At 58.1% G+C, this 56324-nt stretch carries 57 protein-coding genes and 1 pseudogene (2 of these 58 only partly in view); 49 read left to right on the forward strand and 9 right to left on the reverse strand.

The window, feature by feature from the left end:
- The 5 genes and pseudogenes from AB5Y47_RS04835 to AB5Y47_RS04855 form a co-directional block, all read left to right on the forward strand.
- Positions 1-1154 carry the 3' portion of a DNA cytosine methyltransferase gene (locus AB5Y47_RS04835; protein WP_368219921.1) on the forward strand. It extends 760 nt beyond the left edge of the window, so 1154 of the gene's 1914 nt are visible here — the last part of the coding sequence; its start codon lies beyond the left edge, outside the window; its stop codon occupies positions 1152-1154.
- A 23-nt stretch (positions 1155-1177) separates the two neighbouring features.
- Positions 1178-1339: pseudogene (locus tag AB5Y47_RS04840) on the forward strand (helix-turn-helix domain-containing protein); the annotation flags it as partial.
- A gap of 267 nt (positions 1340-1606) precedes the next feature.
- The gene (locus tag AB5Y47_RS04845; RefSeq protein ID WP_368219991.1) at positions 1607-1912 is read left to right on the forward strand and encodes a hypothetical protein; all 306 of its coding nucleotides are present in this window, start codon (positions 1607-1609) and stop codon (positions 1910-1912) included.
- Positions 1890-2366 carry a hypothetical protein gene (locus tag AB5Y47_RS04850; RefSeq protein WP_368219922.1) on the forward strand — a complete coding sequence of 159 codons (477 nt, stop codon included), beginning with the start codon at positions 1890-1892 and terminating at the stop codon, positions 2364-2366. Before AB5Y47_RS04845 ends, AB5Y47_RS04850 begins: the two co-directional genes overlap by 23 nt.
- Before the next feature lie 88 nt (positions 2367-2454).
- On the forward strand, positions 2455-3501 hold the full coding sequence (locus AB5Y47_RS04855; RefSeq protein WP_368219923.1) for a DNA cytosine methyltransferase: 1047 nt from the start codon (positions 2455-2457) through the stop codon (positions 3499-3501).
- Positions 3502-3542: 41 nt separating this feature from the next.
- Here the strand turns inward: AB5Y47_RS04855 and AB5Y47_RS04860 are convergent, their stop codons facing one another.
- From AB5Y47_RS04860 to AB5Y47_RS04870, 3 genes are all read right to left on the reverse strand, one after another.
- Positions 3543-5429, reverse strand: a complete 1887-nt coding sequence (locus AB5Y47_RS04860; protein ID WP_368219925.1) for an ATP-binding protein — start codon at positions 5427-5429, stop codon at positions 3543-3545.
- Positions 5430-5868: 439 nt separating this feature from the next.
- Positions 5869-6204 (reverse strand): HNH endonuclease, encoded by a 336-nt coding sequence (locus tag AB5Y47_RS04865; RefSeq protein WP_368219989.1) that lies wholly within the window; start codon positions 6202-6204, stop codon positions 5869-5871.
- Positions 6205-6263: 59 nt separating this feature from the next.
- On the reverse strand, positions 6264-6623 hold the full coding sequence (locus AB5Y47_RS04870) for a hypothetical protein (protein ID WP_368219926.1): 360 nt from the start codon (positions 6621-6623) through the stop codon (positions 6264-6266).
- A gap of 705 nt (positions 6624-7328) precedes the next feature.
- Between AB5Y47_RS04870 and AB5Y47_RS04875 the strand changes: the two genes are divergently transcribed.
- Genes AB5Y47_RS04875 through AB5Y47_RS04895 form a run of 5 tightly spaced genes read left to right on the forward strand, consistent with a single transcriptional unit; the run spans position 7329 to position 9808 of the window.
- A complete protein-coding gene (locus AB5Y47_RS04875; protein ID WP_368219927.1) occupies positions 7329-7937 on the forward strand; it encodes a Rha family transcriptional regulator in 609 nt (202 codons plus the stop codon).
- Entirely contained in the window at positions 7934-8377 is a 444-nt protein-coding gene (locus AB5Y47_RS04880) for a recombination protein NinB (protein ID WP_201891230.1), read from the forward strand. Before AB5Y47_RS04875 ends, AB5Y47_RS04880 begins: the two co-directional genes overlap by 4 nt.
- Positions 8374-8691 carry a Ref family recombination enhancement nuclease gene (locus tag AB5Y47_RS04885; protein WP_368219928.1) on the forward strand — a complete coding sequence of 106 codons (318 nt, stop codon included), beginning with the start codon at positions 8374-8376 and terminating at the stop codon, positions 8689-8691. The genes AB5Y47_RS04880 and AB5Y47_RS04885 overlap by 4 nt, the downstream gene beginning before the upstream one ends.
- Complete coding sequence (locus AB5Y47_RS04890) at positions 8688-9110, forward strand: hypothetical protein (protein ID WP_368219929.1); 423 nt, start codon at positions 8688-8690, stop codon at positions 9108-9110. Before AB5Y47_RS04885 ends, AB5Y47_RS04890 begins: the two co-directional genes overlap by 4 nt.
- Complete coding sequence (locus tag AB5Y47_RS04895; protein WP_368219930.1) at positions 9107-9808, forward strand: TIGR02642 family protein; 702 nt, start codon at positions 9107-9109, stop codon at positions 9806-9808. The genes AB5Y47_RS04890 and AB5Y47_RS04895 overlap by 4 nt, the downstream gene beginning before the upstream one ends.
- Before the next feature lie 70 nt (positions 9809-9878).
- On the opposite strand, the gene AB5Y47_RS04900 is transcribed toward AB5Y47_RS04895, so the two are convergent.
- From AB5Y47_RS04900 to umuD, 3 genes are all read right to left on the reverse strand, one after another.
- Positions 9879-10514 carry a hypothetical protein gene (locus AB5Y47_RS04900; protein ID WP_368219932.1) on the reverse strand — a complete coding sequence of 212 codons (636 nt, stop codon included), beginning with the start codon at positions 10512-10514 and terminating at the stop codon, positions 9879-9881.
- Between the two features lie 128 nt (positions 10515-10642).
- A complete protein-coding gene (gene umuC / locus AB5Y47_RS04905; RefSeq protein WP_368219933.1) occupies positions 10643-11923 on the reverse strand; it encodes a translesion error-prone DNA polymerase V subunit UmuC in 1281 nt (426 codons plus the stop codon).
- Positions 11920-12342: a translesion error-prone DNA polymerase V autoproteolytic subunit gene (gene umuD / locus AB5Y47_RS04910; RefSeq protein ID WP_042880557.1), complete on the reverse strand. Its 423-nt coding sequence runs from the start codon at positions 12340-12342 to the stop codon at positions 11920-11922. Before umuD ends, umuC begins: the two co-directional genes overlap by 4 nt.
- Before the next feature lie 123 nt (positions 12343-12465).
- On the opposite strand from umuD, the gene AB5Y47_RS04915 reads away from it, so the two are divergent.
- The 27 genes from AB5Y47_RS04915 (at position 12466) to AB5Y47_RS05045 (ending at position 44110) form a co-directional block, all read left to right on the forward strand.
- Positions 12466-12660 carry a DUF3283 family protein gene (locus tag AB5Y47_RS04915; RefSeq protein WP_323948817.1) on the forward strand — a complete coding sequence of 65 codons (195 nt, stop codon included), beginning with the start codon at positions 12466-12468 and terminating at the stop codon, positions 12658-12660.
- On the forward strand, positions 12660-12962 hold the full coding sequence (locus AB5Y47_RS04920; RefSeq protein ID WP_171269014.1) for a hypothetical protein: 303 nt from the start codon (positions 12660-12662) through the stop codon (positions 12960-12962). The genes AB5Y47_RS04915 and AB5Y47_RS04920 overlap by 1 nt, the downstream gene beginning before the upstream one ends.
- Before the next feature lie 125 nt (positions 12963-13087).
- Positions 13088-13402: a phage holin family protein gene (locus AB5Y47_RS04925; protein WP_042880552.1), complete on the forward strand. Its 315-nt coding sequence runs from the start codon at positions 13088-13090 to the stop codon at positions 13400-13402.
- A gap of 8 nt (positions 13403-13410) precedes the next feature.
- Positions 13411-13884, forward strand: a complete 474-nt coding sequence (locus AB5Y47_RS04930; RefSeq protein ID WP_368219936.1) for a TIGR02594 family protein — start codon at positions 13411-13413, stop codon at positions 13882-13884.
- 53 nt (positions 13885-13937) lie between these two features.
- A complete protein-coding gene (locus AB5Y47_RS04935) occupies positions 13938-14162 on the forward strand; it encodes a hypothetical protein (RefSeq protein WP_042880547.1) in 225 nt (74 codons plus the stop codon).
- 1 nt (position 14163) lies between these two features.
- Positions 14164-14394: a hypothetical protein gene (locus AB5Y47_RS04940; RefSeq protein WP_368219938.1), complete on the forward strand. Its 231-nt coding sequence runs from the start codon at positions 14164-14166 to the stop codon at positions 14392-14394.
- A 233-nt stretch (positions 14395-14627) separates the two neighbouring features.
- Positions 14628-15518, forward strand: a complete 891-nt coding sequence (locus AB5Y47_RS04945; protein ID WP_368219940.1) for a terminase — start codon at positions 14628-14630, stop codon at positions 15516-15518.
- Between the two features lie 57 nt (positions 15519-15575).
- The gene (locus AB5Y47_RS04950) at positions 15576-16436 is read left to right on the forward strand and encodes a hypothetical protein (RefSeq protein ID WP_141227078.1); all 861 of its coding nucleotides are present in this window, start codon (positions 15576-15578) and stop codon (positions 16434-16436) included.
- A 110-nt stretch (positions 16437-16546) separates the two neighbouring features.
- Positions 16547-18244, forward strand: a complete 1698-nt coding sequence (locus AB5Y47_RS04955) for a terminase (protein ID WP_368219942.1) — start codon at positions 16547-16549, stop codon at positions 18242-18244.
- Entirely contained in the window at positions 18244-20370 is a 2127-nt protein-coding gene (locus AB5Y47_RS04960; protein ID WP_368219944.1) for a portal protein, read from the forward strand. Before AB5Y47_RS04955 ends, AB5Y47_RS04960 begins: the two co-directional genes overlap by 1 nt.
- 300 nt (positions 20371-20670) lie before the next feature.
- Positions 20671-21597, forward strand: coding sequence for a hypothetical protein (locus AB5Y47_RS04965; protein ID WP_368219946.1), 927 nt, complete (start codon positions 20671-20673; stop codon positions 21595-21597).
- A gap of 71 nt (positions 21598-21668) precedes the next feature.
- Positions 21669-22886, forward strand: a complete 1218-nt coding sequence (locus AB5Y47_RS04970; RefSeq protein WP_368219948.1) for a DUF4043 family protein — start codon at positions 21669-21671, stop codon at positions 22884-22886.
- Between the two features lie 65 nt (positions 22887-22951).
- Positions 22952-23341 carry a hypothetical protein gene (locus tag AB5Y47_RS04975; RefSeq protein WP_368219949.1) on the forward strand — a complete coding sequence of 130 codons (390 nt, stop codon included), beginning with the start codon at positions 22952-22954 and terminating at the stop codon, positions 23339-23341.
- 66 nt (positions 23342-23407) lie between these two features.
- Complete coding sequence (locus AB5Y47_RS04980; RefSeq protein WP_368219950.1) at positions 23408-23845, forward strand: hypothetical protein; 438 nt, start codon at positions 23408-23410, stop codon at positions 23843-23845.
- Between the two features lies 1 nt (position 23846).
- Positions 23847-24428 (forward strand): hypothetical protein, encoded by a 582-nt coding sequence (locus AB5Y47_RS04985; RefSeq protein ID WP_368219951.1) that lies wholly within the window; start codon positions 23847-23849, stop codon positions 24426-24428.
- A gap of 12 nt (positions 24429-24440) precedes the next feature.
- The gene (locus AB5Y47_RS04990) at positions 24441-25118 is read left to right on the forward strand and encodes a DUF6682 family protein (RefSeq protein WP_216987058.1); all 678 of its coding nucleotides are present in this window, start codon (positions 24441-24443) and stop codon (positions 25116-25118) included.
- Positions 25119-25127: 9 nt separating this feature from the next.
- Positions 25128-26816 (forward strand): hypothetical protein, encoded by a 1689-nt coding sequence (locus AB5Y47_RS04995; protein ID WP_368219952.1) that lies wholly within the window; start codon positions 25128-25130, stop codon positions 26814-26816.
- Positions 26813-27145, forward strand: a complete 333-nt coding sequence (locus AB5Y47_RS05000; protein WP_368219954.1) for a hypothetical protein — start codon at positions 26813-26815, stop codon at positions 27143-27145. Before AB5Y47_RS04995 ends, AB5Y47_RS05000 begins: the two co-directional genes overlap by 4 nt.
- A 41-nt stretch (positions 27146-27186) precedes the next feature.
- Positions 27187-28848 carry a hypothetical protein gene (locus AB5Y47_RS05005; protein WP_368219955.1) on the forward strand — a complete coding sequence of 554 codons (1662 nt, stop codon included), beginning with the start codon at positions 27187-27189 and terminating at the stop codon, positions 28846-28848.
- The gene (locus tag AB5Y47_RS05010; protein WP_368219957.1) at positions 28848-33230 is read left to right on the forward strand and encodes a DUF1983 domain-containing protein; all 4383 of its coding nucleotides are present in this window, start codon (positions 28848-28850) and stop codon (positions 33228-33230) included. Before AB5Y47_RS05005 ends, AB5Y47_RS05010 begins: the two co-directional genes overlap by 1 nt.
- An 80-nt stretch (positions 33231-33310) precedes the next feature.
- Entirely contained in the window at positions 33311-33586 is a 276-nt protein-coding gene (locus AB5Y47_RS05015; RefSeq protein ID WP_246875556.1) for a hypothetical protein, read from the forward strand.
- Positions 33587-33596: 10 nt separating this feature from the next.
- Complete coding sequence (locus AB5Y47_RS05020) at positions 33597-34229, forward strand: hypothetical protein (RefSeq protein ID WP_368219959.1); 633 nt, start codon at positions 33597-33599, stop codon at positions 34227-34229.
- A gap of 9 nt (positions 34230-34238) precedes the next feature.
- Complete coding sequence (locus tag AB5Y47_RS05025) at positions 34239-34619, forward strand: hypothetical protein (RefSeq protein WP_368219960.1); 381 nt, start codon at positions 34239-34241, stop codon at positions 34617-34619.
- Positions 34619-34876 carry a bacteriocin gene (locus tag AB5Y47_RS05030; RefSeq protein ID WP_203762482.1) on the forward strand — a complete coding sequence of 86 codons (258 nt, stop codon included), beginning with the start codon at positions 34619-34621 and terminating at the stop codon, positions 34874-34876. The genes AB5Y47_RS05025 and AB5Y47_RS05030 overlap by 1 nt, the downstream gene beginning before the upstream one ends.
- A gap of 9 nt (positions 34877-34885) precedes the next feature.
- On the forward strand, positions 34886-36388 hold the full coding sequence (locus AB5Y47_RS05035) for a hypothetical protein (protein WP_368219961.1): 1503 nt from the start codon (positions 34886-34888) through the stop codon (positions 36386-36388).
- Positions 36389-36520: 132 nt separating this feature from the next.
- Complete coding sequence (locus AB5Y47_RS05040) at positions 36521-43834, forward strand: LPD38 domain-containing protein (protein WP_368219963.1); 7314 nt, start codon at positions 36521-36523, stop codon at positions 43832-43834.
- A 72-nt stretch (positions 43835-43906) separates the two neighbouring features.
- Positions 43907-44110 carry a hypothetical protein gene (locus AB5Y47_RS05045; RefSeq protein WP_171268995.1) on the forward strand — a complete coding sequence of 68 codons (204 nt, stop codon included), beginning with the start codon at positions 43907-43909 and terminating at the stop codon, positions 44108-44110.
- A gap of 37 nt (positions 44111-44147) precedes the next feature.
- On the opposite strand, the gene AB5Y47_RS05050 is transcribed toward AB5Y47_RS05045, so the two are convergent.
- On the reverse strand, positions 44148-44627 hold the full coding sequence (locus AB5Y47_RS05050) for a hypothetical protein (RefSeq protein ID WP_368219965.1): 480 nt from the start codon (positions 44625-44627) through the stop codon (positions 44148-44150).
- 33 nt (positions 44628-44660) lie between these two features.
- Positions 44661-45008, reverse strand: a complete 348-nt coding sequence (locus tag AB5Y47_RS05055; RefSeq protein WP_368219966.1) for an Arc family DNA-binding protein — start codon at positions 45006-45008, stop codon at positions 44661-44663.
- 152 nt (positions 45009-45160) lie between these two features.
- Here AB5Y47_RS05055 and AB5Y47_RS05060 point away from each other — a divergent pair, with 152 nt between their 5' ends.
- The 4 genes from AB5Y47_RS05060 (at position 45161) to AB5Y47_RS05075 (ending at position 47760) form a co-directional block, all read left to right on the forward strand.
- Positions 45161-45331 (forward strand): Arc family DNA-binding protein, encoded by a 171-nt coding sequence (locus AB5Y47_RS05060; RefSeq protein ID WP_368219967.1) that lies wholly within the window; start codon positions 45161-45163, stop codon positions 45329-45331.
- Between the two features lie 84 nt (positions 45332-45415).
- Positions 45416-46216, forward strand: coding sequence for a phage antirepressor KilAC domain-containing protein (locus tag AB5Y47_RS05065; RefSeq protein ID WP_368219968.1), 801 nt, complete (start codon positions 45416-45418; stop codon positions 46214-46216).
- 255 nt (positions 46217-46471) lie between these two features.
- Entirely contained in the window at positions 46472-46594 is a 123-nt protein-coding gene (locus AB5Y47_RS05070) for a hypothetical protein (RefSeq protein WP_256821984.1), read from the forward strand.
- 281 nt (positions 46595-46875) lie between these two features.
- Complete coding sequence (locus AB5Y47_RS05075; protein WP_346198578.1) at positions 46876-47760, forward strand: 6-carboxytetrahydropterin synthase; 885 nt, start codon at positions 46876-46878, stop codon at positions 47758-47760.
- Between the two features lie 67 nt (positions 47761-47827).
- Here the strand turns inward: AB5Y47_RS05075 and AB5Y47_RS05080 are convergent, their stop codons facing one another.
- Positions 47828-49840, reverse strand: coding sequence for a methyl-accepting chemotaxis protein (locus AB5Y47_RS05080; protein ID WP_041215416.1), 2013 nt, complete (start codon positions 49838-49840; stop codon positions 47828-47830).
- Positions 49841-50096: 256 nt separating this feature from the next.
- Between AB5Y47_RS05080 and hinT the strand changes: the two genes are divergently transcribed.
- The 8 genes from hinT to secD form a co-directional block, all read left to right on the forward strand.
- A complete protein-coding gene (gene hinT, locus AB5Y47_RS05085; RefSeq protein WP_010674343.1) occupies positions 50097-50447 on the forward strand; it encodes a purine nucleoside phosphoramidase in 351 nt (116 codons plus the stop codon).
- Complete coding sequence (locus AB5Y47_RS05090; RefSeq protein ID WP_368219970.1) at positions 50447-51868, forward strand: COG3014 family protein; 1422 nt, start codon at positions 50447-50449, stop codon at positions 51866-51868. Before hinT ends, AB5Y47_RS05090 begins: the two co-directional genes overlap by 1 nt.
- Positions 51869-51936: 68 nt before the next feature.
- Positions 51937-52335 (forward strand): YcfL family protein, encoded by a 399-nt coding sequence (locus tag AB5Y47_RS05095; RefSeq protein ID WP_010674345.1) that lies wholly within the window; start codon positions 51937-51939, stop codon positions 52333-52335.
- Complete coding sequence (gene lpoB / locus AB5Y47_RS05100; protein WP_010674346.1) at positions 52335-52931, forward strand: penicillin-binding protein activator LpoB; 597 nt, start codon at positions 52335-52337, stop codon at positions 52929-52931. Before AB5Y47_RS05095 ends, lpoB begins: the two co-directional genes overlap by 1 nt.
- Entirely contained in the window at positions 52921-53784 is an 864-nt protein-coding gene (locus AB5Y47_RS05105) for a phosphotransferase (protein WP_045525162.1), read from the forward strand. Before lpoB ends, AB5Y47_RS05105 begins: the two co-directional genes overlap by 11 nt.
- Positions 53785-53835: 51 nt before the next feature.
- Complete coding sequence (locus tag AB5Y47_RS05110) at positions 53836-54696, forward strand: DUF6279 family lipoprotein (RefSeq protein ID WP_042017226.1); 861 nt, start codon at positions 53836-53838, stop codon at positions 54694-54696.
- A 106-nt stretch (positions 54697-54802) separates the two neighbouring features.
- Positions 54803-55270: a hypothetical protein gene (locus AB5Y47_RS05115; protein ID WP_045525161.1), complete on the forward strand. Its 468-nt coding sequence runs from the start codon at positions 54803-54805 to the stop codon at positions 55268-55270.
- 148 nt (positions 55271-55418) lie between these two features.
- Positions 55419-56324 carry the 5' portion of a protein translocase subunit SecD gene (secD, locus tag AB5Y47_RS05120; protein WP_029314367.1) on the forward strand. It continues 897 nt past the right edge of the window, so the window shows 906 of its 1803 coding nt (coding positions 1-906); the start codon lies at positions 55419-55421; its stop codon lies beyond the right edge, outside the window.

The following is a 56324-nucleotide window of genomic DNA, read 5'->3' on the forward strand; positions in this document are numbered from 1 at the left end:
CCCAGGGGCTCAACGTTAAGCGGCCACTGGCCGAGGCTACGATGCGCCGGATTGCCAAGGGGGTGGAGCGGTTCGTCATCGACGCCGCCGAGCCGTTCATCGTGAAGTGCAATCACACCAGCAACCGCACTGTCTACGATGCTTTCCGTGGTCAAGGGCTCCATGAGCCTCTACAGACAGTCACCGCTGCCCCAGGGTTTGCTCTGGTGCAACCACAACTTGCCCCCTTCATCACTGAGCATGCCAACGCCAGTCATCAGCGCAACATGCCTGCGGATGAGCCGCTGCGTACCATCTGCGCCGAGGTTAAAGGAGGGCACTTCGCCCTGGTATCGCTGGAGTTGCAACAATTTGCAGATACGTGGTTTGAGTGTGGCGTTTGCCACAACATATATCAGGACAAACATGAACTTGGCTGTGACTGTGGGGAGGGCATCAACAGGAAGCCGGCAACTTTAACCCAGGTAGAGTCTGCTTGCCCGGACGATAGCTGGAGCTATAACGGCAATTTATCTGCTCAATTTATCGCTCGCCAGTTCGGCAACTCTGTCGGCCAGTCAGTGGAAGACCCCTTGGGGACTGTCATGGCCAAGGCCGACAAGAGCCAGTTGGTCACCGCCTTCCTAGCCAAGCATTACACAGGCGTCGTGGGTGCCGAGCTGACCCAGCCGCTACCGACCGCTACCACCGTTGACCACAATGCTCTGGTGACCAGCCACCTGGTAAAACTGCGCGGCACCTGCCAGCACGGCCAGCCAGTAACCGAACCCATGCCCACCGTTACCGCCGGCGGGCTGCATATCGGTGAGGTTCGGGCCTTCCTGCTCAAGTATTACGGGACAGATTCGGCCATCCCCTGCTCCGAGCCACTGCATACCGTCACCACCAGGGACCGCTTCGGTCTGGTCACCGTGCGTGGCGAGGATTACCAGATCGTCGATATCGGCATGCGGATGCTCGAACCCCATGAGCTGTTCGCCGCCCAGGGGTTCCCGGCCGACTACGTGATCGACCACGACGCCACCGGCAAGAAGTTCACCAAAACAGCACAGGTGGCCCGCTGCGGCAATGCCGTGTGCCCGCCACTGGCTGCCTCCCTGGTTCGCGCCAACCTGCCAGAGATGTGCGCAGATGCACAGGAGGTGGCGGCATGAGTATGTTACTGATGGCCAAGGCCATGAGCATCAAGGTGGGTAATCCACTTCGGAAGTTGGTGCTGATCAAGCTGGCGGACAACGCCAGCGATACTGGCGAATGCTGGCCGTCGTACCAACACATTGCAGATCAGTGTGAGATCTCCCGGCGCTCAGTGATTAATCATATCGATGCGCTATGTGACGCGGGGCTCCTGACTAAGGAATCTCGGGTAGGGCCTCAAGGGAAGAGATCGAACGTCTATGTGCTGACATTGGATAGTGCAGGAGCTGCACATCCAGAGGTGCAGGAGATTCACCAGGGTAGTGCAGGAGCTGCACTAGGGGGTGGTGCAGGAGCTGCACATAGAATCAGTCACTCTTTAGATCCAGTCATTGAACCAAAGATCCCCCCTGTATCCCCCCAGGGGGACAAACGCCCAGACAGTGGGCCGCCACGACGAGGTACCCGTTTGCCGAGTGACTGGGTGCTGCCTGGCGAGTGGGGGAGGTGGGCTCTCCAGGAGACAGGGCTCCCCAGGGAGCGGATCCTGCTGGAGGCAGCCACGTTCGCGGATTACTGGCAGGCGCTGCCCGGCGCCAAGGCGGTCAAGTTGGACTGGGAGAAGACCTGGCGCAACTGGATACGCCGGGCTGCCAGCTCGTTCCGTACCACTGCGCAGCGCAAGCCACTGGAAAACCTACAGGCGGCCCAGCAGGCCGCTAAGGCACTCAGGGAGTCGGGGAGGGGGGGCTATGACGACAGCACTCCGCTCTGACGAGGCGACGGCCCTGAGCGCAACAGGGGAGGTGCTGCAGGTAAGCGCCCGCATGTCGGTATTCCTCGCCGAGGAGTTGCTGCCGCTAATGGCTGGACTTTGGCCAGCCAGTGCCAACCAGTTGGACAGCAATGCCCGCGGCGTGGCGCTGGCCTGGGGGAGCATGCTCAGGGGATTCAATGCGCAGCAGATCCGCGAGGCAGTGCTGCAGCTTGGGGAAGATGCTGATCGGCAGTTCGCGCCGCGGCCGGCAGAGGTGAGGGGCACCATTTTGCGGAATAATCCCGCCCCCTGCGCCGCACCAGTTGGCCGCCAGGTGTCTCTGCGAGTATGTGAGATGGAGGCGGAAGTGAGGGTGTACCTGCGGGATCGCAGTGTGCCGGCAGAGGAAGTCAAGGCTGAGCTGCGGAAGGTGTTGGCTGAGAAAGCCCGACAAGGTGTGACAGTGTTGTGATCTATAGATGGAACTCCACTCTAAAAAGACATCAATATCATGAAAGATGCTGGTATAATGGCTCCGTATAAAATTGGAGAACTTTGAGTTGATTAAAGCTGTTGACCTATTCTGTGGCGCTGGAGGTCTCACGCATGGCTTGCAGCGTGCAGGTATTGATGTTGTTGCTGGGTATGACATTGTTGAATTTTGCCGACATGCCTATGAATATAACAATCATGCTAACTTCATTAATAAGAGTGTGACCGAATTGACGGCCAGTGAACTTGCAGCTCACTTTGCTGGAGCTGATATATCTCTGCTCGCAGGCTGTGCTCCGTGCCAACCATTTTCTACATATTCTAGAAAGAAAAACCCTCAAGACGATGAGCGTTCAGAACTTCTTGGTCATTTTGGGGAACTGGTAAGACAGGTTTTACCTGATTACGTGACAATGGAAAATGTTCCCGGCATGAAAGCTAAGAGTATTTTCCATGATTTCATTAAGATATTAAGTGATGCTGGTTATTATATTGACTATAAAGTGGTTTTCTGCCCAGATTATGGCATGGCCCAGTCAAGAAAGCGACTAGTGCTTGTCGCCTCACGATTGGGGCCAATAAGACTAATCGCCCCAACGCACACTAAAGGAAATTATATTACAGTGAGGGATGCAATTGCGTTTCTCCCACCAATAATTGCTGGTGAGCAGCATGATAATGACCCGCTACACAAAGCTTCAGGCTTATCTGATATAAATCATCTTCGGATAAAAAGTTCAAAGCCCGGTGGCACATGGTTAGATTGGCCAGAGAACCTAAGAGCTGATTGCCATAAAAAGGTATCCGGGAAAACGTATATTTCTGTGTATGGTAGAATGGAGTGGGATAAAGTTAGCCCTACAATGACCACTCAATGTACTGGCTTCGGCAATGGCCGCTTTGGACATCCAGAACAAAATCGAGGTATAAGCCTAAGGGAGGCTGCGCTGCTTCAGTCTTTTCCTGAAAGTTATGAGTTTCTGCCTAAAGATGCAAAGCACGACTTGGCACCACTTGCAAAGATGATAGGAAATGCAGTGCCAGTAAGATTGGGTGAAATCATAGGGAAGTCAATAATCCTGCATGCTCAATCATTGGGGATTATTTCAAAATAGGTTTTTTAGGGCCAAATAAATTTGGCCCAATAGATACCAAATTATTCAATAGTTAATCTTCTATCCATCTCCCTTAATATATCTGCTTTATTTTTGGGCTTATATGATAATCTGCGGCAAGCATAAATTAGCTTTCCTGCAATTATATCGGCCTCCATCTTGCTAAGAACTACATCACCATCATCTAGGTTTATGTTTGCCCAGGCTGATTCGACATCTAAAGGCCTAGACGGGGTGAAACCACTGATGTTAAATATATCGTGTTGGTTTTGGGTTATCCAGCCAGCCCCTACTTCCGAGACTGCGGCCCAACTTTGTGACATTTCTTGGCTCGTAACATAAATGACATACATTTTCTCATCAGAATAACTGTTCACGAAGAAGTCTCTTAAATAGTCATAAATTGGTTGTTTCTGAGGTATTCTTGAGTCTTCATTATCTGATGATGTATATATTATGACTTCTGCGGGTATCCCAGTGTAAATAAGCAAATCATAAATAAGGTCGCATATTGGTTTGTTTTTAGAACTGTGACTTAAGAGTAATTTCTTTTTGTGTTCATCTATGGTCCTTTTAATTCCAAGATCAGGAAGAGTCTTGTTAATTGCTGTTTTCACAAGGTGCTGTATTTGCTGACTGTCCCCGCCAATTGTATCGGATATTTCTTGGGCAGCTTCTTCTGAGGCCTTTGATTTGAATCCCTCTATTTTCTCTTTAAATATAGCTTCTCGTTCTTTATTTTTTCTGTTCTTTTCTTCCTCTGCTATGCTCTTTTTATATGACGCATATCTTGCCCGTAACGAAATAATGGCAGGTAGTAACTCATCCCTTATATATTTAGTCGCTTTGTCATATCTCAAATCGTCACTTTTGTAACCCTGCCTGTTACTAAGTGCCATATCTGGAAGAGATGTTTCCTCAAAAAGATCTATGTGAAGTTGTCCAACCACATAAACTTCATTAAGCGCATTTTTACCGACTAGAGGAAGAATGTTAAATTCACCCAGTTTACCATTGGATATTATAGATATGAAATTGTCAGGAAAATCAGTTTTATCTTTTTTCTTCCCTCTTGATGATCTATAGGCGCCGATCCAGCCCTTTATCTCAAGGTTATAATCTCGTATCTTTCCTAGTTTATCTTCTAGTTTTATGCGTTCAATGTATGAAGGTTTTTTTATCTTAAGTTTATTTTCATACTCTTCTTTATTGTCAATGTTCAATTGAATATCTAAAAAATCATGAAGGTATGAAAAATTATCACCGAGAGTAATTAAAGCACCCAACTCTTGGATAATTTCTTTTTCAAATGAATCAATGACCGTTTTGTTTTTACCAATCTGAATATGTATTTTGAAGTTTTCATTTATGAGTGGAAATATTTTCAGTAGATTATTCTTTGCCGCCTTCAAGGTTTTATGGAACTTATACTGCGGTGCATCCATTACGATAGATGTTCCATGATCTTTTATATTGTAAAAATTTATATCACTTTCTTGAATCGGTTCGAGTTTGTGATCTGCACCTACATATCTGGATAGAATAAATCCTGACTTATCGCCATCTTTAATTGTTTTAATCTTTACATTTTCTGAAACAGATAAGGCGGCTAGTTTACCCACGCCTTTTCTTCCCATTTTTTTTCTTGTTTTATTACTGCCAGTGACATAAGAGTTTTCTTCATTGGTTCTGCTTTCTTGGGCTACACTAAGAAAGTTTTTTACACCAACATCATAAGACATACCATTGCCATCATCTTCGACAATGATTGAGGAACTATCGGAAATTATATATACGTTTTTTGCATTTGCATCATAAGCATTAGCTATTAACTCAGCTAAAACATAATAAATGTTTGTGTATAAGTTGGGGCCGAGTAGCTCAAGTATCCTTGGGTCTATATTGATAGTGTATTCTTTGGTGCTCATTTTATTTTCCAGCTACTATCTATAAGGTTAAATAAATATGTACTAAACAATGAAGGTAATTTAACTCGATTATTAAGGATGTGAAATATCCTCACAAGGTAAATAATGAGATTTAATATGGTCTAAACAAATCTCATGTGACTGTTAGGGTGTTTGCCCTTTCGAATGCTCTAAAAATTCGAACATCATATAAAGAACTATGCTACCGCCCCTAAGTTCCAGCTCCCAGATTGCTGTTTTTGACCTGTGATCTGATGACCGTTCCTTGTAATGGGTAGGCCTTGCATGGAGCTTGGGCACCGTGCGGAAATCGTATCTCAAACGATGCCGATTGTTGAGCGAAAAGAAGGGGGATTTGAGAGGGGACCACAGATTCGTGGAGGGGGGCTGCTGAGGAAGTTAGCAGAGCAGGGATGGAGCCCTGCTCCTGAGGGTCGTGTTAAGCGGAAAGAACCGGCTCAGCCCTGAAAATCTCGTCACGGTGATAGGCGAGGTATCGGGCTTGCTTGGGTTCAAAGGGGGCGACGTTCAGGGGTAGCTCAACGCCCCACTGCTGCAGCGCCTGCTCGATGCTGGGCTCAGCACACAGCAGGTCGCCGGCGTCAGTGAAGGTTATCCAGCCACGGTCGAACAGCTTGTCGATGTGAGGGGAGAGCAGTAAGCCGTTGTGGCCATCCAGGCGTTCAGCGTTATTGCTCTCACTCCAGGGCCTGATGTGGCTGGCAATCAGCAGGGACTTGTTGGTGACGCCAGTGATTCGGCAGGTTGGTTCAATCTACTTGATTCATTGATGGAAAAGGCCTTGAGGGCCCTTCCATCGCTCATATAAAAAATCTACTCATCTATCCGGCACGAAATCCATTTACTTGGCTCAACATCGATTCTCGTATAACTCTTTAACCCAATACCTAGCTTGCCACTCTTTTTACCGGTTAATTGCGTTATACCCAGGACATAATAACATTCGTCAATAAGCATGTGGTCGGGTCTGACTTTATCACCGACAATTATGTCAGAGGCTTTTTTTCTTATAAAAACCCCTTCATTGCCATCAATTGTTTCTCTGGCATGAATATGAATGCTTTGGTTGCAGGCTGGACAGCTCCACGTTATTTTAATTTCTTCGCGTTCATATTTATTGTCACAATCAGTGCACCAATATTCCTCTTCAGGGAAATAATTCACATGTGTCACTTCATTTTTCCTTGATTAGTAATCACTATTATCATAAAAGTCATTAATGAAATTGCTTACGCGACTCTGGAATTGGGCGTTCAGATACACCCAGCAATTGTCATTTGAAGTATAAGTATACTCGCATCCATTAATGTTAACTCCAAATATTGCTAAGTCATTGCATGGACTATCGGGATTGCTCGAGTATTCTCCTGGAGCTATCCATATGTCATACCAGCCCAAATGTTTAACGTTGATAACATTTACTGTTTCTGACCTAACAAAACTATTGGCTGCTTCACTATTTGGTGCAGGTATCAACAGAACGAAATTCTCATAAGCGGTTTTACACGACAGCTCATAAAATCTAGCTTTCTTGGCCACATAGCCCCCTTTAAATAAACATCTTTCATCACTATTCAATACGAGTGGTTTTCTTATTTCATCAAGTCGTCGCTATTAACAATGAATGAATATCTTTTGATGATGCTCCCTCGCGTGTTAAATGTTAAAAACATAACTCATATGGTACCCATTGTGGAGATGAATTTGTGATTATTCAGGAGATTGTCACAATTTCTTTTGGGGGGTACATATTTTGTACTGTTAAGTCTGTTGAGCCACCGATCGTTTCTGGTACGTGACAGAAATTCTCAACAGTGGGTACCATTGCCAATGCTGGACCTAGACCACCCGGCTCAGAGTAACCAAAGGACCCAGACCATGACCAGAGCACATACCCGAGATCTATCTGCGGCATGCCCTCGCGGCTGCGGCAGTATCCGCAGCATCAAGCCTATCGCCCCTCAGTACACTCCCGAGCAGATCGAACTGTTCCAGAAATTGGTGAGCGCCCAGGAAGGGGAGGTGTTCACTACCTCTCGTCAAATTGCTGAACTGTTTGAGAAGGAGCATCGCAACGTACTGCGAGCTATCCGTTTGCTCGAATGTGACGAGGAATTTACTGCGCTCAATTATGAGCTGACTGATTTCATTGATAAAAATGGCGATTCCAGACCCGAGTACCTGATCTCGAAAGACGGCATGGTGTTCTTGGTCATGGGATTTACTGGCAAAAAGGCTGCCCAGTTCAAACTGCTCTACATCCGTGCGTTCAACTGGATGATGGAACAACTCCACGAGAATCGAGATCTGCAGCATCTCCTGCACGACTTTGCTCGGCGGGAGGCTCTATCTGTCTCCAAAGGTTCTTTCCATGGACAAGGGCTTGCCCAGCGACGTATCGAGAAACGAGCACTGGGTATAGAACAAGCCCAGCTCAAGGCGCGAGCACAGCTGTCCCTTGTACTGACAGGGACAGATGCGGCATGAGCTCCTATCCCAAATATTTCCTCCGTAGCCCTGAAATCCGGTCCCGTGCTTGCCAGTTGGTCGCTGACCTGCCGGTTGACCAGGACAAGCCGCTGGTCATCGAAATCAAAGAGATGACCCGCTCCCTGGCCCAGAACTCAATGCTCTGGGCATGCCTCACCGACATCGCCGAGCAGGTTGTCTGGCACGGCCGCAAGCTCGCCAAGGAGGACTGGAAGCATGTGCTCAGCGCTGCACTGTACCAGCAGGACGTTGTGCCGAATATCGACGGCAACGGCTTCGTAGTGCTGGGCAAGTCTACCTCCAAGATGACCGTGCGCGAGATGCGCGACCTCATCGAGCTGGCCCAGGCTTTTGGCGCTGAACAGGGCGTGAAGTTCGGGGATGAATCCCGCCGCGGCTTCGACTGGGTGGCGGCCTACGGGAGGGCAGCAGCATGAGCAAGACCAAGGCTGATAAGCAGTGGTTGGACGATGTGAGCTCGCTTGGCTGCATTGCCTGCCGGAATGCAGGCCTGGGGCCAAGTCTCGCGGAAATTCACCATGTACGCTCTGGGTCTGGCATGGCCCAGCGCGCCGAGCACACCCGGGTGCTACCGCTTTGCCCCCGGCACCACCGCGCCTGCTATCCCACAGGGTTCCACGCCGCCCCGCGTTCCTGGCAACAAGAGCACGGTAGCGAGGAGACCCTGCTGGAGCAGGTGGCCAGTGAAGTCACCGAACTGCGCAAGAACACCATCGGGAGGGCTGCATGATCCACCTCACCGCCCTCGATGCGGCCCGGTTACTGGGTAGCAGCCCGAAGGTCAGGACCGCAGCCAACCAGGTGCGCAAGGCCCAGCAGATCATGTCCCTGCACGACAAGGTGCTGACCCAGCTGGTCGGCCTTCCTGACCCCGCCACCGAGCTGTTGTTTCACCCCAAGCGCAAATGGCGCTTCGACTACGCCTGGCCCACCCGCATGGTCGCCCTTGAGGTCCACGGCGGGATCCACTCCGGTGGCCGGCACACCCGGGGGAGGGGGTTCGTAGAGGACCGGGCCAAGATGAACGAGGCCACCTTGCTCGGGTGGACCGTGCTGGAAGTTACCCCGGAACACATCAAATCCGGCCAGTTGCGCGCTTGGCTGCTCGCCGCCTTCAATCAGGACCCAGACCAGAGGACCAAACCATGACCCATGCTATCGAAATGGCTCTGCGCCTATTCTCGCCGAAGGGGGCGCTCCATGAGCCCGCCGCCGGCAGGCAGTTCAATGCTCTGGGCCGGGACGAGTTTATCGGCGCCCTGCAGGTTGCTGCAAAGAACAACCCCCAGGGGCTCCAGTTCCTGATGGCCGATCACCTAAGTGATAAGGGGGCGATTCAGGGGCTGCTGGCCCACTTCTGCACCACTCTTGGCAGCAGCGATGCCGGCGGTATGGCCATGGCTATCCTGCTGCGCCGCCCTTTGCCTGAGCAGTTGGAGCGCCTGGTGCTGTCCCACCCGCATTATGACAAGGAGCGCCGCCGGGCGGCCGTGGTGATGGAAAAGGCCAAGCGGGCGCACCGCGCGGGGAATGATCACGAATACCAGCGCCTTCTGGATGAGCGAAACGGGATCCTGTCTCTGGCCAATGACCACTGTGTGGCCGAGATGATGCAGTCAGGGCGCTGCCCTCACTGCAGGGGAACCGGATTGCGGCCACGCCGGGGGGACGAGTGCCCGAAGTGCCATGGCACCGGGCGAGTAGTGCCCGATGCTGAGTTGGTGTCGCGCCGGTTCGGCCAGGAGATGCGCCAGAGTGTCGAACGGTTGGTTGATGAGGTGATCCACCAGGCGTCAGATCTGGCCAAGGTCATGGACCGGCAGGTGCGGGAGATGCGGGCAGCGTGACTAAAGGGGGCTTTATTGCCCCCTTCTCTATAATCCTAAACTAACGTTATCAACCCTTGGGATTTAAGGCTCAGGTTGGCAGACCCTCGGTATTGCTGAATTCTTTGACGCCTCGCTCGATATCTTCTCGTGCCTCTCTGACGAATGAATTTGAGAGGGCAGCCGATCTGAACGATTCATCTATTAGCGCCTTCAGCTGACTCATATCATCGCTTTGATCAATGGCTCGTAGAACCGAGCCGAATGCTACTGATAGAGACGAAAAGTCTTTTTCCAGTTTGTTGAATCGCTCATATAGCATGATCCCGTGTGATTTGCCAAATGAATCAATCCATTTCTGCTGTTCATGTGCAGTTAACTCAATTTCACGAGTTGCACAATCAACGGCTTTGTTCATTCTCATTTCGGTAACTGGGTCATATTTCTGTAATCTTCGAGCGTGCAACCGTTCTTTGTACTCCTTCAGCTCTTCGGCTTTTCCTGGTTGCTGAACGTACTCTTCAAGTCCATTTAAAGCCCAATCCGGTACTCGGCGATAGCTCACCTTGCTTGGTGAAATTAGCCATGCTTGTATGCTTCGAACAGTTACTTTTTGGCCAGTCATTTCAGTAATTGCATCAACAACGAAATCATTGTCATTGCCGAAGTAGCAGTGGATCAGTGAAGAAAGTCGTTGCTGCCTCATTAATTCTTCATTTTGGTTCATTTTCCCATGCCTCTGTAAAATTGCCCCTGCCGCGCACATTGTGCGGCACATTGTGCGTGATGGAATCTTATGCCCAGAAGATGGATTTATGCAAGTAGCATTAAGCGCTTTCACTATCCGGCCATGAGTTATGTTTTAACTGCGAGAAGTTCGCAGAAACTTGTTGTATAGCGGGGGCTGAGCTGCTCCCGTTTCATCATCCACTCCCGGGTATCCCGGCCTCGGGCCGCGAAGAAGACCTTCCCCATTCGCCCCTGATTAATCCTGTCAATCACCTGCATCAGCGCCTCGCTGCGGGGTGATTGCTGCTCCGCTGCGAACAGGTCGCCCTGCTGCATGCCGACCGGGGTGAAGCCGGCCAGCATGACGCCGCCCTTCTGGTACCGCTGTTCGTCGCGCCAGATGCGGGAGAGTAGTTGGGGGATCAGGGCCAGCAGTGCCCGGGTGTCATTGGTGGGCATCGCCAGCTTGGTGCTCACCTGGTTGCCGTAATAGGGCTCCCGGTCGCTGAACGGGCTGGTACGAATGAACAGCGTCACATGGCGGCAGCACATCCCTTCTGCCCGGAGCTTCTCGGCGGCCCGCTCCATGTAGCCGGCCAGCGCCTGGTGCATGGGGCCGATCTGGGTGATGCGCTCTCCGAAGCTCCGGCTGCAGATGATCTGCTGCTTGGCCTGCGCCTCCTGTTCCAGCTCGGCGCAGGGGATCCCCCGCAACTCCTGCACAGTGCGCTCTACGACTACGCCATACCGGCGGCGGAGGCTCTTCGGGTCAGCGGCAACCAGGTCGGCCACCGTCTTGATGCCCTGGGCCTCCAGCTTGGCGGTGAGCCGCCTGCCAATGCCCCATATCTCGTCCACCGGGGTGATCGCCATAAGCCGGGCGCGCCGCGCTTCATCCCGCAGATCCACCACCCCGCCGGTGGCCGGCCATTTCTTGGCGGCGTAGTTCGCCAATTTCGCGAGCGTCTTGGTGGGGCCAATGCCGACCCCTACGGTCAGCCCGGTCCACTGCTGCACCCGCTCGCGAATCTGGCGGCCATAGGTCACCAGGTCGCCCGCCCAGGACTCGCTCAGTTCGATGAAAGCCTCGTCGATGCTGTAGACCTCCACCGCCGGGGCCATCCCCTCCAGAATGGTCATCACCCGGTTCGACATGTCGCCATAGAGGGCGTAGTTGGAGCTGAACCATACCCCGCCCATGGCCTCGAAGAACTGGCGGATCTGGAAGTAGGGCACGCCCATCTTGATGCCGAGCGCCTTGGCCTCCGCCGAACGGGCCACCACGCAGCCGTCGTTGTTGGAGAGCACGACGATGGGCCGCCCCTTCAAATCAGGCCGGAACAGCCGCTCGCAGGAGGCGTAGAAGTTGTTCACATCGACCAGAGCCACGGCGCAGCTCTTGTTCATGGCGCGGGCATCTTGTGGATGACGAAGGTAACCACACCGAAGATCTCCAAGTGCTGCCCGTCACTGAAGTGGATGGGGCGATAGGCCGGGTTCCCTGGTAAGAGGCAGACTGAGGGGCTGAGCTGGAGCTGCTTCACAGTGAACTCGCCATCTACGGCCGCAACAACCACACTGCCATGCACTGGCTTGCTGCTGCGGTCTACGACCAGCATGTCACCATCGTGGATCCCGTGCTCTACCATGCTGTCCCCGGCTGCCCGAACGTAATAAGTCGCGGCCGGGTGCGCTATGCATAGCTGGTTCAGGTCGATGGTCTGTTCCACATAGTCCTGGGCGGGCGACGGGAAGCCACAGGCGGCAGGAGAGAGGAACAACGGGATTTCCAACGCCGGGGCGTCGAGGTCGGGAACTGCAAACATGGTTTTTGGCTCTCAATGCTGTATATAAATACAGTATAGCGATACCCGTGGTGAAGATCACTGTGGAGCGATTGACTCCGGATTCAGGTAATATCGGCAGGTGCCCTATGCGTGGAGTCGCCAATGTCATTCAATCTGTGCTCCCTGCCGAAAGAAGAGCAGGAGAAGGTCGAGGTAGAGAAGGCCGCTGCCTATGCGGTGTGGAAGGAAAGGAACCCCGAGATCAAGATCCCAGCCGAGAGCGAGGCCGGGAACTACAAGGGGGAGATGCAGACCTACTTCCTGCAGCAGGTCGAGCGGTACCGGAAGGTGAAGTAATGCCCCTCGATGCGATTCAACTGGCGATCCTTCGGCGTGTGTTTCAAGTTGAGCCAAAATTCAGCCGAGGTGGTGTGATGGTCACGCCATCAGCAAGCACGCTGGCACCTGCCGTCCACTACATCAGAATCACTCCTGATCAGGATGACATGTTTGTGATTGACTTCATTACGCGCAAGGGCAATGACGCAATGGCGTCAGGATATTTCCATGAGGGACATTTCTACATATCCGAGGAGGTTATTTCTGGCTGGCATTCAATAGACCACCTCGTAGATGTATTGCCGAGAATTACTTGGTAACCCTGCTGGTTGAATCCCCGCCGCCCCAGCGTTAGTATTGCTCAAAGATGGCCAGAGTCCCCGTGACCCTGGCCTTTTTCATTTCTGGCCCGCCTCGTGCGGGCTTTGTCGTTTCTGGAGGGGCGATGACGCCTGACAAGGATCCACAGAACTACAGCGTGCTCGCCTATCTGGCATTCGGCGGGCTGAGCGTATGGGGAGGGCTTGTGACCTACATACAGACGGTGAAACGCGAGGGAAGGCAGTTCCGATGGGCCGAGGCGCTGCTGCAGGTGGTGGTGTCAGGGTTCGCCGGGATGTTGACCATGCTGCTGAGCTGGTACATCGCAGCCCCGCTCCCGTTGTGCGGCTTCATGGCTGGCCTGGCTGGCTTGATGGGGTCGAAAGCACTGGAGCTGTACGAACGCCGGGCAACCGGCTGGATGGGAGGGAAGGAGTGATGGTGAAAATGCGCTGGGTAGATGAAGCCCGTAGGCATATCGGGTTGACGGAGATTAAGGGGCCCCAACACAACCCCGAGATCGTGGCGATGTGGAAGGCCATCAAGCGGGGTGGCATCCGTGATGATGAAACCCCGTGGTGTGCAGCCTTTGTTGGAGCGTGCCTGGAGCGGGTCGGTATTCAGTCCACCCGGTTCGAGGGGGCGCGTTCCTATGCCTCCTGGGGGGAGAAGCTGGAAAAGCCGGTGGCAGGCTGCGTAGTGGTGTTCTCCAGGGATGGTGGCGGACACGTTGGGTTCGTAGTGGGGCAGGACAAGGCTGGCAATCTGCTGGTATTGGGCGGCAACCAAGCTGATGCGGTGAACGTGAAGGCGTTCCCTCGCTCCCGGGTAACCGCATACCGCTGGCCCGCCGGTGAGCCGAAGCCTGTGGGGGAATTGCCTGTGATGGCTGCGGCAGGGTTCTCGAAGTCCGAGGCATAGGCGCAAGCCTTGCCAATATCGCCGGATAACCGGTAACAGCAGAGGAGAGTGCGATGGAACACATCGTTGAGGTGGTCATCAACTGGATTGTCATCCTGATGGCTGTAGTGGGCGGCGCGTCCATGGTGGTGCAGGGGCTGGCCAAGATCGCGGCCGTCACCCCGTCCACCCGGGACGATGAGGTGATCGGGAAGGTGCAGGCCTTCTTGGTTGGCCTGACCAAGGTGCTGGACAAGCTGGCTATGAACCTGCCGGCTGAGAAAGCCAGGAAGCAATAACATGAACAGCTTGCTCCAACTGTTCGACATTCTAACGGCCCTTCTGGGCCGTTGGCTTAAGCGGGAGAGGGCAAGGGAGGTGCAGGAAAGCCATGACAAGAATCATGCGGACCCACAGGGGCGTTTTGCTGAGCGTTTCGGTGCTGCTTCTGGCCAGTTGTCAGACAGCTCCAAGCCACACAGCGAACTGCCCGCCACCCACACCCAGGCTGACATGGAACCCCGCCGCTAATGGCGGGGTTTGTCTTTCTGGGGAATCCACAGCCGACCTACTGGACTATCTCGATGCACTGGAGCGATGCGGTGGTTAATGGCATTACCGTGACCGGGGTTGTTACTCAGGTGAGGGAGTATGACGGGAGTCAGGCCCTGGTCACCCTGAATACTGGCGTCTCCGTCGTAGTACCGGCTACCCATGAGCCTGTACCTGGTGATGCAATCGTCGAAGGCGAGTTATCTCTCTAAATGGCAAAGACCGACTGGGCACAGCTCAATGCAGAGTTCCTGCAGGAGCATGAAGCGACAGGCATCAGTGCGAAAGACTGGTGTGACAGCCGCGGCCTGAACTACAACTCGGCGCGTCGCTATTTGAAATCTCGGGGGCAATCCCCTGCGCAACCTGACAAATCTCGCGTAGCTGCGCAATCTGCGCATTCCGAAGTGCGCAAAACTGCGCAATCTGCGCAATCTGCGCAAAGTGCGCAAACCAAGTGGAATGAGGCCAAGGCCAAAGGGGGAGAGCGAAGAGGGGAGAAGTCCTCCGCATCCACTCGCACTCCGGCAGACTCAGCCCAGAACCCGAAAACAAACGGCCGGGACAGCAGCGGCCGCTTCACCGAGGGCAACCCTGGCAACCCCAACCCGGTCACGAAGTGGAAGCCCGGCGACCGCCCGGCGCTGACCCACGGCGGCTATGCCAAGTTCCTCGATGCCGAGGAGCTGTTCGACCAGGCCCGCGAGCTGCAACTGCGCGACGAGCTGGACTTCACCCGGGCTCGCGTCATCTCCGTCACCAAGCTGCTCAAGGGGCTGCAGCAGGACCTGGTCACGGCCAGCGAGATGACTGACCGCATTGCGCTCTACGACAAGATCCTGAAAGCAGAGCAGGCCCTCGACCGCAACATCCAGCGCATCGAATCCATCGAGCGGACCCTGAGCGCCCTTCGCATCGACGAGGTGAGTGTGCCCAAGATTGAGGAGGACACTCGCCGGATCCGGGCTGCGGCCCGCAAGCTGACCGCCGAAGCCGATCGGATCGAGAAGGATGGCGGCAGCGAGTCCACCCCAGTCAGCGAGATGGTTTCCGAGCTGCAGGGGATGGGGACTGGCGGGCTGATGAGTGGCGTTAAATTCTAGCCCGGCTAACCTTGGATGGGCGCGTCTCAAATGAGGTGCATGGAGTGGAGCGTGTTTATGAAAGGAAGCATATTGGTATTGCCTGTTGCGATAGTTCTCACCGGATGCGGGGCAACTGCTGATTACTTTGCAGACAATGCGTTTCGCATGTACATGTCAAAACCGCTGTACGATGTAAAAGATAATAAAGAGGTACTGAAACCAAGTCTGTTGAACGTGGTGATGAAATCAGATGATGGTAGTGAGGGAATAGTAAGTAAAAAATGTTTTTCTGTAACCAGTAATGATGGTGAGTGTAAACAGGAACGTAATATAGCTATATCAACCATTATGTTGACGTCTGAAGAAATCTGCTTGATTCATAGGCGGAATATGTATGGGAATGAGGCAGGTTCAAATTTAATTCTAGGCTCGTTTACAAATTTATTTACTGGTGTCTCGACAGTTATATCACCCGCAACATCTAAAAGTATATTTTCTGCATTGGCACTGTTTTCAAATGCGGAAAGGTCACTCATAAACGAGTCAATATACAAGGAGATGTTGGTTTCAGCGATAGACAATAAAATTGTAACAAAAAGAACCGAGGCCGCTATCGATATATTCAAGAGGATGGATAAGACAGTTGAGGAGTACAGTGTTGCTCAAGCTATGTTTGATGTTACAACATTTCATAGTAAATGCTCTTTCATGGAAGGCTTGCGATATGCCCTCATTGAGGGCGATGGAAATCCAAAAGCAAGAAAGGCCGATGCTCTGAAACGAGAGATCAATGAGGTTGAGCTGAAATTGCAGTTGCAGAGCAATAAAGATGACGCTCAATTGAAGGAGCGTCGTGTGAAACTATATCAGATGCTAAATGAATTAGGTGCCGCCGTGGCTGAGTCTGAATCGGCGCCTGAAGCTGAAGCAGGCTGATTGAGTTATCTGAGCCAATAGCCTTATTTTGTGCAGATAATCCTCAACTCCAAAATCCACATTTTTTAATTACCCGCTTCGGCGGGTTTTTTATTGCCTGAGATCCACCAATGACCGAACTCGATACCTACGCCATGACTGAGCAGGAGCAGATGACCTACATCCGTTCGAAGCTCAGCGATAAGTGGTGGCGGATGAACAACCTCTACATGATCGAGAACGAGCAGGGCCAGCTGGTGCGCTTCCGTCTGCGCCCAGCGCAGGAGCTGCTGTTCCGGACCATGTGGTACCTGAACATCATCCTCAAGGCGCGCCAGCTCGGGTTCTCCACGGCCATCGACATCTATCTGCTGGACGAGGCGCTGTTCAACAAGAATCTCAAGTGCGGGATCATCGCCCAGGACCTGACGGCCGCAGGTGAGATTTACCGCACCAAGATTGAAGTCCCGTTCGATAACCTGCCCGGCTGGCTCAAGGCCCAGTTCAAGGTGGTGACCCGGCGCGGTGGGGCGAATGGCGGCCACATCCTGTTCCGGCACGGCTCCAGCATCCAGGTGGCCACCTCGTTCCGCTCCGGTACCGTCCAGCGCCTGCATGTCTCCGAGCACGGGAAGATCTGCGCCAAGTACCCGGAGAAGGCCAAGGAGGTGCGAACCGGGACGCTGCAGGCGATCCACCCGGGCGCCGTGGCCTTCATCGAGAGCACAGCCGAAGGGGTAGGGGGCGACTTCCACGCTATGAGCATGAAGTCCCTCGAGCTGGCCAGGGCATCCGGTGAGCTCAGCCAGCTTGATTGGAAGTTCCACTTCTTCGCCTGGTGGCAGGATCCCAAGTATCGCGCCGACGTGCCGGCATCCGGCGTAGTGATGAGCAAGACCCAGGCGGAGTATTTCGCCGCGGTCGAGAAGTCGATGGGTTGCACCATTACCGACGAACAGCGGCAATGGTACGTGCTGAAAGAGTCCACCTTGGGCGCCGAGATGAAGCAGGAGTTCCCCAGCACGCCGCTGGAAGCCTTCCTCACCTCCGGGCGCCGGGTGTTCGACCCCATCCATACCATGGATGCCGAGGGCGATTGCATGGCCCCGCTCATCGTCTACGACATCGACCCTGTGACCGGCAGGCGCGAGAAGGCTCGCAAGCCTGAGAAGCTGGACGAGCGTGGCCAGCGCTCCCTCGAGAACATGCTGCTGGTCTGGGAGCTGCCAGACCCTGACGAGGATTACGCCATCGGCGCCGACGTGGCGGAAGGGCTAGAGCACGGCGATCGTTCAAGCCTGGATGTCACGGCCAAGAGCGACGGCCGTCAGGTGGCCCACTGGTTCGGGCATCTCGACCCAGGGCTATTTGCCCAACTGCTGGCTCACGTTGGCAGGTTCTACGGCACCGCAGAGCATGGCCCGGCCTACATCGGCCCAGAGCGCAACAACCACGGCCACGCCGTGCTGCTCAAGCTCCGTGAAATTTACCCGACCCGACGCATCTACACCCAGGAGCACATCGACCGGGACCGCGACGACGAGACCCCGCGCCTCGGCTGGCTCACCACTCGGCAGTCCAAGCCGATCCTGGTTGATGGCCTCAAGGCCCTGCTGCGTGCCGGGCAGTCCGGGATCCGCTGGATCGGTACCATTTCCGAAGCCACCACCTACGTCTACGACAAGAGCGGCAGCATGAACGCCCAGGACGGCTGCTACGACGACCAGCTCATGAGCTACATGATTGCCCAAGAGATGCGTGCCCGGATGCCGGCCCGCATCGTCAAACCTGAATCCTTCCGCAAACCCAAGCACTGGATGGCCAACTGATGATCAACGCCCAACCCAAGGCCCCTGAAAAAGGCGGCCTCGATACCCCGCGCCTGCTCAAACTGATGAGCGATATCAATGGCCAGCCGGACTGGCGCTCTATCGCCAATCGGGCGTGCGCCTACTACGACGGCGATCAACTGCCGCCCGAGGTGGTGAGTGTGCTCAAGGCGCGGGGCCAGCCCATCACCATTCACAACCTGATCGCGCCGACCATTGACGGCGTGCTGGGGATGGAAGCCAAGAGCCGCACCGATCTGATGGTGATCGCCGATGACCACGACGATGAGCTGGAGCAACTGGCCGAGGCCGTCAACGCCGAATACGCCGATATGTGCCGCCTTGGCGGACTGGACCGAGCCCGGGGCGAGGCCTACAGCGGCCAAATCAAGACCGGCCTGGGCTGGGTTGAGGTGTGTCGCCGCGATGACCCGTTCGGCCCACGTTACAAGTTCAGCAACGTCCACCGTGACGAGGTTTATTGGGACTGGCACAGCAGGGAGCCGGACCTGAGCGACTGCCGCTGGCTGATGCGACGCCGCTGGGTTGATCTGGATGAGGCCAAGACCATGTTCCCGAGCAAGGCACAGGCGCTGCAGTGGGGCGTCAACGACTGGGAGGGGGTCGTGAGCCTGACCTCCATCGAGGGGCTGGACCCCAATCTGGTCAGCGCCTATGACGAGTGGAGCCAATTCAGCGGCAAGGAGATCGAGTGGTGCAGCCGGGAGCGGGATCGGGTGCTTCTGCAGGTGGTCTACTACCGCACCTACACCATGCGTCAGGTGCTGATGCTGGACTCCGGTCGGGCACTGGAGTACGACAAGACCAATCAACTGCACCTAGCTGCTGTGGCCATGGGGCGCGCCAAGCTGGAGCGCTGCCCAGTGGCCGTGATCCGGGAATCCTGGTTTGTCGGCCCCCATCACCTGGTTGATCGACCCTGCTCTGCGCCCCACAACATGTATCCGCTGGTGCCGTTCTGGGGGTACCGCAAAGACCGCAGCGGAGAGCCCTACGGCCTCATCGCCCGCGCCATGCCTGCACAGGACGAGGTGAACCTGCGGCGCATCAAGCTGACGTTCCTGCTGCAGGCCAAGCGCGTCATCATGGATAAAGACGCCACCAACATGAGCCGGGATCAGGTGCTGGAGCAGGTAGAGCGCCCGGATGGCTATATCGAGCTCAACCCGGACCGCGCCAACAAGACCAGCGTGAGCGATGCCTTCAAGGTGGAGCAGGACTTCAACGTGGCGGCCCAGCAGTTCCAGGTAATGCAGGATTCGGTGAAGCTGATCCAGGACACCATGGGGGTGTATGCCGCCTTCCTGGGCCAGGGCTCCACCGGACAATCTGGCGTGGCCATCAGTAACCTAGTGGAGCAGGGGGCAACCACGCTTTCCGAGATCAACGACAACTACCGGATGGGCTGCCAGCAAGTGGGGCAGTTGGCTCTGGCGTACCTGCTGGAAGACATGGCCAACAAGCGCAACTACAAGGTGACTGTGAACCGGGATGACCCCCGCCGCCGTAAAGCCGTGGTGGTCAACGTGGAGCAGGAGGATGGCAAACTCACCAATGATGTGACCCGGCTGCGGGCCCATATCGCACTGGCGCCGATCCAGCAGACTGCCGCCTACAAGCAGCAACTGGCCGAGCGGATGACCCAGGCCATGTCGCAACTTCCGCCCGCGGCGGCAGGTGCTTGCTTTGACCTGCTGGTCGAGCTGATGGATGTACCGCGCAAGGCCGAGTTTGTGGAGCGGATCCGCAATGCCCTGAACATCCCGAAAGACCCGGACGAGATGAGCGACGAGGAGCGCGCTGCTGCCGAGCAGCAGGCTCAGCAGGCCCAGATGCAGCAGGAGCTTGCCATGCGCGAGATGCAGGCCAAGCTGGCCGAGCTGGAGGGCAAGGCCGCCAAGTGGCAGGCAGAGGCCCAGCGCATCGCCAAGCTGACCGATTCCATCCGGTTCGAGGATGCCCTCAAGCAGGCCCAGACAGGCAAGACATTGCAGGAGATGGAGCGGCTTGCCGCTGAGCAGCAGAGCATCCAGGGGGAGCAGGCCGTGCTGCAGGCTCAGCTGTTGGACACCATCCAGCAGCAGATCGACGCCATCGCGCTCTGATAGTTGCTTTCCTGACCTGCCAGCGTTACGATTTCCCCAACATGGCCCAGTCTATCGAGATTGGGCCTTTTCTTTGGTTGAGTTGTCAATCAGTAGCGTAACTGACTCCCTTTGAGTATGATTTGTGGTGAGTCTAATGACTCCCGTACTTGTTTTAAGCCCGCCCTCCCGCGGGCTTTTTTTATGGACCAGCCTCGAGCTGGTTTTTTTGTGCCCAGCTCCAGCCGGAGATGGCTTTCACCGAGAGCCTTCCCCCGCTTGGGCAGCGATACCACCCACTGAAAACCCACGAGGACAACCATGGATATGAACATCGACGACCTGAACGGCACTGAGAGCCTGGACGAACTGGAAGCCATGCTGGAAGCGATCGAGCGTGAGCCCGATAGCGAGCTGGATGATGGCACTGGCACCGAGCAAACGGACGTACAACCCGCGCCGTCGGCGGGCGAGGTGGCAGCCGGTAACGAACAGGGCAGCACCGAGCAGGGCGGTGAAGGGGCCGCGGAGCCTGAGAAGGTGATCCTGGCCAAGAGCGGTCAACACACCATCCCGTATGAAGTGCTGGAGCAGTCGCGCAATGAGGTCAAGGTGCTGCGTGAGCAGTTGGCCGCATCGCAGCAAGCCCAGGCCGAGCGGGACAAGCTGCAGGCGCTGATGGAGAAGCACGAGATCAACCCCGATGTTGACCCTGACGACATCAGCCAGGAGGAGCTGGCACAACTGGCACAGGACTACCCGGATCTTGGCAAGTCCATCGCAGCCATAGCCAGCAAGCTCCAAAGGCTGGAGCAGCAGGCAGCACCGCAGCCGGTTACCCCCGCCACCAATCCGGTTCAGGCCGCACTGCAGGCGGTACCTGACCTGATGAACTGGCGGGAGAAGGACCAGGACCGCTTCGACTTCGCCATCATCGTCGATGAGAAGCTCCAGGTTGATCCCGCATGGCAAGGCAAGTCGCTGGATGAGCGATTCGCAGAGGCGGCACGCCGCACCAAGCTGGCCTTTGGTGACGAGGTTACCCCTCCCACCAAGGCACCCGGCAAGGAGGCGGATAAGCCTGCCGATTTCATCCCGTCCAGCCCCTCGGCACTCGGCCAGACCCATCATGCTGCCCCCACTGGAGTGGAGCGCTTTGGCGCCATGTCTCAGACCGAGCTTATCGGCGAGATGGGCGCCATGACAGACGCCCAAATGGAGGCGCTGCTGGAGCAGGCCGGGTTCTAACCCACCACCCATTTCAATAAGCCAACCCCGACCACTGTGTCGGGGTTTTTGTTTTCATGTAGGAGAGGACCATGACCCAAGTCACCTCGGCGCAAGCCAACAAGATTTTGCAGGCCGCACTGTTTACGTCTGCCAACCGTTCCCAATCGCTGGTGAACATGCTGACCGAAGAGGCGCCGAAGGGCGTGAAAATTAATGACGGTAAGCAGACCCATCATGGCGCCCCCGTTGTCCGCATTACTGATCTCGCCAAGGGGGCGGGCGATGAAGTGGATATGCAGCTGTTCCACCAACTGTCTGGCCGTCCGACTATGGGCGACAAGAAGCTGGCAGGGCGCCTCGAGAACATGTCCTTCGCGGACTTCTCTCTCAAGATCAACCAGACTCGCCACGGCGTGGATGCTGGCGGCAAGATGAGCCAGAAGCGCACCAAGCATGACCTGATCAAGACCGCTCGGGCCCTGCTGGCAGACGGCTACTATGGTCGTCTGGTAGATCAGCGAGGCTTTGCTCAGCTGGCCGGTGCTCGCGGGGATTACTCTGCCACCGATATCATCCTGCCGCTGGCGGATGACCCCGAGTTTGCCGACATCATGATCAACGAGCTGACCGCACCGACCTACGAGCGCCACTTCTTCGGTGGTGATGCGACCAGTTTCGAAGCCCTCGATGCAGCGGATCGCTTCAACCTCGGCTGCGTGGACAACATGGCGCTCTATCTGTCCGAGATGGCCAACCCTATCCAGCCGATCCGCATGGTGGCTGACCCGTCCGGTGGTGAGCCGCTCTACGTGCTCTACGTGACCCCGCGCCAGTGGCACGACTTCTACACCTCCAGCTCCGGCAAGGACTGGAACGCCATGCTGGCGGCGGTGGCGGAGCGAGCCAAAGGTTGGAACCACCCCATCTTCCGTGGGGAAGGGGCGATGTGGCGCGGCATTCTGGTCAAGCCCTACAAGGGCATGCCGATCCGCTTCAACCAGGGCAGCATCGTCAAGGTGTGTGCGGCCAACTCTACGACCGGTGCGGAAGTGGACAAGGTTGCGGGCACCCTGATCGACCGCGCCGTGCTGCTGGGCGGCCAGGCGCTGGCCAATGCCTTTGGCTCTGGCGAGCAGGGGGGCTCCTTTGGCATGCACCAAGAGCCAACTGACCACGGCAACAGCACCGAGATCTCGATCCGTTGGGTCTCCGGCCTGCAAAAGATCCGCTTCAAGCAGCGCAACGGCAACATTCAGGACCATGGTTGCATGGTGCTGGATACCGCGGTGAGTGCCATCGCTCGCTAAGCCGCTGACCCATGGGGCTTCACGGCCCCATCCCACCACTATCTGACCAGACAAGGAGCCATATCATGGCCAAGATTACCCTGCTCGCCCGAGCGTACCGCTGGTTTGTCGGCGCATTCGGCAACCTCTCTATCTCCCCGACCCTGGTGGCCAAGCTGGCTGCGGTACCCGCTGGCGATGTTGTCGCATACGGCGACAATGTGGAGCCCAACCTGAAAGTGGTGGGGGTGACGATGTTCAGCACTGCGCTGGGCGCGAGTACCACCATCACAGCCAAGATCGGCACGACCACCATCATCAACGCCGAGAGTACGGTGGGGGCGGTGGCAAAGTATTACCCGGTCGATGACCTGATGACCGAACCCGATCAGGAACTCACCCTCACGGTTGGCGGCGGCGCTGCGACGGGCACCGTCAAGCTCAAGCTGCATTACGAGGTAGTCGGCAACCTGTAAGGCTGCCGATCACTGTCCGCCCGGCCCTGTGCCGGGCTTTTTCGTTTCTGAATAGGAGTCATCGCCATGAGCGACAAGATTGCCGTGGTTTACATCGGCGACAAGCCGAGCAAGAAGGATACCGTCACCGGCAGCCGCCTGGTGTTCCCGCGCCATACCGCGGTGGATGTGGAAAGTCACATCGCCATGCAACTGCTGGAGTTCCCGACCGTCTGGATCCGCCATGAGGCACTGGCTGGCGAGCTGGCGCGTCAGGAGACTGCCGCCGAGATGGAAGCCCTGGAGCAGGCGCGCCTCGCCGCTGAAGCTGCCCGCCTGGCGGAAGAGCAGAGCATGGTGGTCGGTGAGCGCGATCTGGCCAAGATGACCTCTGCCCAACTGGCCACCCTGGTGGAAGGGGAAGATCTGGATATCGAGCCACAGGGCCCGCAAGAGAAGGTGCCCGAATACCGGGTGCGCGTGCGTGATGCCCTGAAGGCCAAGCTGGCAGAGCAGGGGGAATAGCATGCAGATGGTGTCGCGTGAACAGTTCCTGCCCACTGTCAGGCTGCACATCACCGGCCCGCTCGAAGTCATGCTGAGTGAGGCCGTCACAGAGGCGGCCATCACGTTCTGCCGGGAGTCGGCCTTGCTGACCCTTGACCGACTGCTGCCCAGCGCGTCAGCCGGCAGCCTGGTGGAGGTCTGCAACATCAGCGGGATGACATCGTGCAATGTGCTGCACCTGACCGGAGAAGGGGGCGCGCCATTTGTCAGCGGGCAAGACTTCTTCGCCATGTCGGCCAATGAGCTGAGCATCCTGACAGATCTCTGCAATGTGCGGATCTGGTATGTGGCTGCCCCGGTCAAGAACGCCACCGAGCTCCCAGCCCAGCTCTACCACGATCACGCCGATGCCATTGCCCATGGCGTCGCAGCCTTGCTCTATGCCCAGCCAGACCGCCCTTGGTCTGACCCTAAGCGGGCAGGATACCACCGGACTGAGTTTGTCGAAGGTTGGCGTCGCGCTGGCCGGTTCCGCAAAGAGCACAGCGCCCCGACCCAGGTCGAATTCCACAACCCGCCCCGCAAACACACTTTTTTCTAAAGGACTCCACACATGGCAACCGTTACCGTTGACTCTATCTTGAAGCGGGTAAATACCCTGCTCAATGATCGCACCTGGGTTCGCTGGCCCAAGCAGGAGCTGTTGGACTACTACAACGATGCCGCAAAGGCGATCGTGTTGATGCGTCCTGACGCCCACACCAAGAACGTTCAGTTCAACTGCGCCGCTGGTACCAAGCAGACTTTGCCTGCAGATGCCCTGCGGCTGATCGAGGTGCTGCGCAATGCTGACGGCAAAGTGATCCGCTTCGTGCCGCGGCGCGCCCTCGATGACAGTTACCCGGACTGGCATGCTGGCAAGGATGGCACCAGCGTGGCCGCCTACACCTATGACGATCGGGACCCCAAGAACTTCTATCTCTACCCGGGCCCCGCCGCCGCAGTGAAGGTGGATGTGATCTACTCCGTAGCGCCGCAATCTAAGGTGCTGGCGGACGTGGAAAACATGGGCACGCCGGCGCTGGCCGATCTGGATGACATCTACATCAACCCGCTTATCGACTTCATCATGTACCGGGCCTTCTCGAAGGACTCCGAATACAGCGCCAACTCCAATCGGGCTGTCGGCCACTACAACGCCTACCTGCAGCAGTTGGGTGAAAAGACCCAGGTTGATGCCAGCCTGGAGCAGCGCAAGACCGAAGGATTCTCCCGCGTGACCGGGCAGTAAGGGGGCAGCATGGCTGGAGTGTGGAAGCGTGACGGTACGGTGGCCGTCACCAATGGCAACAAGAAGGTGACCGGTACCGGGACAACCTTCGCAGACACCAAGAACGGGGTGGCCAAGGGCCACCTTTTTTGTATCACCAGTGGCACCTCGGTGGATTTCTACGAGGTGGACTACGTGGTGTCCAACACGGAGCTGTATCTGGTGCAGGCCTACCGTGGTGTTACTGCCACGGGCAAAGCCTACGAGATCATCACGACTTTCTCGGATTCCGTCCCTGAGTTCGCCCGCCGCCTGACCGCCACACTGAGTGCCTATCAGCAGCAGAGCGATGCTTTTCAGGCGCTGCTGACGAGCACTGCCGCCACTGTTGAGGTGACTGCACCGGATGGTACCAAGCAAACACTGATCCCGTGGAGGCGTGTGACCAGCGAGGGGGAGGGGCAGGCGGCTCGCGCCAAGACGGAGGCGGACAAGGCAGCAGCAAGCGCGGCCCTGGCTGGCGATATTGTCGCAGCGTCGGCCCTGCCGCTGCCTGATGTGTGGGCGCCGCTCTCTGACAGCCTGCGCCTTATCACCGGCTATGGCCGCGAGGTCAAAGTGGGTGAGGATGTGGTGGCACGGATGGTGAATTTCAGCCGCAGTACCACGAAGTTATATCCTACCAAGACGGGGTTGCTAAAGTCGGCTGCCATTAATGAGCCTGCATTCGGAAGCGGTGGGGCGCTATCTGACGGGCAGAGCGCAAATCTCATAACTGGATCACTATCGCTGCCTGTTGGGCAGCTAGGCTCTGGCATCACTCCGGTTTTGACGCCTGGTCAATCAGACCCAATGGGCGGTACTTCTGCAGTTAAAGTCTTGTTGTCACGGACAACTGCAGGCGGATCAAATCGCTCATTTATAGGCTCTGGCGGATATCCATCAGCCGTTTTTGATAGGACTGTAGTTAACACAATATCAATTTGGCTTAGGTCGCCCAGTGGTGCGCCGGTATCTCTACGAATGCGAATTGCAGGGGTGTCGGTAGACATATCAGTCACATCCGAATGGAAACGATATTCATTGACTAGGCCAGCTAATCACGGCGATCCAGCCGATGGTACGGTCTATTTTGCGTGCCTACAGGATGATGCCCTGTTGAGTGCTGAGGTTGTGTACTTTAATGGCCAGCTCGAGCAGCTGCCCTTTGCCAGCTCCGACATTCAGACTGCTGGTGCCGCTGTAACTCGCGCTGCGGATGCAATCCAAATCCCGTATGCCGGGAATGGTGTCCCATTGTCTGATATGCAGATGACGATGAGCGCCGTTATCAAGGCAAATCCGCGGCCAGGAGAGCCGACCGCCCTCATTGATGCAATTGACATTACGCCAAATGTAGGGGTGTTTTTGTCTGTCAGTGGTCAGATAGATATCCGAATTTTTGATGTGCAGTGGAATCCTGGCATCACGCCTGACATGACGAAAGAGCAGGTGGTGGCGTTGTCGTTTAATGGCGCAACTGGCGCGGTGGCAATGCGAGTTGGCGATAAGGTTGTTACGGGAACCGTTGTCGTGCCAAAGGGCATTTCGCGCTCGGCAGGGAATATCGGGCTGCTGTGCCGCAGCGGGACAAATACGCGCACTGGGTTCGGTAGTGTCAGGGACTTCAAAATCTGGCACAAGTTTTTCACCGTTGATCAGCTAAAGGCCATCAAATGACCGACTTCATCGACCTCAACCTCAAGGCGGCCGACAAGGCCGCCATGACCAAGGCCCTGCAGGCCGCTGGCTTCGTCAAAGACAGCGAAACCGGCACCCTCTATCACCCTACCACCTCGCTGCAACTGCTGCCGCCTGGCATGGTCACCCGCCCCACTGGCACGGTGCAGACCGTCGATGGCATCGAGCTGGAGGTGCGTGAGCCCGTGCCCGGCTATCACGCCAACGTCAGAACCCAAGACCCTGCAATGGCCGCAGCCCTGGCGCCGGTGACCGTGGTTGTCGAAACTCCCCAATATGTCTGGGCATCAGATCCCGCCAGTATGTGAGCCTTGCCTCCTGGCGCTCCCGGCGTTAGGATTTACCCATCATGGCCCTGCTCTCTCGAGCGGGGCTTTTTCGTTTCTGCCTCTCTGAGATCCCCATGCCCATACTCGATATCGTCACCATGCGAGGGACTATGCCGCGCGTGGAGCCCCACCTTTTGTCTGATGAAGCCGCGGTGATTGCGCGTGACTGCCATTTTGACCATGGCGTTATCTCCCCGCTGGAGGATGACGCCAGTGCTGGTGTGGAATTGTCCATCGTGCCTGCCACCCTTTTTCACTATGGCCAGCACTGGTTCGCCTGGAACAAGGTGGTGGAGGTTATTCGTTCCCCAATCGCTCAGGACCCTTATGGCCGGGTTTACTACACGGATGGTGAGTATCCCAAGGTGACTCATGCCCAGATAGCCACAGGCGGCAGCAACAAGCCGACGGCGTGGTATCGATTAGGCATTCCAGCCCCAGGTGTTCCGGTCGGGGTTGGCACCATCACCCCACCTGTTGGTGGTGTGGATGATGACCTGACAGATGACGAAACTCGCTTCTACGTGGATACCTTCGTTACTACGATGGGTGAGGAGGGGCCCCCGGGCCCTGTCAGCGGAAAGGTGAATATCGGGATCCCAGGGTCATCCGTCACCTTGATGCTGAGCCCACCGACAACCCAGAACAGTAACATCACCAAACGCCGGATATACCGGTCAGTGTCCGGTGGCGGCTTGGCTGATTACCTGCTGGTCGCCGAGCTGCCCATTGCCCAAGCATCGTTTGTCGATATCCGGGAGGATGGGGAGCTGGGCGCTGTGCTGGAGACCTACGACTACACCATGCCGCCGGATGGCATGCGTGGCTTGTGTCAAATGGCGAATGGCATGTGTGCGGGGTTTGCTGGCAACTCCCTCTACCTGTGCGAGCCTTACCTTCCCTACGCCTGGCCGGAGAAGTACCGGCTGACCACTGAGCACGACATCGTGGCGATCGCTGCCATCGACACCACCTTGGTGATTGGGACCAAGGGGTACCCCTATCTTGCCCAGGGTGTGAGCCCGGCATCGGTGACCACCCAGAAGCTCAGCCAACTGCCGCAGTCCTGTGTCAGTGGTCGCTCTATGGTGGCTATGGATGGCGTTGTGCTCTATGCCTCCCCGGACGGGTTGGTCGGCATCGGTGCCAACGGTGGTCAGGTGGTCACCGAGGGGATCATCACCCGAAGCCAGTGGCGGGCAATGAAGCCAGAGAGCATGCGGGCATGGCACCACGAGGGGAAATATGTGGCCATGACCGACACCCACGCATTCATCTTTGACCCGAAAAGTGGCGACTTGCGTGAGCTGACGAACCGGTGGGATGCGGCTGTATCCGATATGGAGAGCGATTCCCTCTACATTGCCAAGGGGCGCAGCTTGCAGATTTGGCGCGGCGGGAGCTCCAGCAATGGTCAGTTCGTCTGGCGGTCCAAGCCATTTATGGAGCCAGAGGGTTCATCTTTCAGCTGCTGCCGGGTGTTGGCTCAGGATGTTGGCCTGGTCGGTATCAAGTTGTTCGTTGACGGGGAGCAGGTGATGGAGTTGTCCCCTGGCAACCTGGTGCCCGGGGCGTTCAGGTTGCCGCCAGTGCGGGGCCGGTTCTGGCAGATAGAGGTCTTTGGCACCTCGGTGGTGAGCCGCATCACCCTCGCGAGCAGCATGGCGGAGATGGTGAACTGATGGCCAAGAAACCCGCTTATCGCGCCGGCCGTGACCAGGCCGCAACAGCCGAGAACGTGGAGCTGCTCACCGGGCAGCGTGGCGATCGCCTTGATAAGGCAGTCACTTTCCGGGAGCTGGCGGCATTGGGGCTGTCTACGTTGCGTCCTGGTGCTGGCGGTGTTTATGTCCCGGGCAAGAACCCAGACCTTTTCCCGCCGGGCCAGATGGAGTTCCCCCACGCTCCGGTCAATGTGATCGCCAATGGCGCATTTCACACGGTCCTTGTTGAGTGGGATCCGCCGCAGTACCGGGGGCATGCTCACGCCGAGATATGGCGAGCTGAGAGTGACAACCAAGCCGAGGCCACCCTGGTGGGGACCTCTTCGGCCAATCTCTTCTCTGACGCCATTGGCAAGAGCGCCAAATTTTACTACTGGGTGCGCTTTGTCAACGGCAAGGATGACAAGGGCCCCTTCCAGGGTATGCAGGGAGTCGAGGCTGAAACCAGCCGGGATGTGCAGGACATTCTCGACGAACTGCAGGGGAAGATAGAGGAGAGCCACCTGGCCCAGGCACTGCTGCGGCCAATAGAGCAAGTCCCCCAACTGCAGTTGGATATTACGATCCTGAAGCCAAAGGTCGATGAAATCGAGGTCATTCGTCCCAAGGTCGCTGCCATCGAGGACAAGATCCCCAGTATTGAGCAGGAGTTGGCCGGGCTGGATGAGCGCCAGAAGGTAGCTCAAGAGCTGCTGGATGATGCCCAGCAGCAACTGGGGATGTCGAGCATTGAGATCGGCCTAGTGCAGGATCGCTTGAATGCGAAGCTCGATAAGTACAAGGGTGATTTCGACTCGTTCCGCGATGCGGTGTTTGTCGTGGATCCAGAAAACGGCAGCATCACGATGGATGCGGTCAATGCGGTGCGAGAGGAGCTTCACACTTCCATTACTGAAGTTCAGCAGGAGCTTGATGCCGTCAGTGGCCAGATCACCAGCAAGGCAGACAATGTCACCGTTGACAGTCAGGGGTCGCGGATTACTGAGGCAGAGCAGCGCATCAACGGCTTGGACGCCAGCCTGAGCCAAACCGTCACCCGGGGGGAGTTCACAGGCGAACAGCAGCGGGTCACCCAGATCGGTCAAGAGCTTGATGCGACAAAAGGGGTGCTGGCCCAGAAGGCGACCAAGCAGGAAGTGGATGCCCAAGGCGTGCGACTTGCCAACGCAGAAAGCAAACTGACGGTGCATACCGACGAGCTGAGTTCCCAGGCGCAGCGTCTTGATGGGCTGGCGGCCCAGATCACCCAGGGCGACGAGACTCTTCGGGCCAGTATCACTGAGCTGGCGCGAGTTTCGGCGGAAAGCGAGCAGGTGACCGCGCAGCGCGTCAGCGGGCTCGAAGTGAGGGCGGGGACATCAGAGGCCAAGATCCAGGCGCTCGAGGAAATCTTCGCGGATGACGGTGGTATTACTGCTGGCCGATTCGACGCCATCACGGCAGAACTCGAGCTGCAGCGTGGGAATGATGACGACAACGCATCTGCTGCGATCGATGGTGCCCTGGCCGTGGATGAGCGGGATCGGGAGACGCGGAAGGCGTTCGGGGCCATCCGTACAGAGCAGAGGGTAATCCTGACGGAGCAGCAGGCCCAGGCTCAGCGCACAGCAGACATGGAAGTGAAGTTTGAAGCGAAGGATGCCGCCACTCAGGCCAGGATTTCGTCGGTTGAGAAGGTGGCCTCTGATGCAGACTCGGCGCTGGCACAGCGCATTGATAACGTCACAACGGAGTTCAAGGCGGCTGATGCTCAGGCCAATGCCGATATCAGGTCGCTGGCGCAGTCGAGCGCCGCCGCAGACGAGGCCCTGTCCTTGCGCCAGGACCAGTTGGCTGCGACGTTATCGAGTGCGACGGCAGAGCTTGCGGCAAACATCACCCAGGAGGAATCAGCCAGGGTCACCGCCGATGAGGTTATCTCAATGCGGGTGGCCGAAGTGGAGGCGCAGTTCAGCAGCGACCTCGCGGATACGAATGCGAGGGTTGCGGCCGAGGAGCTGGCTCGGGCAACAAAAGATGAGGCGCTTGCCCAGCAGATCAGCACTGTAGATGCTGCGTTCAAGGCCGCCGATACGGCGCTGTCTGCCTCCCTCTCCGAGTCGAGCAAGGCCCTGGCAGATTCCGACCGAGCGCTTGGTGAGCGGATCAGTACCCTTGATGTGACGGTTGGAGAGAACTCAGCCAGCATCACAGAACTCCAGCAGGCCGTGGTGAGCAATGAGGCCTCGCTCAGCCAACGCCAGGACAAGATGGAGTCGGAGATTGTTGTCGGTGCCGTCAGCCAGGTTGAAGGTGCCTTGGCCGGGGATGAACGTGACCGAGAGAACCGAAAGGCTCGCGGCGTCATTCTCCAACAGCAGAGCACGCTGGCGAATCAACAGGAGGCGCAAGCCAGGACTGTTGAGCAACTGACCGCTGAGTTTGATGCTGAGAATGGGGAGATCAGGGCGCAGATCACCAATGAGCAGTTGGTTAGGGCGACGGCTGATGAGGCGCTGTCACAGCGGATCAGTGTTGTTGATAGCGAGTTCAAAGCGGCGGACGCCGCGACGAATGCTGCTGTTGCAGCTGAAGTGCGGGCGCGGAGCGATGCTGATAGCGCGCTGGCTGAACAGTTGTCCACCTTGGATGCAGAGTTCAAGGGGGCGGAGCAGGCCCTGGCGGCCAGCATCGATGAAGTGTCCCGTGTTAGTGCTGAAGCAAACCAGTCCCTTTCTGAGCAATTGAGTCAGGTGAAGGCCACAGCAGAATCGGCGGGCACCGCTGCGGCAGGAGCCCAGAGTAGTGCAAACCAGGCAAAAGAGGATGCAGCGGCTGCTGCGGGGATAGCCAATGGAAAGGGCAAGGTGCTCATTCAGTCAGCAGCTCCAGCAGTAGCAGATCGGCTTGCTCAGAATCTCTGGATTGATACGACCAGCGGCACCAACACTCCGAAGCGGTGGAGTGGGTCAGCCTGGGTTGCAGTAACAGACAAGGTCGCGATCGATGCAGCTCAAGCCGCCGCCGCAGCTCAGGCAAGCGCTGATCAAGCCGCACAGGGTGTTGCGAGAAATACTGCTGCCATCAATGACGAAGTGAAGGCGCGGGCTGATGCAGATTCGGCCATGGCACAGCAGATCCAGCAGGTAACGGCAAACTATCAGCAGGGAGATCAGCAACTCCAAGGCCAGATCACGGCAGAGTCAGTCGCCCGTGCCGATGCGATGCAAGCCCTCGGCAGCCAGATTGATACGGTGTCTGCTGTTGCAGGTAGCAAGAATAAAACGTTCTTCCAAGCCACTGCCCCAGGGTCAGCGATGGGCACCGGTGATCTGTGGTTTGACACAGCCAACAACAACAGGCCGTATCGTTACAGTGGTACTGCTTGGGTTGCCACTGACGACCCGAGGATTGCAGCCAATGCCGCCGCCGTTCAACTCCAGAGCCAAGCTATTGCCGACTTGCAAAATGGCGCCCAGGCCATGTGGACGGCGAAAGCCAGCGCGGGCCAGATCACTGCCGGGATAGGGTTGATTGCAAACTCTGACGGCACGAGTCAGGTGGCTATCTCTGCTTCCCAGGTGTTCGTATTCAACCCGAATAGCTCAACGCCCATGGCGCCGCTGTTTGCCATCGACAATGGCCAGGCGGTCATTGCAGAGGCCATCATCCGCAAGGCCACTATCCAGATCCTGACGTCCGAGAAAATCACGGCGGACTACATCAAAGCAGGGGTCAGCATGTCGGCGCCTGCGATCTCGGGCGGTTCCATCGATATGGGCAATGCCTTCCTGTCTGGTGGGGCTGCAGGGTTCGGTAAAGGCGGGCCTTATGCCAGTTGGGGATTCGGCTGGTACACGATGATCTATGCGGACGGCAGCATCTATACCAATCGACTTCGTGCAGAAGGCGGTTATGTGAAGAACATGACCATGAACAACTGCACGATTGCTGCCGATTGCGTGGTCCTGGGGACGTTGGAAGCGGATCGGATTGTGGGTGATATCACAAGGATGATCAGGGCGTCAGGTAACTTCTCTTTGGCAGGTTACAAGCGAGCCAGAAACATGGTCTGCATCAAACCACTCACAGGTCTAGCAGAGGTTTCCGGAGCCGGCACGATAGGGCTCATATTGTTGTGCAAGCTCAACGGCACTGAAGTAGCTAGGGCTACGTCCACAGCCTCGTTCCCTGTGGGTACGAATAGAGCGCCAATGAGTGTGACCTTCCAAGATGCTTTCGTGATCCCCGCTGGGACTGCGACCGTCAACATCACCTTCGAAGTGGTGGCCTATCCTGGGTCATCTATCCAGAACCAGCGCCTTATCGGGGAGAGCCTATGGCTGATGGGTCTATGGTGAGGGCTGCTTTGAACCGCATAGTCAGGGATACCGGGAATCCTAATCTCCCTCTCAAACTGCAAGACGCCATCCGAAACCGGATGGCGTTTTTGTTCTTGCGTGGTGATGACGGGTTTGTGCTCAAGCCACAGGCAGAAGATGGCGTGATCGGTGTCCTGGTCTGGGTGGGGTGGGGGGATGGCGGGGCACCTGAGCGGCACCTGCCGGAAGTGAAACGCCTGGCACGCCTGATTGGGGCACGCTGGCTGCGCTTCCACTCGGCGCGTAAGGGGTGGCTCAAGGTTGCGCCAAGAATGGGATGGGCCCGTCAGCCGGATGATGCTGATGGGCTCTATGTGTTTCAGATCAACCTATGAGGTGTAGGTGATGGGGAAGGGTGGCTCGAACGAAATTCAGGAGACCGAGGCTCAGAAGGCTGCAGCCGGTGTGGCCATGGAGCAGTGGGATCTCTACAAGAACGACCTGCAGAAGTACGAGGACTATTTCATCGAGAAGGTGGATGACCTCAACAGTGAGGGGGAGTTCGACAAACTGGCAGGCACGGCAGCGCTTGGCACTGCTCAATCCTTTGGTGAATCGCGCGCAGGGCTGGCTGACTCCATGGCTGCCAGTGGAGTAGATCCAACCAGCGGCAGGTACCAGGAGGCGATGGAAGGACTGGCAACGGACCAAGCCCTGAGTCAGACCGATACCACTAACCGCGCACAGTCCAGCCAGCAGGACAAGTATGTTGCTGGGCTCAAGGATGTGGTGAGCATTGGCGCAGGGCAGAAGGCTGATTCGTTGGCTGGTATGGGCGATGTGGCCACAACCAGCTTGCGCAAGGCAACCAGTGATGCACAGAGCTCTTACCAAAGCCAGCAGGCGACAGCTGGCTTGGTGGGGACTCTGGCAGGAGCCGCCACCTCGTATGGGCTGGCCAGCCTGAAAGCACCGGCGGCAACGGAGATCAAGAAAATCAGCCCGACTGCATCCGTGCTGCAGGGCAAGGGTTACTAAGGGGGTTCCATGGGTTACGCCGCAGACACTTACGCCAAAATCACCCGAGAGCAGTACCAGGACTGGAAGACGCGCTTCTACCCCAAGCAGCAGGAGCTGATGGAGTTGGCCACCAACGGCCAGCTTTTGCGGGAGCAACTTGGACGGGTGGATGAGAACAACGCCAACGCGCTCCGCTCTGCTCAGCAGGCCACGGCCAACCGCAATGCACGAATGGGGCTGGGTACCAGTAGCAATGCCAACGATAACAGCCAAGGGCTGCGCATGGCGCTGATGACGGCGGGTACCGAGAACGGCCTTCGTGAACAGGAGCAGACCCGACAAATGGGGATCCTGACCGGCGCGGATGCGGGGCTGCGTGAGGCAATTAAAGCCGGAGGGGGTGTGTGATGGGGTACGGCATTTTGGATATCGGCGGTCAGACTCGCCAGCAAGGTCTGGCGGGCTTGCGCGATGCTGCCAACCGAGAGTCGGAGATGGAGGCTGCCAACAAGAGTCTCAAGACCGCTCGCAAGGGGCAAACCCTGAGCACAATCGGTACTGGCGCATCGATGGGCGCCGTGTTGGGCATGGCGGGTTCACTCGGTGGCCCTCTGGGCGCACTGGCAGGTGCTGGGGTTGGGTTTCTGGCAGACAGCTTGTTTTAAGGGGGCATGATGAGCGTATCGGGATTGGCGGAAGGTTTTCTGGCTGGCTTCAACACCATGGACCGCTACCAGCGGGGCCAGAAAGAAGATGAGCGGATGGAGAGGTCAATGGGCCTGCGTGATGCCATGTGGCAGAACGAGCAGGAGCGGCAGAAAAAGGATGACGCTCGGTATGAGGACGAAACCAAATATAACCGAGGTCGCCATAAGGTTGACGACGACAGATGGAACTTAGAATACGCAGGACGGCAAAAACAACTGGAGTTGGATAATAAGCGCGCCAACGCGATGCTGAGCCTTAACGTGGAGCAAAATAAAAGGGCCCAAGAGTCTCACGCACTGGCCGTGGCAAAGAACAATCGGGACCAGTGGTGGCTCGACAATGAGGTGCCGTTCAATATGGCGACAGCAGCGCTGGGGCGAGGAGAGCAAATTACACCAGAGCAAGATGCTTTGTTGAACCATGAATATGCCGCCGGGCGAAATCCATACCGCGTGTTTGGTGACCCGCAATGGCACCGGAGTTCTGACACTGTTTATCAAGGGATGAAAGCAATCATTAACAACCCGGACGCCAGGGTCTGGGATATGGGGAAAATGCGTGAGGCAATTAATACTCCCGAGATGACGCAAGCTCTGACCTATATGGTCAAGGGCAATCTCGAAAAAGGTATTGGGACCGTCACCCCCACAGGAGTAATTAAGTCATATGGAGAGGTGGAGGTTGTTCCAACAGGCCGCGGGACATTCTTCCTTCAGGCCCCTGTGACCTACATCAACCCAAAGACTGGTGAAGAAACTGTCAAAGATGCCCCTATAACCGAGGGCCGAACTGGTGACCCGAGCGACCCCGTCAAGGAGCTCACCCCCCAGAGGTTGATTCAATACTTCGGCAAGGCGCGCCAGGTCAGCCAGCAGATCCAGCAAAACCCAGAACAATGGGAGAACTTTCTTGTACAGATCGGTGTTAATCCACCGGCTGACTATAAAGGGCTGAAGGCTGCCCTGGCTGATCTCCACAAGCAAGAAGCCAAGGCGCTGGCCGATGGCGGGGATCCGGCCACGGTCAAAGCGGCATTTGATGAGGCCAGAGAAAGCTTGCCGTCTGTCTACGGGGTGAATACTGGCGGGACACCTGGTGCGGCACCCTCTGGTGTCAATCCTGAGCAGTGGAGCCAGAGCAACCCTGAACGCCAGCAGTTTATGAGGGAGGCTGAGCAGGGGGGGTGGCTTGGCAGCTATCTTGAAAGCCCGGAAAAAATGGACGGTGCCTTTGAGTTATGGCGCCAAGCTGTTGCGAAAGAGGAGGCAGCCAAGCAAGCGGCGGTGTCTGCTGAGAAGGTGCGCAATATGGAAGGGGGTAAAAATAAACCGCACAACTACCGCGCAGCAGAAGAGGCGGCCGTGAATACGGTTATTGCACCATTTACTAATGGACAGCCGACGCTCAACAAGGCACCAGATGGTGCGGCGGCCTATCAGGCGATGAGCCTGGCCCAGGCTCGCCGATAGTTGCCTTTCACCTACCCCAGCGTTAGCATCTCTCCATCGTCGGTCAGTCTGCATGCTGATCGCCCCATCTCAAAAGCCCCGAACGGTTCGCCGCTCGGGGCTTTTCTTTTGCATAAAGCCGAGGCCACTCGAATGGACAAGCACAGTCTCCGTGACGCATCCCTGCCACAACCGCTGCAATCTGACTCTCGAGGAAAGCAGTTCTGGGATGGCATCAACAGTCAGCTTTCATCACCGCCCGCAGCTGCGGCCCCAAAGCGAGACCTCGAAACAGAATGGAGTGATTATCCTAAGGCGGTGGGCGCTGGCGCACTGGATCTCGTGGGCGGCATTGGTGAGCTGGCACGGCAGGCAAGCAACTTCGGCAAAGAGAATGCCGGGAAGCAGGGGGGCGACTACCTGGAACAGGCTCGTGCCAATATGGCCAATAAGCTGAGCCCGTTGCTGGATGTGGTCGCAGGTGCAGGCGATCTGGCCGCATCTGGGGCAGAGTCTCTGAATGATGGGATGAGTGCTGACGCCAAGGAGGCACTGGGACGCCGACTGGTCGATGAAACGCCAGAAGGCCGGTTGACCCTGGGGGATGGCGCAGGGGATATCGATGTCTGGGCGATGAAAATGGCGCAGGGCGTTGGCTCTTTGCTACCGACACTCGCCGCTGGCGGGGTGACTGGGGTGGCCGCCAAAGCCTCTATCGGCCGCGCTGTCACCGCATCCATGATCAAGCGTGGCGTGACCCAGGAGGTAGCCGAAGCGGTTGCCGCCAAGGCCGTGTCCAAAATTGCCACCGGCGCCGCCGTCACCACTGGTGCGACCGGGTCAGTCGGCAGTGCGGGGGTGAACACTCGTGACACCGTGCTGGGCATGAGCTTTGACGAGCTGGCGGCCAGCGACACCTTCCGCCAGTCGTTTACTCGCATCGACCAGGATCAGCAGACCTCCCATCTCTCTGATGAGGAAAAGTTGGGGCTGGCCCGGGAGGAAACGGCCAACTTGGCCAGCCGCGCCACCATGAGTGATGCCAAGGTGTGGGGAGCTGCCGCCATGGGCTCCATGATGGGCGACGCCATGCTGTTCAAGATGCTGGCTGGCAAGGCTGCAGCAGGTGGTGTGCTGAAAGGGGCAGGCAAGGGGGCGGTAGGTGAGGGGGTTGGTGAGACCCTGGAAGAGGGTGTCCAACAGTACGCCATCAACGAATCGTTGAATGAAGTGGCCGCCGCTGATATCGACCCGATGAAGGGGGTCATGTCGAGCGCGATCGAGGGCGGCTTGATAGGGATGGGGACAGGTGGTGCGGTAGGTGCTGTCGGTGGGGCGCGAGGCGGTAAGCATGCCAGCCAGGAAGATGGCGTTGGGACCGATCTGGTTGCAGAGCCTTCCGCGCCGGTGACGGAGGACGCTGCTGACCTAGCAGTGGATCCGGTCTCTGCATTCGGTCCACAGGAGGGTGGCGAGCAGGCGCCCTCCGCCACACAGGCTGAGGGAGATCTGAACCCGCTCGGTCCCAGCGGCAGCCAGTTTGACGAGCTGCGTGATGTTCCCGCCTATCTGCGTCAAGACGATACCGCCGATCGTTTCAAGGGGATGGCGCAGGATAGCGACGTTCAGCGAGCCTTGGCCGGTGAGTACGGGCGGTCGGTGCAGGATCTGGTTACGGCCCAGATGCAGGCTGGCGACCAGGGCAAGAGCCTTTATGAACTCGCCCAGGCTGGGGATCTCGGGGTTGACCCGTTCGCAGGAAACAAGAGCGCCCAGCAGGTAGCCATGGAGAACCAGCGCCCAGCCCTGCCGCTCAAGGATGTGATCTTCGCCGGCGATGCGAATGCCAAACCCGTGGGGGAGGCTGTGGCAGCCCCAGGGGATCATGATGACCAACAGGCAGGCCCTGGCCCGCAGTTTCGAGGTGGTGAGCGCACCCGTTGGCAGAACGGGCAGGAGGGGGATCTGCTTCCGCCTGAGGCTGCTACCGCCCACCCTGCCGGCGAGCTGCCGGGAGCCGTGATCGATGGCGAGTCCCGCGAGGTGGGTACAGAGCTCCCGCACCGCGATGTGATATACGGCGCCGATAACCGCCAGCCGGATGCAACCCATATCAAGGATGATGCGACCGCCAGTGCTGAGCCCGACTCCATTTTTGGCCCGCTCAGGACCCTTCGCATAACCCGCAAAGGCAAGCCGTTCGCCAGTGAGAAAGAGGCTGCCATGGCCAGCCGCAAGGGCAAGGAAACCCCGGTTCCCCTCAAGGGTGGTGGTTTCGGCGTGGCAGAGATTGCCGAGATAAAGCAGGTGAGGGCCGAACAGCCCACCCCCAGCCAGCCCCAACAACTCGCACCGGCCGTCGATACCGGCTACCGCGATGTTATCCCTTCCAGCGAACAATCCGAGGTGACCCATGGCCAGCCTACCCCGATACCTGCAATCAGCAGTGAGCGACCAGGTGATCAGCCTGGCGCAGGCGATCCGGTTGCAACAGGTGTTGGACAAACCCCTGCCGAACTCGCGGAGCGAGCTGGACCCGGAGATCCGGCAGATGGCGCTTCTCTTGCACCTGTACCTGTCACCCAACCAGGAGAGGAAAATGCACTGACAGCCCCGGCACCTGCCGGGGTTGCTGTATCTGAATGGGGGCAACCTGAGCAAGCCCGCGCGACTGCTGGGCCAGCGGCAGCGCCGACACCCTGGTCGGGGATGATCGATAACCCTGACGGCACCATCACCCTGGAAGGGGAAGTGGCGGCCCTCAAGTCGTGGGCGAAGGATAACGGCGTGAAGGCGATCCCGGGCAAGGGTGGCCTGGTAGTGTCCACGACTTCGGTAGCGAAGGTGCGACAGCTCACCACGCCTGCCACCAGTGAACCGGTGCGGCAGATTGAAGCGGCCCGCGCCGAGATAGCGCCGGAGCCCACCGAAGCACAGAAGGAAGCGGGGAACTACAAGAAGGGGCACATCAAGCTGCAGGGGCTGGATATTGCGCTCGAGAACCCCAAAGGCTCCACCAGATCCGGTACCGCTCAGGATGGCAAGGCGTGGCAGTCAACCATGACCCATGACTACGGCTACATTAAACGCACCCTGGGGGCGGACGGAGATCATGTCGATGTGTTCATCGGTGACAAGCCGGATAGCGAGACGGTCTATGTGGTGGACCAGGTGGACCCCATAACCGGCAAGTTTGACGAACACAAGGTGATGATGGGCTTTTCCGATGAGCAGGCCGCCCGGGAAGGCTACCTTGGCAACTACGAGGCGGGCTGGAAAGGACTGGGTGCCATCAAGGCGATGCCGGTGGAATCGTTCAAGCGCTGGGTGAAGGAGGGGGATACCACCAAGCCAGTCGCCAAGAAAGTCCGCATGTCTCAGCAGCGGGAGGGACTGTCCGCTGACGATGTGGCTCAGATTGTTTCTGACTTTAGACGTGAGTATAAAGGGGCTCAGTCACTCGACTTTATTGTTGGTCAAACTCAAGAGGACCTTTATGGACCAGAAGGCAGCCCCGAGCAAATTGGATGGCGGGATGGGGGATACCTCCCCGGCAAGCAGCAAGTCCACCTCATCGCAGACAGCATCACCCGCAGAGCCGGGCGTCAGGGTGTTCACGAAGGCGCAGGGGGAGAAAGAGGGGTATCTGGAGATCCCCGTCTTTTACAGCAGAACAGACCTGCGCCACGAAATGAACGGGGTATGGGAGGAGTTGAAAGAGCAAAAGCGGAAGTCGTCTCTACGTTACGTCATGAGGTCCTGGGTCACTATGGCCTGGACACGTTTACGCCTGAAAATAAGCGAGCTCTCCTCCAAAAGCTGAGTGATGCCAAAAGTGAGAAATGGCTTGCTCCTGCCTGGTCAGAAATCTCCCGCCCGGAGATGTATGGCGATAAAAGTGAGCAGCACCAGGCGGAAGAGGTGTTTGCCCACCTTACTGAAAACGAGTTGCCGTCGCGCACCATCCAGGCATGGAACGGTATCAAGACCGAGTTCTCCCGCATGTTGCGCAAGGCCGGTTTGGCAAAGGGCCCCATCAAGGAGCACGAGCTCGATAGCCTGATCCGGGCTGTTGGTGAAGGCATTCGCAGCGGAAAGCGCACCCGCCAGAACATCCGTACGGGCGAAGAGGTGATCGGCAAGCAAGCCGATGAGCCAGCCAAGGACGACAAGCCTGAACGCATAATCCGCTTCTCAAAGCAGGCAATGGCACAAGGGGACAAGCCGGCCAAGCACCTGACCCGTAAAGAGGCTGAGCTGGTTTCCCATGGTTGGTTCAAGCAGTACCGGGGGGCGAGCGGCATCAAGGTACAGATCCACGCCACCCAGGGGGAGCTTGAAGGGGCCCTGGGGCTGGATGCCAAGGAGGGATTGATCCGCCGCGCCGCGTTTGACGACGATGCCGGCACCCTACACGTAGCTGCGGACACCATTTCCGACCCCAAGCGGATGCGCGAGATCCTGCGCCATGAGGTGCTGGCCCACTATGGCCTGGCCAATGTCCTGGGTGACGGGGAATATACCAAGCTGATGAGCCGCCTCATCCAGTCCCAGAAGGACCCCAGCATGAGGCCGGTGTGGGACTGGGTGAACACCCATTACGCCGATGAGGACATCGGCACCCAAGCCGAGGAAGTGGTGGCCCACCTCGCCGAAGTCGAGCAGGGGGCCTGGGGCCGTGGCTGGGATCGGGTCGTGGCCATGGTCACCCGGGCGCTGCGTGCGGTCGGCTTTGTACCTGATGGCATTACCGCCGCGGAGACGCGTTCCCTGATCGAGGGGCTGGGCAAGAAGTTGCAGCGTAGCGGCCCAGACGACAGCGGGCCGGATGGCGGCAAGAAGTTCAGCCAGGAAGCCGAGCGGCCAGCCCAGAAAGGCGGTATCAAGATGAGCCAGGCCAGTACCGCAGCTGATGCGGCCATGGAGAAGCTCAACCTGGGACCCAAGCCAGACATCATCGACAAGACCAAAACCAACCTGAACAAGCTCCGTCAAGTTGACCGTGGCGTGGTCAGCTCATGGGTTGATCGCGTCATCAAGAAAGCCAATACCGAGGTGCTCGACGCGCTGGCCCCCATCAAGTACGCCGAGGAGGCTGCCGGCATTACCAATGCTGCTGACTCCGGTTATGTGGCGGCACGGATGGCGACGGGGGCCGCCTCCACCATGCAGGCGACCATGCTTTACGGTTTGCCGGAGTGGAAGGATGGGGTGATCCAGCGCAAGGCGGGTACTGGCGAGAAGGATGCGCTGCTCGGCATCTTTGCTGATCTGGGGGCTGACCTGCATAACTGGCTGGGTTGGATGGCTGGCCACCGGGCCGAGCTGTTGCTGGCCCAGGGGCGTGAGAACCTTCTCGACGCCCAGGACATCGCTGCCCTCAAGGCTCAAGGTAAAGGCAAAGAGGCCAAGTTTCTTGACGCCAAAGCGCGCTGGAATCGGCTCAATGCCGCTACCCTGGACCTGGCACAAGAAGCTGGGCTCTTCACCAAAGAGGCCCGGGCGGAGTTCGAAAGCGAGTGGTACATCCCCTTCTTCCGTGAATCCGACGATGGCGATGTGATCGCTCCCTTCAAGCCGAGGGGCATTGCCAACCAGAACGCCGGTATCAAGAAGCTCAAGGGGGGCGATGCCAACACCAACGACCTGCTCGAGAACATCTTCACCTCCACCTCCAAGCTGATCGACGCGTCCATGAAGAACATGGCGGCCCAGAAGACGGTTTGGAACCTGGCGGATACCGGCATCATCGAGGTCATCCCGAAGCCAAACAAGATGGATTACCAAGCCCTTGCCAATGGCAAAGACAGGATCATGGTCAAGCTGGAGGGGGAGGACTACATGATCCGGGTTGAGGATCCGGACCTCTATCGCGCTATGACCTTCTTCGACCGCAAGCCGTTCGGCGCCATGGTCAATGTGGCGGCCAAGGCCAAGCGCATCTTAACGGCAGGCATCACCGCGTCCCCCGAATTCATGCTGCGCAACTTCCTGCGCGACTCCCTCTCCAGCTGGGCCATCAGCAAGGATGGCTTCAAGCCGATGATTGATTCCATCAAAGGGGTGAGGAAAACGTGGCACATGGACGGAAGCACCATTGACGTAATGTTCAGCGGAGCCTCCTTCCTGGGCGGTTACGTGAATGGCAATGACCCAGAGGCGATGGCCGATACCGTGCGTAAGTCGCTGCGACGCAAGGGGATGACCCCGGAGCAAATCGCCCGCTACGAGAAGAGCTTCATCCGCAATGCGGCGCATGCCAAGGGCGTGGTGGCAGACGCATGGGAAAAATACAGCAGGGTGGGTGAGGCGGTTGAAAACGGGAACCGTGAAGCTGTTTATGACGCTGCCATCAAGGCCGGGAAGAGCCACGCCCAGGCGGCGTTCGAGTCGAAGGACCTGATGGATTTCTCCATGCTCGGTGCGGCTCGCACAATTCAGCTCATGTCCCAACTGCTGCCGTTCTTCAATGCCCGGGTGCAGGGCCTTGGCAAGCTGACCCGTGAGCTGCGAGACAACCCGCGAGCCATCGCCAAACGCGCAGGCATGATCACGGCTGCGAGCCTGGCGCTATTGGCCCACAACTGGGACGATGAGCGTTATGAGGGGTTGCCGGACTGGGATAAAGACGCCAACTGGCACTTCTGGCTTGGTGATCACCATTGGCGGATCCCCAAGCCGTTCGAGATTGGCGTGCTGTTCGGTACCATCCCCGAGCGCATGGCCCGGGCCCTGGGTGACAAGGACACCGGGGCCCAGTTCGGTAAGGCGGTGGCCAGGGCGATAGGTGACACCTTCGCCCTCAATCCGATCCCCCAGATCGCAAAGCCGGTGGTGGAGACAACGGTAAACTATGACTTCTTCAAGGGTGGCCCCATCGACGGCCCACAGGACCTGAACGTCCAGGCAGAGGCACGCTACAACGAGCAAACCAGCCTGCTGATGCGCGAGCTGGGGGAGCTCACTGGCTTCTCGCCGAAGCAGCTTGAGCACCTGATTATCGGTTACACCGGCACCATGGGCAGCTATGTGATGGCTGCCGCTGACGGTCTGATCCGAGCCTCTCGACCGGGTGAGTCCGCGAGCTGGAGGGCCGACGAGATCCCATTGGTGAAAGCGGTGTACCGCGGCACTGGCCCTGCAAAGTCCACTCAGCACATGGAGGAGTTCTACCGGATGCTGAACGAGGTGAACCAGCTCAAGCGCACCGTTGACCAGTACCGCAGTGAGGGGCTCACAGATAAGGCCCGCGAGCTGCTGGAGGAGCAGGGTGGGATCTTGAAGTCGCGCCGCAGCCTGAGCCGCACTCAGCAGCAGGTCCGGGTGGTGCGCAACAAGATCGAGCTGATCCAGCGCGATCGCACACTGGCCGCAGAGGAGAAGCGCCGGCGCATTGATGAGATGCTGGCCCGCCGTAATGACCTAGTGTATCAGGCGGTAAACAAGAACAAGGCGAACTGGGAGTAAGGGGGAATAGCGGCCCTGGCTTGCCCCGGACAACAGGGGGTAAGCTGGGCCCTGACCAGTGAGGACCTGACCATGTGGATACTGTTTGCGTTGATAATGATGGTGGTGGCGCTCAAGGCGTTCAGCTTTAGCTTCACCCTGGCGCTGATACCCTTTGCTGCCGGGTGTTGGTGTTTCAGCAAATCCAACCGGGAGAGCTTGGAGACCTTTATGGCATTCAGCTTTATGTCTACCCTGATTGGATTTGCTATCTATACAGCAATGATATTCCTGTGAGGATAATCATCACGTAATTGTTGTCATTTATATAAATCTATATGGCATTTTTTTCTGCGACTCTTTTACTGTTCGTGGAATTAAATGCTTCAACAAAACCATTCGCAGAAAAGAGGAGTTTAAAACTATTGTCGTATGTAGTCACCTCAACAATTTTCTTACGCTTAAACTCAGATATCACATAATCAGTGCCTGCTGATGTGATAGGAAAGAACGTTTTCCACTGTCCACTACATGCTTGACCATATTTCACTAAAGTACCATTAATATTCAATGGCTCGTGAGAATGAGTTGTTTGTTCAGATTCTTTACATTTTTCAGGTTCGTAACGCTGGATGTAAATGTTGAGCCCACCGCTGACTGTTTTACTAAGCGAGGCAAAGATGCCATCATTTATACTGTCTCTAATTGTGTAGTCACCACTTTTTGCCATATACCATTTATTCATTTCCTCTTGCTCACCAGCAAGAGAGGATGTGGCGATGGTAAAAAAAGTAATTGCCAATATAATTTTCATAAAACCCCCAATCAATATCCCGAATCATTATATTTATTTTTTTTGTTTTTTCATTTCTTTTGTGATGTTTTCCAGCATATCTCTCATTTCTCGAAGCTGCTCAGTTATGCCATCAGGGTTGTATCGTGGATCGTGTTTATCGATCTCATGAGGGGTGAGAATGGTTCCTGGTGGCATCATTAGCGCTGCACGGTCGATGTGAATACCATCAAGGAGCTTCACACCACTCTCAACAAGTTCTGCGTCTTCTTCAAAAGTCCTTTGAAGCCGATGAACGATCTCTGCGTTCATCGTTCGGCCAGCTGCAGCTGCAGCTTCATGGATGGCAGTGTGTAGCTCCCTTGGTAGGCGCAACGCAGTCTTCTGTATGTCTTTGCTCATGAGGTGTGACTTTGGTTTGTTCAGTAAGCATTAGCTTAACAAAAGCAATAGGTGAATTCATTCGGACTTTATCAAATCACTTGCCTTCACTATGAAGTCTAACTATCATTAATTTAGACTTCACAGTAAAGTCTAAGTGAGAAGGAGGAGTGATGATAGAAGACAAGGTACGCAACACATCCCTGCGCTTACCGCGTGAGATACGCGATTGGTTAACGAACCGAGCAGCAGATAACTGCCGCAGCTTCAACGGTGAGATCACTATGATCCTGAAGCAGCAGATGGAGAGGGAGCAAGATAGTGGGAAAGCAGAGTCGGTCTGATGCCAGAAAGAGTTCGACCCCAACTGGTGGAACAGTTGAGGCCGAGAGATGTAAACCCACCACGCAAATGATTGGAGTTACTTTATGATTATACAACAACAGTATCAGCAAACCAAAGTTTTGGCAGAGCCGCTGAATTCCATGCCGGTAATCGCCGGGGTGGAGATCACCACCGACGAGGCGGGGCGGTTCAACCTGAACGCCCTTCACCGGGCCAGTCAACTTGGTTCGAGCAAAGCCCCAGCTCAGTGGTTGCGCACCAAGCATGCGCAGGAGCTGGTCGCTGAGGTGGAAAAACAAACTGTGCAAATTTGCATAGTTTCCATTGAAGGCCGCAACGGCGGCACTTTCGCCCACGAATTGCTGGCGATCTCCTATGCCGGTTGGATCAGTCCCGCCTTCCAGCTCCAGGTCAATCAGGTGTTTCTGGATTACCGTACCGGCAAGCTGGGCCCGGTCACCCCTCAACTGACCACCATGGAGATCCTGCAGATCGCCATGCAGTCAGAGCAGGAACGGTTGCGCTTGGAGGCAGCCAATCACAAGCTGGAGCTGCAGGTGGAAGCGGCCAAGCCCAAGGTGGAGGCGCTGGATCTGATCGCCACTGCCGATGGCTCGCTGAACCTGACCGAGGCCGCCAAGGCGCTGCAACAGCAGCCGAAGAAGTTCAACCAGCACCTGTGCAGCCAGCGCTGGATCTACAAACGCGCCGGCGGCAAGCAGTGGCTCGGCTACCAGGACAAGGTGCAGCAGGGGCTGGTTGAGCACAAGGTGACGATGGTGCCCCTGGCTGAGGGCGGAGAGCGCCTTTGTGAGCAGGTTCGTATCACTCCGAAGGGGCTTACAAAGTTGGCTCAGCAGTTCAGTGTAGGCGGTGTGCAATGAGCGCCGCCCAACTGCAGGTTGAGTTGAATGCACTGCTGGGGGAGTTGGAGGTTATCGACCTCTGTCCTCAGGAACGCCGGGCGCTTGTTGACAGGATCCAGCGCATGATGCCTGACAAAGCTGACTGATACTGATGGGGCTGCGGCCCCATTTTTAATACCCAAATCAGTCCGAAAATGATAAATTCAAGAAATGCACTGTATAGGTATACAGTATTTCACAGTCGAGAGACTGGGAGAGCAAGGGGGAGATCGGATGGAATCACTACTAAGCGAACTGGAAGAGTTTGTTGAGACGCTGGACCTGGCGCCTGAGGAGGAGAACAAGATCGCGCGCATTCTGGAAAAACTTCGCGATGAAGCCACCGTGTCAGCGTGATGCGGAAGGATTCGGATTGGCCCGCCATTGAGCGGGCTTTTCTATGCCTGCGTGATACGAGATTCTTAGGTAATTGCTTGGGGCATTTTTGGGGCAAAAAGAGGGGTAAAATACGGGGAAATGCGGTGTTTGATGGGATACATCCGAGGCAATAAAACTGGCCTCAAGCCTTATGCCAAGCGGCTTGGCAATGGATCCTGATAGAAATCAATCATTCCTTTGCCGATAATCCGGGGTCATAATATCGCAAACTGCACTTTCTCTGTAGCAAGGCCTGAGTAATGAAGTTATTTGTTAGAGATTTGACTGTGATCGATTCCAGCTATTTATGCGAGCGCCGCGGCATGGTGGGCGAGAGCTGGCTGGTGGACATCGAGATGAGTGGCGAGCTCAACGAGATGAGCATGCTGCTGGACTTCGGTCGGGTGAAGAAGCTCATCAAGTCGATCATCGACGAAGAGGTGGATCACAAGCTGCTGGTGCCGACGGAATGTCCCCTGGTCCATGTCAACGCGCTGGACAACGACGAGAGCACCGTGGATCTGCTGCGTCCGGGTCGCGCCATTCACCTGCGCTGCCCGACCCAGGGGTTTGCCTTCATTCCCGCCCCCCAGGTGGATAAAGAGTCGGTGACCCGCTATCTGCTGGGGGTACTGGCCAAGCGTCTGCCCGGCAACATCAAGGATCTCTCCCTGACGTTGCGCTCGGAGCGCATCGAGGGCGCCTTCTACCACTACAGCCACGGCCTCAAGAAGCACGACGGCAACTGCCAGCGCATCGCCCACGGCCACCGCTCTCCCGTCGAGATCCTGGTGGATGGAGAGCGTGACGAGGAGCTGGAGTTCAACTGGGCCGAGCGCTGGGCCGACATCTACCTGGGCACCGAAGAGGACAGGGTGGCCCTTGGCGAACTCGCCCTGAGCGAGCGGGCCGAGGCGTCACTGAAAGAAGGGGACGCTCACTACATCGGCTTCAAGTACGTGGCGCCCCAGGGGCTGTTCCAGCTCGCCATGCCGGCGGTGGAGGTGGAGATGATCGACACCGACACTACCATCGAGCTGCTGGCCCACTACATCGCCCGCGAGGTGAAGAAGCAGGTAGGGGACAAGTTCGTCAAGATTGTCGCCTATGAAGGGGTCGGCAAGGGCGCCATCGCCTACGCCTGAGCCAGGTTCTTCGCTGCCATGAAAAGGCCCCGCCAATGCGGGGCCTTGTCGTATCGGGTCGTGGCCATCAGGCACTGAGGCGGAAGCGCTGGACCAGCCCCTCCTGCTGCTCGGCAAGGGAGTCGAGCTGCTGGCTGGTCTCGGCGACCCGCTCTATGCCCTGATAGTTGAGATCCGAGATGTCGGAGATGCGGTTGAGGTTGGTGGCGATGTCGGCGCTGGTGGCCTGCTGCTGCTCGGCGGCGGAGGCTATCTGGCTGGACATGTCGCTGATGAGCACCACGATGCCCTGTACCTCTTCCATGGCGTTGTTGGCCTGGGAGCTCTGATCCACGCAGCTGTCCATCTCGCGGGAGCACTCCTGCATCACGTTGACTGCCCGGGCGACGCCTTGCTGCAGGTTCTCGATCATGGTCTGGATTTCGCTGGTGGACTGGGCGGTGCGGCCAGCCAGGTTGCGCACCTCGTCGGCCACCACCGCAAACCCGCGTCCCTGCTCGCCGGCGCGGGCCGCCTCGATGGCGGCGTTGAGGGCCAGCAGGTTGGTCTGCTCGGCGATGCCGCGGATGACGTCGAGGATGTTGCCAATCTGGCCGCTCATGGCGCTCACGTCGCCAATCACCTTGCCGGTCTGCTGCAGCTTGCCCGCGAGCTGGTGGGTGGTGGTGATGTTGCCTGCCATCACCTTGCGCCCCATCTCGGAGGCTTTCTCCACATCCTGCACCCGCTCCAGGGTCTGGTTGGCGGCCTGGGCCACCTCCCGCACCGAGGCCTCCATCTGGGTCATGGCGGCGGCGACCGAGGCGGTCTCCTGACGCTGTTTCTCCAGATCCGCCCGCACCGATTCGGTGGTGTGGCGGTTGTCGTGGGCGGCGCTGTTGAGCTGGGTCGAAGCCTGGGAGAGCTGCTTGAGCACATCCCCCATCTGGTGGATCAGCAGGTTGATCTGGCTGGCGAGCTGGCCGAATTCGTTCTGGCTCTTGAAGCCGACGCGCTGGGTCATGTCGCCCTGGGTCACCTCGGTCAGCACCCGCAGCAGCTCTTTCAGGGGGCGGCGGATGGCCTTGCCCAGGGTGAAGGCCACCAGGATGGCGACGAAGATGGCGATGGCGATGCTGATCCCCTGGGTCAGGGTACTCTGGGTCTGCACCCGATCGGAGGCCTGGATGCTGGCGTTCATCAGCTGCTGGCTCTGGGCGGTGATCCCCTCCAGCTTGTTCTGGATGCTGAGGATGAGCTGGCTAGCCTGCTTGCTCTGCTCGCGCATGGCCTGCTGCTGCTTCATCAGGGCCAGGTATTGGGAGAGCACGCCGTCATTGCCCGTGGTGTCGCGCACGAAGCCATGGACGTAGTGGCCCATGTTGTTGTCGAAGTCCTTGAGCTCCCCCTGGAGATCCTTGATGGTGCTGTTGAAGCCCTCGATCTGCATCTTGTTGCGCTTGAGCGCCGCCTCGATGGGGGCGGGGATGCTCTGGTTGAGGGCATCCATGGTGGAGAGCTCGATGGCGGAGAGCTTGGTGGTCAGGGTCTCGGAGAGCATCTTGATGAAGCTGTCGTCGATGGTGACCATCATGTCCCCCAGGTTCTTCTTGAACTGGGGCAGGCTGACCTGGAACTGACCCTTGGCCTGATTGACCTTGTGCAGCCGGGTGAGCAGGGCCTCGTGTTCGCCGGGCAGGGTCTGGGTCAGTTGCAGGTAGTCATCCACCAGCTTGACGAGGGCAGTCATGTCCGCCTGCAACTGGGGATGAACCGCCACCTGCTGTTTGAGGCTGGCGACCATCTTGTCGACCTGGCCCTTGGCCTGTTGCAACTCGGCCACTTCCGCCGGCAGTTGCTTGAGATCCTGCTCGGTCAGCACGTCGGTGAGCCATTTGTTGGCGCTGAGCAGGCTTATCTGGGTCTGGCTGCTGGCGAGTACCAGCGGCATGGACTCCTGGGTCACCTGATCCAGGGCGCCGCTGAGTTCGCTCTGGCCGCGAAAGGTCAGTACCGCACTGGCGACCATGACGGCGACCAGGATGGCAAAGCCCAGATAGACTCTCTGTAGGATCGAGAGGTCTGACATTGTTTGTTTCATTATTGTCCCGCTGTCTGTGCAAAAGTCCCTTGCCTGAGTACCCCGTCCCTTTGATACCCTGCATGCCCCGAAGGGGATGCCGTTGTGGTTCGCGGGACGTCTCCTCGCTATCGGTATTCTTCACAATAACTGAAGCGATTGGGACAACGGCTGTGCCAAATGTCGGCTTGTGTCACACTTGGCGCGTTGCGGCGGCCTGTTTGGGAGCCGCTTGAGCTTTGTATTGAATTTTCTTTTTCCTATAAAGGAGTTACCCATGGCGCAAGAAACCATTTTCAGCAAAATCATCCGCAAGGAGATCCCCGCCGACATCCTTTATCAAGACGATCTGGTGACCGCGTTTCGCGACATCCAGCCCAAGGCCAAGACCCATATCCTGATCATTCCCAACGTGCTCATCCCCACCGTCAACGACGTGGAGCCGGATCACGAGTTGGCGCTGGGCCGGATGTTCACCGTGGCCCGCAAGCTCGCCAGCGACGCGGGCATCGCCGAGGACGGCTACCGCCTCATCATGAACTGCAACCGCCACGGCGGGCAGGAGGTCTATCACATCCACCTGCACCTGGTCGGTGGCGAGCCCCTGGGACCCCTGCTGAGCCTGTGATGCGCCTCGTTCCGTCGACCGGCCTGCTGTTGGCCGGTCTGCTGCTGGGGGGCTGTGCCTCCCAGTGGAAAGACATGTTCGTCTCCTACTCGGATCAGATGGTGCCCCTGCGCAACCAGCTGCTGCTGGGCCATGCCGCCGAGGCCCTGCCCGAGGTGCGCGAATCGACCCCGGGGGACGACACCTTCGTGCTCGACCAGCTGGAGAAGGGGCGCATCGCCTGGCTGGCGGGTCAGGACGGCCCCAGCAAGCAGGCCTTTGCCGCCGCCGACAGCCGGCTTGTGTGGGAAGACAATCAGGCCGAGTACCGCCTGAGCCAGGGACTGGCCCAGGCGGGCAGCCTGCTCACCAACGATCAGACCCTGGCTTACCAGGCGCCCGATTACGAGCGCACCATGCTGCACCACTATCTGGCGCTCAACTACTTGCAGCGGGGGGATGCCGACGGCGCCCTGGTAGAGGTGCGCCGTGCCAATCAGGTGCAGGAGCAGGCCCTTAAACGGCGGGCCGACGAGGTGCGCGAGGCCGCGCAGGAGGGGGATCGGGAGGACGAAGCCGGGGAGATGCGCCAGCTGATGTCGCGCGGCGCCCCCGAGCTTGATCGCCTGATAGGCCAGGTGAAAAACGGTTTCCAGAACGCCTACACCTTCTATTTCTCCGGCGTGCTCTACGAGGCGGCCGGGGATCTCAACGACGCCTGGGTCGATTACCAGCGCGGCTACCAGATAGCGCCGGACAACCAGAGCCTGCAGGATGCCCTGCTGCGCCTGGCCCGGCTTCGCGGCTCTCCCGAGGAGCTCAAGGAGACCGAGCAACGGATGGGCCGCAAGGCGCCGCCCTTGGCCAAGGATCAGGGCCAGCTGGTGGTGCTGTTTGAAGATGGCCTGATCCCGGCGCGCCGGGAGCTCTTCCTGCCGCTGCCCATCTCCACCTCCAGCGGCGATTTTCGTACCTTTACCGTGGCGGTGCCCTATTACGACAATCGGGCCAGCGACGGCGCCCCGCTCACCCTGTCGGTGGGCAAGGGGGTGGCGCAGACCAGCGAGCTGGTGAGGCTGGAGGCGCTGGCGGCCAAGGATCTGCAGGAGCGGCTGCCTGGCATGCTGACCCGGCAGGCCCTGCGGCTGGTGGCCAAGGAGCAGGTGCGGCGCACTGCCGCCAAGGAGGGGGGGGATGTGGGCAACATCCTGGTGGGGATCTTCAACACCCTCTCGGAGCGGGCGGATACCCGCAGCTGGCTGACGCTGCCCGCCAAGGCCTCGAGCTGGCAGGGGATGGTCCCGGCCGGGAACGTCACCCTGACCCTGGGGGCGGGCAGCGCCATGCGCACCCTGCCACTCAGCGTCCACGCCGGGCGCACCACCCTGGTGTGGGTACAGCGCCTGGGGAGCGTGCTCACGACCCGGGTGATGCCCCTCTAGGGGGAACCGGATATGGCAACTCAGATGAATGACCGGTCAGGCCGACGGCCACCGGCAAGGAGAACAAGATGAAAGCACAAGGGTTGGCCCTGGGCCTGGTTCTGCTGCTGACGGGCTGTGCCACCAATACTTCCGGCGTGGCGCTCTATGGCGCGGCCGGTGCGGCGGCGGTGGCCGAGCAGCATCAAAACGTCAACGTCACCCTGACCGAACTCAGCCGGCGCCAGCAGAACGGCCTGTTGCAGGTCAACGTGGCGGCGGCCAGCACCCAGCGTGGTGACAACACGCTGCAATATCTCTTCTACTGGTATGACGACGCGGGGCAGGAGGTGGCCAGCGATGGCCGCGGCTGGACCCCCCTCAAGCTGCATGGCTACCAGACCCGCACCCTGTCCGCCCTGGCGCCGAGCCCGGCTGCACGGGGTTACCGGATTTACGTTCGCGAAGTGATGGAGGAATCCTACTGATGAAAATGAATCATGCCCTGCTGATCCTGACCGGCGCCCTGCTGCTGGGCGGCTGCTCCAGCACCACCGTCAGCTATGGCGATCCCACCGAGACCGAGACGGTGACCGTCGATTACGGCTCCTCCGACTTGCAGGCCATCGCCGACAAGATGGCGGATTCCATGCTGGCGTCCCCGGCCACCAGCGAGATCACCGCCGGGGGCCGCCCGGTGATGTTCATGGACTCCATCCGCAACAAGACCTCGGAGCACATCGACACCGAGGCCATCACCGACACTATCCGCACCAAGCTGCTGCGCTCGGGCAAGTTCCGCTTCGTGGACATGAGCAAGGTGGCGGCGGTCAAGCAGCAGCTCGAATACCAGCAGGGCAGCGGCATGGTGGATCCCGCCACCATGGTGCGGCTCGGCAAGCAGACCGGTGCCCGCTACATGGTCTATGGCAACCTCGCCAGCATCGTCAAGGACAACGGCAAGGTGAAGGACGTCTACTACCAGATGACCATGAACCTGATGGATGTGGAGAACGGCGAACTGCTGTGGGCCGATCAGAAAGAGATCCGCAAACAGGCCAAGAAGTCCACCTTTGGCTGGTGAGGACCCGCGGGGGCAGGGGGATCTGGCGGAGCTGGCGCTCCTCGCCAGCCTGCCGGCGCCCTGGGATCAGGGGCGCCTTGAGCCACTTGGCCAGGGCCTGACCAACGGCAACTACCGGCTCAGCCTCCCCACTGGCGAGCAGGCCTTTCTGCGCCGCGGTCATCCTGATCCGGTGCGCCTTGGCATCGACCGGGCCACCGAGTGGCAGCTCTACCAGGGGGCGGTGGGGCAGGGGCTGGCGTTGCCCTGTCATCACGGCGATCCCGCCACCGGCCTGATGCTGCTGGCGTGGTGCGATGAACCCAACTGGGCCGAGCAGGCGCCGCCTCTCGCCGCGCAACCCCGCCTGATGGCGGATGTGCTGGTGCGGCTGCACCGCCTGCCGGTGCCGACCGTGGTGATGGCGGTGCGGGCCCACAGCGGCGGGTATCGGCAGCGTCTGGCCCATATCCCTCCCTGGCTGCCCGCGCTGGAGCGGGCCCTGCTCGCGAGCCGGGAGCCGGACGACTGCTGGCTCCCTTGCCATCACGATCTCAATCCGGCTAACTTGTTGGGGTCGCGACCCTGGGTCATCGACTGGGAGTACGGCGCCGCCGGTCATCCTGGGTTCGAGGTCGCCAGCATCCAGCGCACCCACGGCTGGAGTGAAGAGCAGCGGTGCCAGTTGGAGAGCTGCTATCTTGAAGCCATGGACGGGGCAGCGACGGGGCCGGGGCCCCGGGGATTCCAGGCCGATGCCTTTCTGCCCTGGGTCGATTACATCGGCCTGCTGTGGGCGCTGCTGATGGCCGAACAGCAACCCGGGCCCGAGTATCAGGCCCTGATCGACATCAACCGCCAGCGCCTGGAGTGATGCCCGGCAACGGCCCGCGCGACGCGTGTATTCAATGAATGGGAGGCATGCATGGTGACCACATTCTCATGGCGTCAACCGCGTAGCTGGAGCCTGCTGCTGCTCTGCCTGCTGCTGACGGGTTGCGCCACCCGGGTGATCTACTACTGGCTCGACTCGGCCATCGTCTGGCAACTGGATGACTACTTCTCCCTGGACCGCAGCCAGAAGAAGCTGCTGGACCAGGAGGTGAAGGGGCTGATGGCCTGGCACCGGCAGCATGAGCTGCCCATCTATGCCCGGGATCTCGACGCCCTGGCCAAGGCGGTGGCCAGCCCCATGAGCCCGGCCCAGGTGACCCTGCATCTGGACAGAACCCAGGCGAGCCTGACCCGTACCCTGGAGAACGCCATTCCCCGCACGGTGCGCCTCGCCAAGACCCTGACCGACGATCAGGTGGCTCGCTTCATGGCCGATCGGGTGAAGCGCCAGCAGGAGCGCCAGCACGATTTTGCCACCCAGTCGAAGGCCGAGATGATCAAGGGCTTTCGGGAGAAGATGAACGAGCGCCTGGTGTTCTGGATTGGCAAGGTGAAGCCGGCCCAGGAGCCTCTCATCACGCAGTGGGCCGAGTGGCAATACGAGATGATGGCCCCCTGGCTCGACTTCCAGGAGGCCTGGACCAAGGAGCTTGATCGGCTGATGAAACAGCGCCAGAGTCCGGATTTCGGCCAGGAGCTGACCCGCTTGCTCCAGCAGGGGGACGGCCTGATGGATGGCCGCTTCACCGGCTACACGGACCAGTCCCGCCAGCGCACCATCCAGTGGCTGAGCGATCTCAGCCACTCCATGGATCTCTCCCAGCGGGCCCACCTCTACACCCTGCTCAAGGACTATGCCGAGGACTTCGAGGGCATGACCCGCAGCCGCTGAGGACGCGATGAGACAACACAAGGGCGGCGGGCCCCGGGCCTGCCGCCCTTGTTCTTGTGGGGCAGGCTGTGGTAGCTTGCCCTTTCTATTGTGTGGGAATTAACTTTTGAACCTGACCGACAACGTGAAACTGGCGGCGATGACCCTGCTCATCACCCTCGCACTGTTGTTCTCTACCCTCTCGGTGGAGGGGGTCAGGGTACCCGCGTTCCAGCCCTCGGCCCAGCAGGCCCACTCGCTGGCGGAGGGGGCGGCGCCTGCCGACGCAAGCCCGGCGGCCCACGGCGTCAGCGGCAGTGACGATGGCATCGTCAAGTTCGTCGGCTCCCACCAGAATCACCTGCTGCGCCTCGAGCACTCCCTGAGCCGCGATCATCAGCCCGGCAGCGTGGTCTACGAGCTGGTGATGAGCTGGTCCCAGCAGGCGATCCTGCTGCTGCTGTGCGGCCTGCTGTTCTATGCCGCCCTCTTCTACCCGGGGACGAGCTTTCGCGATCACTTCGCCGGCATTCACAGGCGCCGCCTGCAGCGCCGGCATCTGCAGTACCGCTTCGCCCAGAGCTTCCTCGCCTGATCCCGATGGGGTCAGCTTGCCACCTGTTGCCTCATCTTCTCTCTGTTGCTGTTCACTTTTAGTGAACGGCTAGGCTGTCTTGTTTCATTTTTTTGCACGGTGCGACCCCGGTGTCGCCCCTTGCCATCGCCTGACAGAGGCCGATTTCATGAGAAAAAAGAGTCATACCGTGTTGAACCGCATGAGCCTGTGGCAGTACGCCCTGTTGCTGCTGATGCTGGTCACGTTCGCGTTCTATTCCCTGCCCACCTTCTTCGGTGAGCAGCCCTCCCTCGGTCTGCACGGCCAGTCGCGCCTGAGCGACGCGCAGCGCACCCTGCTGGCCGAGAACCACATCGACCCCCTCAAGCAGATCGCCCAGGGTGGCCGGATGGCGCTGGTGTTCGCCAGCCAGGGGGAGCAGCAACTGGCCAAGCAGTTGCTGGAGCAGCAGGGGCTGGACAGCGCCGCCCTGACCCTGGAGTTCTACTCCAATGCCCCGGCCTGGATCAGCCGGCTCGGCGCCGACCCCATCAAGCTCGGGCTGGACCTGCGCGGTGGCTCCCAGCTGCTGATCGGGGTGGATGTGGATTTCGTCATCGACAACCAGACCAAGAACCTGGTGGATACCCTGCGCACCCGTTTTCGCGAGGCCAACCTGCGCGGCGCCAGCGTGATGCGCACCGCCCAGGGGAGCGTGGCCGTCACCCTGCCCGACGTGGCGGGGCAGGAGGCCTGGCTCTCCATCATCAAGGAGAGTGCCGGTACCCGCCAGGATCAGTGGACACTGAGCCGTTCCGGCAATGCACTGACCCTGGTGTTGAGCGACGCCGAGCGCACCCTGCTGGTGAACAACGCCGTGACCCAGAACCTGTCGATCCTGAAAAAGCGGATCAACGAGCTCGGCATCGTCGAGGCCTCGGTGGTGCGTCAGGGGCAGGACGGCATCCGCATCGAGCTGCCGGGGGTGCACAACCCCAAGCAGGCGAAAGAGGTGATCGGCGCCACCGCGTCCCTGGCCTTCTATGAAGCCAAGGCCGACAGCCGCTTCTTCATGGCGGATCGCAGCGGCCAG

Source organism: Aeromonas sp. R7-2, from assembly GCF_040908105.1.
GTDB lineage: Bacteria > Pseudomonadota > Gammaproteobacteria > Enterobacterales > Aeromonadaceae > Aeromonas > Aeromonas caviae.

What these genes read in the sequence shown, in the direction of transcription:
- AB5Y47_RS04970 (WP_368219948.1), top strand. Translation starts at nt 21,669, where the DNA reads ATGACCCAAGTCACCTCGGCGCAAGCCAACAAGATTTTGCAGGCCGCA.
- AB5Y47_RS04880 (WP_201891230.1), top strand. Translation starts at nt 7,934, where the DNA reads ATGAGCTCCTATCCCAAATATTTCCTCCGTAGCCCTGAAATCCGGTCC.
- AB5Y47_RS04990 (WP_216987058.1), top strand. Translation starts at nt 24,441, where the DNA reads ATGGCAACCGTTACCGTTGACTCTATCTTGAAGCGGGTAAATACCCTG.
- AB5Y47_RS04925 (WP_042880552.1), top strand. Translation starts at nt 13,088, where the DNA reads ATGACGCCTGACAAGGATCCACAGAACTACAGCGTGCTCGCCTATCTG.
- AB5Y47_RS04935 (WP_042880547.1), top strand. Translation starts at nt 13,938, where the DNA reads ATGGAACACATCGTTGAGGTGGTCATCAACTGGATTGTCATCCTGATG.
- AB5Y47_RS05045 (WP_171268995.1), top strand. Translation starts at nt 43,907, where the DNA reads ATGTGGATACTGTTTGCGTTGATAATGATGGTGGTGGCGCTCAAGGCG.
- AB5Y47_RS04875 (WP_368219927.1), top strand. Translation starts at nt 7,329, where the DNA reads ATGACCAGAGCACATACCCGAGATCTATCTGCGGCATGCCCTCGCGGC.
- AB5Y47_RS04885 (WP_368219928.1), top strand. Translation starts at nt 8,374, where the DNA reads ATGAGCAAGACCAAGGCTGATAAGCAGTGGTTGGACGATGTGAGCTCG.
- AB5Y47_RS05080 (WP_041215416.1), bottom strand. Translation starts at nt 49,840, where the DNA reads ATGAAACAAACAATGTCAGACCTCTCGATCCTACAGAGAGTCTATCTG.
- AB5Y47_RS04995 (WP_368219952.1), top strand. Translation starts at nt 25,128, where the DNA reads ATGGCTGGAGTGTGGAAGCGTGACGGTACGGTGGCCGTCACCAATGGC.
- AB5Y47_RS04960 (WP_368219944.1), top strand. Translation starts at nt 18,244, where the DNA reads ATGATCAACGCCCAACCCAAGGCCCCTGAAAAAGGCGGCCTCGATACC.
- AB5Y47_RS05035 (WP_368219961.1), top strand. Translation starts at nt 34,886, where the DNA reads ATGAGCGTATCGGGATTGGCGGAAGGTTTTCTGGCTGGCTTCAACACC.
- AB5Y47_RS04950 (WP_141227078.1), top strand. Translation starts at nt 15,576, where the DNA reads ATGAAAGGAAGCATATTGGTATTGCCTGTTGCGATAGTTCTCACCGGA.
- AB5Y47_RS04900 (WP_368219932.1), bottom strand. Translation starts at nt 10,514, where the DNA reads ATGAACCAAAATGAAGAATTAATGAGGCAGCAACGACTTTCTTCACTG.
- lpoB (WP_010674346.1), top strand. Translation starts at nt 52,335, where the DNA reads ATGAAAATGAATCATGCCCTGCTGATCCTGACCGGCGCCCTGCTGCTG.
- AB5Y47_RS04930 (WP_368219936.1), top strand. Translation starts at nt 13,411, where the DNA reads ATGCGCTGGGTAGATGAAGCCCGTAGGCATATCGGGTTGACGGAGATT.
- AB5Y47_RS05075 (WP_346198578.1), top strand. Translation starts at nt 46,876, where the DNA reads ATGAAGTTATTTGTTAGAGATTTGACTGTGATCGATTCCAGCTATTTA.
- AB5Y47_RS04965 (WP_368219946.1), top strand. Translation starts at nt 20,671, where the DNA reads ATGGATATGAACATCGACGACCTGAACGGCACTGAGAGCCTGGACGAA.
- AB5Y47_RS05005 (WP_368219955.1), top strand. Translation starts at nt 27,187, where the DNA reads ATGGCCCTGCTCTCTCGAGCGGGGCTTTTTCGTTTCTGCCTCTCTGAG.
- AB5Y47_RS05000 (WP_368219954.1), top strand. Translation starts at nt 26,813, where the DNA reads ATGACCGACTTCATCGACCTCAACCTCAAGGCGGCCGACAAGGCCGCC.
- AB5Y47_RS04955 (WP_368219942.1), top strand. Translation starts at nt 16,547, where the DNA reads ATGACCGAACTCGATACCTACGCCATGACTGAGCAGGAGCAGATGACC.
- AB5Y47_RS04920 (WP_171269014.1), top strand. Translation starts at nt 12,660, where the DNA reads ATGCCCCTCGATGCGATTCAACTGGCGATCCTTCGGCGTGTGTTTCAA.
- AB5Y47_RS05065 (WP_368219968.1), top strand. Translation starts at nt 45,416, where the DNA reads ATGATTATACAACAACAGTATCAGCAAACCAAAGTTTTGGCAGAGCCG.
- AB5Y47_RS05015 (WP_246875556.1), top strand. Translation starts at nt 33,311, where the DNA reads ATGGCGTTTTTGTTCTTGCGTGGTGATGACGGGTTTGTGCTCAAGCCA.
- AB5Y47_RS05110 (WP_042017226.1), top strand. Translation starts at nt 53,836, where the DNA reads ATGGTGACCACATTCTCATGGCGTCAACCGCGTAGCTGGAGCCTGCTG.
- AB5Y47_RS04915 (WP_323948817.1), top strand. Translation starts at nt 12,466, where the DNA reads ATGTCATTCAATCTGTGCTCCCTGCCGAAAGAAGAGCAGGAGAAGGTC.
- AB5Y47_RS05070 (WP_256821984.1), top strand. Translation starts at nt 46,472, where the DNA reads ATGGAATCACTACTAAGCGAACTGGAAGAGTTTGTTGAGACGCTGGAC.
- umuC (WP_368219933.1), bottom strand. Translation starts at nt 11,923, where the DNA reads ATGAACAAGAGCTGCGCCGTGGCTCTGGTCGATGTGAACAACTTCTAC.
- AB5Y47_RS05030 (WP_203762482.1), top strand. Translation starts at nt 34,619, where the DNA reads ATGGGGTACGGCATTTTGGATATCGGCGGTCAGACTCGCCAGCAAGGT.
- AB5Y47_RS04895 (WP_368219930.1), top strand. Translation starts at nt 9,107, where the DNA reads ATGACCCATGCTATCGAAATGGCTCTGCGCCTATTCTCGCCGAAGGGG.
- AB5Y47_RS05040 (WP_368219963.1), top strand. Translation starts at nt 36,521, where the DNA reads ATGGACAAGCACAGTCTCCGTGACGCATCCCTGCCACAACCGCTGCAA.
- AB5Y47_RS05010 (WP_368219957.1), top strand. Translation starts at nt 28,848, where the DNA reads ATGGCCAAGAAACCCGCTTATCGCGCCGGCCGTGACCAGGCCGCAACA.
- AB5Y47_RS04890 (WP_368219929.1), top strand. Translation starts at nt 8,688, where the DNA reads ATGATCCACCTCACCGCCCTCGATGCGGCCCGGTTACTGGGTAGCAGC.
- AB5Y47_RS04985 (WP_368219951.1), top strand. Translation starts at nt 23,847, where the DNA reads ATGCAGATGGTGTCGCGTGAACAGTTCCTGCCCACTGTCAGGCTGCAC.
- AB5Y47_RS05050 (WP_368219965.1), bottom strand. Translation starts at nt 44,627, where the DNA reads ATGAAAATTATATTGGCAATTACTTTTTTTACCATCGCCACATCCTCT.
- AB5Y47_RS05095 (WP_010674345.1), top strand. Translation starts at nt 51,937, where the DNA reads ATGAAAGCACAAGGGTTGGCCCTGGGCCTGGTTCTGCTGCTGACGGGC.
- AB5Y47_RS05020 (WP_368219959.1), top strand. Translation starts at nt 33,597, where the DNA reads ATGGGGAAGGGTGGCTCGAACGAAATTCAGGAGACCGAGGCTCAGAAG.
- AB5Y47_RS04940 (WP_368219938.1), top strand. Translation starts at nt 14,164, where the DNA reads ATGAACAGCTTGCTCCAACTGTTCGACATTCTAACGGCCCTTCTGGGC.
- AB5Y47_RS04975 (WP_368219949.1), top strand. Translation starts at nt 22,952, where the DNA reads ATGGCCAAGATTACCCTGCTCGCCCGAGCGTACCGCTGGTTTGTCGGC.
- AB5Y47_RS05090 (WP_368219970.1), top strand. Translation starts at nt 50,447, where the DNA reads ATGCGCCTCGTTCCGTCGACCGGCCTGCTGTTGGCCGGTCTGCTGCTG.
- AB5Y47_RS04860 (WP_368219925.1), bottom strand. Translation starts at nt 5,429, where the DNA reads ATGAGCACCAAAGAATACACTATCAATATAGACCCAAGGATACTTGAG.
- AB5Y47_RS04850 (WP_368219922.1), top strand. Translation starts at nt 1,890, where the DNA reads ATGACGACAGCACTCCGCTCTGACGAGGCGACGGCCCTGAGCGCAACA.
- hinT (WP_010674343.1), top strand. Translation starts at nt 50,097, where the DNA reads ATGGCGCAAGAAACCATTTTCAGCAAAATCATCCGCAAGGAGATCCCC.
- AB5Y47_RS04945 (WP_368219940.1), top strand. Translation starts at nt 14,628, where the DNA reads ATGGCAAAGACCGACTGGGCACAGCTCAATGCAGAGTTCCTGCAGGAG.
- AB5Y47_RS05025 (WP_368219960.1), top strand. Translation starts at nt 34,239, where the DNA reads ATGGGTTACGCCGCAGACACTTACGCCAAAATCACCCGAGAGCAGTAC.
- umuD (WP_042880557.1), bottom strand. Translation starts at nt 12,342, where the DNA reads ATGTTTGCAGTTCCCGACCTCGACGCCCCGGCGTTGGAAATCCCGTTG.
- AB5Y47_RS05055 (WP_368219966.1), bottom strand. Translation starts at nt 45,008, where the DNA reads ATGAGCAAAGACATACAGAAGACTGCGTTGCGCCTACCAAGGGAGCTA.
- AB5Y47_RS05060 (WP_368219967.1), top strand. Translation starts at nt 45,161, where the DNA reads ATGATAGAAGACAAGGTACGCAACACATCCCTGCGCTTACCGCGTGAG.
- AB5Y47_RS04980 (WP_368219950.1), top strand. Translation starts at nt 23,408, where the DNA reads ATGAGCGACAAGATTGCCGTGGTTTACATCGGCGACAAGCCGAGCAAG.